50 protein-coding genes and 1 pseudogene (1 of these 51 running past the window's edge) are annotated in these 57671 nt (G+C 71.7%); 31 read left to right on the top strand and 20 right to left on the bottom strand.

Annotated features, from left to right (window positions below):
- On the bottom strand, positions 1-1230 hold the 5' portion of the coding sequence (locus tag ACWGJY_RS23680) for a glycoside hydrolase family 15 protein (protein ID WP_453262829.1). It extends 612 nt beyond the left edge of the window; only the first 1230 of its 1842 coding nucleotides appear in the window; its start codon is at positions 1228-1230; its stop codon lies off the left edge, out of view.
- Positions 1231-1668: 438 nt separating this feature from the next.
- Here ACWGJY_RS23680 and ACWGJY_RS23675 point away from each other — a divergent pair, with 438 nt between their 5' ends.
- The 14 genes from ACWGJY_RS23675 to der all read left to right on the top strand — a co-directional run bounded on the left by ACWGJY_RS23675 (position 1669) and on the right by der (position 17820).
- Complete coding sequence (locus ACWGJY_RS23675) at positions 1669-3324, top strand: CTP synthase (RefSeq protein WP_453262828.1); 1656 nt, start codon at positions 1669-1671, stop codon at positions 3322-3324.
- Positions 3325-3420: 96 nt separating this feature from the next.
- Positions 3421-4047 (top strand): NUDIX domain-containing protein, encoded by a 627-nt coding sequence (locus ACWGJY_RS23670; protein ID WP_453262827.1) that lies wholly within the window; start codon positions 3421-3423, stop codon positions 4045-4047.
- A gap of 157 nt (positions 4048-4204) precedes the next feature.
- A complete protein-coding gene (locus tag ACWGJY_RS23665) occupies positions 4205-6343 on the top strand; it encodes a tetratricopeptide repeat protein (RefSeq protein ID WP_453262826.1) in 2139 nt (712 codons plus the stop codon).
- Between the two features lie 168 nt (positions 6344-6511).
- Entirely contained in the window at positions 6512-7627 is a 1116-nt protein-coding gene (gene ald, locus ACWGJY_RS23660; protein WP_453262849.1) for an alanine dehydrogenase, read from the top strand.
- Positions 7628-8115: 488 nt separating this feature from the next.
- A complete protein-coding gene (locus tag ACWGJY_RS23655) occupies positions 8116-9132 on the top strand; it encodes a ParA family protein (protein ID WP_030078562.1) in 1017 nt (338 codons plus the stop codon).
- Positions 9117-9773 (top strand): hypothetical protein, encoded by a 657-nt coding sequence (locus ACWGJY_RS23650; RefSeq protein ID WP_453262825.1) that lies wholly within the window; start codon positions 9117-9119, stop codon positions 9771-9773. Before ACWGJY_RS23655 ends, ACWGJY_RS23650 begins: the two co-directional genes overlap by 16 nt.
- Positions 9774-10023: 250 nt before the next feature.
- The gene (locus ACWGJY_RS23645; RefSeq protein WP_453262824.1) at positions 10024-11106 is read left to right on the top strand and encodes a segregation and condensation protein A; all 1083 of its coding nucleotides are present in this window, start codon (positions 10024-10026) and stop codon (positions 11104-11106) included.
- Positions 11103-11801, top strand: a complete 699-nt coding sequence (gene scpB, locus ACWGJY_RS23640; protein WP_453262823.1) for an SMC-Scp complex subunit ScpB — start codon at positions 11103-11105, stop codon at positions 11799-11801. The genes ACWGJY_RS23645 and scpB overlap by 4 nt, the downstream gene beginning before the upstream one ends.
- Positions 11801-12967, top strand: a complete 1167-nt coding sequence (locus tag ACWGJY_RS23635; protein WP_453262822.1) for a pseudouridine synthase — start codon at positions 11801-11803, stop codon at positions 12965-12967. The genes scpB and ACWGJY_RS23635 overlap by 1 nt, the downstream gene beginning before the upstream one ends.
- A gap of 350 nt (positions 12968-13317) precedes the next feature.
- On the top strand, positions 13318-13680 hold the full coding sequence (aroH, locus tag ACWGJY_RS23630; RefSeq protein WP_453262821.1) for a chorismate mutase: 363 nt from the start codon (positions 13318-13320) through the stop codon (positions 13678-13680).
- Positions 13677-14762, top strand: coding sequence for a prephenate dehydrogenase (locus tag ACWGJY_RS23625; protein ID WP_453262820.1), 1086 nt, complete (start codon positions 13677-13679; stop codon positions 14760-14762). The genes aroH and ACWGJY_RS23625 overlap by 4 nt, the downstream gene beginning before the upstream one ends.
- A gap of 86 nt (positions 14763-14848) precedes the next feature.
- A complete protein-coding gene (gene cmk / locus ACWGJY_RS23620) occupies positions 14849-15592 on the top strand; it encodes a (d)CMP kinase (protein WP_453262819.1) in 744 nt (247 codons plus the stop codon).
- Positions 15589-16290: a lysophospholipid acyltransferase family protein gene (locus ACWGJY_RS23615; RefSeq protein ID WP_453262818.1), complete on the top strand. Its 702-nt coding sequence runs from the start codon at positions 15589-15591 to the stop codon at positions 16288-16290. Before cmk ends, ACWGJY_RS23615 begins: the two co-directional genes overlap by 4 nt.
- A 69-nt stretch (positions 16291-16359) precedes the next feature.
- Positions 16360-17820, top strand: a complete 1461-nt coding sequence (gene der, locus ACWGJY_RS23610; protein ID WP_453262817.1) for a ribosome biogenesis GTPase Der — start codon at positions 16360-16362, stop codon at positions 17818-17820.
- A gap of 27 nt (positions 17821-17847) precedes the next feature.
- On the opposite strand, the gene ACWGJY_RS23605 is transcribed toward der, so the two are convergent.
- Together ACWGJY_RS23605 and ACWGJY_RS23600 are read right to left on the bottom strand one after the other, a co-directional pair.
- The gene (locus ACWGJY_RS23605) at positions 17848-18192 is read right to left on the bottom strand and encodes a hypothetical protein (protein ID WP_453262816.1); all 345 of its coding nucleotides are present in this window, start codon (positions 18190-18192) and stop codon (positions 17848-17850) included.
- A 119-nt stretch (positions 18193-18311) separates the two neighbouring features.
- Positions 18312-19121, bottom strand: a complete 810-nt coding sequence (locus ACWGJY_RS23600; protein ID WP_453262815.1) for a hypothetical protein — start codon at positions 19119-19121, stop codon at positions 18312-18314.
- Between the two features lie 284 nt (positions 19122-19405).
- On the opposite strand from ACWGJY_RS23600, the gene ACWGJY_RS23595 reads away from it, so the two are divergent.
- From ACWGJY_RS23595 to ACWGJY_RS23585, 3 genes are all read left to right on the top strand, one after another.
- Complete coding sequence (locus ACWGJY_RS23595; protein WP_453262814.1) at positions 19406-19978, top strand: transglycosylase family protein; 573 nt, start codon at positions 19406-19408, stop codon at positions 19976-19978.
- Positions 19979-20230: 252 nt separating this feature from the next.
- Positions 20231-21490 carry a glycosyltransferase family 4 protein gene (locus ACWGJY_RS23590; RefSeq protein ID WP_453262813.1) on the top strand — a complete coding sequence of 420 codons (1260 nt, stop codon included), beginning with the start codon at positions 20231-20233 and terminating at the stop codon, positions 21488-21490.
- The gene (locus tag ACWGJY_RS23585; RefSeq protein ID WP_453262812.1) at positions 21487-22464 is read left to right on the top strand and encodes a hypothetical protein; all 978 of its coding nucleotides are present in this window, start codon (positions 21487-21489) and stop codon (positions 22462-22464) included. The genes ACWGJY_RS23590 and ACWGJY_RS23585 overlap by 4 nt, the downstream gene beginning before the upstream one ends.
- A 200-nt stretch (positions 22465-22664) precedes the next feature.
- Here ACWGJY_RS23585 and ctaD read toward each other — a convergent pair whose 3' ends face one another.
- Positions 22665-24347 carry an aa3-type cytochrome oxidase subunit I gene (gene ctaD / locus ACWGJY_RS23580; protein ID WP_453262811.1) on the bottom strand — a complete coding sequence of 561 codons (1683 nt, stop codon included), beginning with the start codon at positions 24345-24347 and terminating at the stop codon, positions 22665-22667.
- 499 nt (positions 24348-24846) lie between these two features.
- On the opposite strand from ctaD, the gene ACWGJY_RS23575 reads away from it, so the two are divergent.
- The gene (locus ACWGJY_RS23575; RefSeq protein WP_453262810.1) at positions 24847-25062 is read left to right on the top strand and encodes an I78 family peptidase inhibitor; all 216 of its coding nucleotides are present in this window, start codon (positions 24847-24849) and stop codon (positions 25060-25062) included.
- A gap of 103 nt (positions 25063-25165) precedes the next feature.
- Here the strand turns inward: ACWGJY_RS23575 and ACWGJY_RS23570 are convergent, their stop codons facing one another.
- Together ACWGJY_RS23570 and ACWGJY_RS23565 are read right to left on the bottom strand one after the other, a co-directional pair.
- On the bottom strand, positions 25166-26200 hold the full coding sequence (locus tag ACWGJY_RS23570) for a phosphatase PAP2 family protein (RefSeq protein WP_453262809.1): 1035 nt from the start codon (positions 26198-26200) through the stop codon (positions 25166-25168).
- Between the two features lie 282 nt (positions 26201-26482).
- Positions 26483-27676, bottom strand: a complete 1194-nt coding sequence (locus tag ACWGJY_RS23565) for a hypothetical protein (RefSeq protein ID WP_453262808.1) — start codon at positions 27674-27676, stop codon at positions 26483-26485.
- A 213-nt stretch (positions 27677-27889) separates the two neighbouring features.
- On the opposite strand from ACWGJY_RS23565, the gene ACWGJY_RS23560 reads away from it, so the two are divergent.
- Positions 27890-29542 carry an MFS transporter gene (locus tag ACWGJY_RS23560; RefSeq protein ID WP_453262807.1) on the top strand — a complete coding sequence of 551 codons (1653 nt, stop codon included), beginning with the start codon at positions 27890-27892 and terminating at the stop codon, positions 29540-29542.
- 143 nt (positions 29543-29685) lie between these two features.
- Positions 29686-30894: an acyl-CoA dehydrogenase family protein gene (locus ACWGJY_RS23555; RefSeq protein ID WP_453262806.1), complete on the top strand. Its 1209-nt coding sequence runs from the start codon at positions 29686-29688 to the stop codon at positions 30892-30894.
- Between the two features lie 106 nt (positions 30895-31000).
- On the opposite strand, the gene ACWGJY_RS23550 is transcribed toward ACWGJY_RS23555, so the two are convergent.
- On the bottom strand, positions 31001-31450 hold the full coding sequence (locus tag ACWGJY_RS23550; RefSeq protein ID WP_453262805.1) for a cell division protein SepF: 450 nt from the start codon (positions 31448-31450) through the stop codon (positions 31001-31003).
- 953 nt (positions 31451-32403) lie between these two features.
- Between ACWGJY_RS23550 and ACWGJY_RS23545 the strand changes: the two genes are divergently transcribed.
- From ACWGJY_RS23545 to ACWGJY_RS23535, 3 genes are all read left to right on the top strand, one after another.
- Positions 32404-33303 (top strand): S1 family peptidase, encoded by a 900-nt coding sequence (locus ACWGJY_RS23545; RefSeq protein ID WP_453262804.1) that lies wholly within the window; start codon positions 32404-32406, stop codon positions 33301-33303.
- A gap of 238 nt (positions 33304-33541) precedes the next feature.
- Positions 33542-34474 (top strand): slipin family protein, encoded by a 933-nt coding sequence (locus ACWGJY_RS23540; RefSeq protein ID WP_453262803.1) that lies wholly within the window; start codon positions 33542-33544, stop codon positions 34472-34474.
- Positions 34475-34943: 469 nt separating this feature from the next.
- Positions 34944-36020 (top strand): S1 family peptidase, encoded by a 1077-nt coding sequence (locus ACWGJY_RS23535; protein WP_453262802.1) that lies wholly within the window; start codon positions 34944-34946, stop codon positions 36018-36020.
- A gap of 180 nt (positions 36021-36200) precedes the next feature.
- Here the strand turns inward: ACWGJY_RS23535 and ACWGJY_RS23530 are convergent, their stop codons facing one another.
- Together ACWGJY_RS23530 and ACWGJY_RS23525 are read right to left on the bottom strand one after the other, a co-directional pair.
- Positions 36201-36638 carry a subtilase-type protease inhibitor gene (locus ACWGJY_RS23530; protein ID WP_453262801.1) on the bottom strand — a complete coding sequence of 146 codons (438 nt, stop codon included), beginning with the start codon at positions 36636-36638 and terminating at the stop codon, positions 36201-36203.
- A gap of 540 nt (positions 36639-37178) precedes the next feature.
- Positions 37179-37826 (bottom strand): annotated as a pseudogene (locus tag ACWGJY_RS23525) (TetR/AcrR family transcriptional regulator); the annotation flags it as partial.
- A 108-nt stretch (positions 37827-37934) separates the two neighbouring features.
- Here ACWGJY_RS23525 and ACWGJY_RS23520 point away from each other — a divergent pair.
- Entirely contained in the window at positions 37935-38705 is a 771-nt protein-coding gene (locus tag ACWGJY_RS23520) for an SDR family NAD(P)-dependent oxidoreductase (RefSeq protein ID WP_453262800.1), read from the top strand.
- 169 nt (positions 38706-38874) lie between these two features.
- Positions 38875-39069 (top strand): hypothetical protein, encoded by a 195-nt coding sequence (locus ACWGJY_RS23515; RefSeq protein ID WP_453262799.1) that lies wholly within the window; start codon positions 38875-38877, stop codon positions 39067-39069.
- Positions 39070-39473: 404 nt separating this feature from the next.
- Here the strand turns inward: ACWGJY_RS23515 and ACWGJY_RS23510 are convergent, their stop codons facing one another.
- From ACWGJY_RS23510 to ACWGJY_RS23490, 5 genes are all read right to left on the bottom strand, one after another.
- Positions 39474-40022: a GNAT family N-acetyltransferase gene (locus ACWGJY_RS23510; protein WP_453262848.1), complete on the bottom strand. Its 549-nt coding sequence runs from the start codon at positions 40020-40022 to the stop codon at positions 39474-39476.
- Between the two features lie 13 nt (positions 40023-40035).
- On the bottom strand, positions 40036-40764 hold the full coding sequence (locus ACWGJY_RS23505; RefSeq protein ID WP_453262798.1) for a lasso peptide biosynthesis B2 protein: 729 nt from the start codon (positions 40762-40764) through the stop codon (positions 40036-40038).
- Positions 40757-42577, bottom strand: a complete 1821-nt coding sequence (locus ACWGJY_RS23500) for an albusnodin/ikarugamycin family macrolactam cyclase (RefSeq protein ID WP_453262797.1) — start codon at positions 42575-42577, stop codon at positions 40757-40759. Before ACWGJY_RS23500 ends, ACWGJY_RS23505 begins: the two co-directional genes overlap by 8 nt.
- 67 nt (positions 42578-42644) lie before the next feature.
- Positions 42645-42776 (bottom strand): albusnodin family lasso peptide, encoded by a 132-nt coding sequence (locus ACWGJY_RS23495; protein WP_453262796.1) that lies wholly within the window; start codon positions 42774-42776, stop codon positions 42645-42647.
- On the bottom strand, positions 42761-43396 hold the full coding sequence (locus ACWGJY_RS23490; RefSeq protein ID WP_453262795.1) for an ATP-binding protein: 636 nt from the start codon (positions 43394-43396) through the stop codon (positions 42761-42763). Before ACWGJY_RS23490 ends, ACWGJY_RS23495 begins: the two co-directional genes overlap by 16 nt.
- 511 nt (positions 43397-43907) lie before the next feature.
- Between ACWGJY_RS23490 and ACWGJY_RS23485 the strand changes: the two genes are divergently transcribed.
- Positions 43908-44885, top strand: coding sequence for a transcriptional regulator (locus tag ACWGJY_RS23485; protein ID WP_453262794.1), 978 nt, complete (start codon positions 43908-43910; stop codon positions 44883-44885).
- A gap of 274 nt (positions 44886-45159) precedes the next feature.
- On the opposite strand, the gene ACWGJY_RS23480 is transcribed toward ACWGJY_RS23485, so the two are convergent.
- Together ACWGJY_RS23480 and ACWGJY_RS23475 are read right to left on the bottom strand one after the other, a co-directional pair.
- Positions 45160-45483: a nuclear transport factor 2 family protein gene (locus ACWGJY_RS23480; protein WP_453262793.1), complete on the bottom strand. Its 324-nt coding sequence runs from the start codon at positions 45481-45483 to the stop codon at positions 45160-45162.
- Entirely contained in the window at positions 45480-46514 is a 1035-nt protein-coding gene (locus ACWGJY_RS23475; RefSeq protein WP_453262792.1) for a DUF3533 domain-containing protein, read from the bottom strand. Before ACWGJY_RS23475 ends, ACWGJY_RS23480 begins: the two co-directional genes overlap by 4 nt.
- Before the next feature lie 235 nt (positions 46515-46749).
- Between ACWGJY_RS23475 and ACWGJY_RS23470 the strand changes: the two genes are divergently transcribed.
- Together ACWGJY_RS23470 and ACWGJY_RS23465 are read left to right on the top strand one after the other, a co-directional pair.
- Positions 46750-50430 (top strand): DNA polymerase III subunit alpha, encoded by a 3681-nt coding sequence (locus ACWGJY_RS23470; RefSeq protein ID WP_453262791.1) that lies wholly within the window; start codon positions 46750-46752, stop codon positions 50428-50430.
- Complete coding sequence (locus ACWGJY_RS23465; protein WP_453262790.1) at positions 50427-51539, top strand: DNA polymerase Y family protein; 1113 nt, start codon at positions 50427-50429, stop codon at positions 51537-51539. Before ACWGJY_RS23470 ends, ACWGJY_RS23465 begins: the two co-directional genes overlap by 4 nt.
- Positions 51540-51677: 138 nt before the next feature.
- On the opposite strand, the gene ACWGJY_RS23460 is transcribed toward ACWGJY_RS23465, so the two are convergent.
- Positions 51678-52094 carry a winged helix-turn-helix transcriptional regulator gene (locus tag ACWGJY_RS23460; RefSeq protein WP_453262789.1) on the bottom strand — a complete coding sequence of 139 codons (417 nt, stop codon included), beginning with the start codon at positions 52092-52094 and terminating at the stop codon, positions 51678-51680.
- 108 nt (positions 52095-52202) lie between these two features.
- Here ACWGJY_RS23460 and ACWGJY_RS23455 point away from each other — a divergent pair, with 108 nt between their 5' ends.
- Complete coding sequence (locus tag ACWGJY_RS23455; protein ID WP_453262788.1) at positions 52203-53087, top strand: alpha/beta fold hydrolase; 885 nt, start codon at positions 52203-52205, stop codon at positions 53085-53087.
- Between the two features lie 84 nt (positions 53088-53171).
- Here ACWGJY_RS23455 and ACWGJY_RS23450 read toward each other — a convergent pair whose 3' ends face one another.
- Positions 53172-53831, bottom strand: coding sequence for a pyridoxamine 5'-phosphate oxidase family protein (locus tag ACWGJY_RS23450; RefSeq protein WP_453262787.1), 660 nt, complete (start codon positions 53829-53831; stop codon positions 53172-53174).
- Between the two features lie 300 nt (positions 53832-54131).
- Between ACWGJY_RS23450 and ACWGJY_RS23445 the strand changes: the two genes are divergently transcribed.
- The gene (locus tag ACWGJY_RS23445; protein ID WP_453262786.1) at positions 54132-54983 is read left to right on the top strand and encodes an esterase/lipase family protein; all 852 of its coding nucleotides are present in this window, start codon (positions 54132-54134) and stop codon (positions 54981-54983) included.
- 74 nt (positions 54984-55057) lie between these two features.
- Here ACWGJY_RS23445 and ACWGJY_RS23440 read toward each other — a convergent pair whose 3' ends face one another.
- Complete coding sequence (locus ACWGJY_RS23440; protein WP_453262785.1) at positions 55058-55645, bottom strand: TetR/AcrR family transcriptional regulator; 588 nt, start codon at positions 55643-55645, stop codon at positions 55058-55060.
- 140 nt (positions 55646-55785) lie between these two features.
- Positions 55786-57087 carry an APC family permease gene (locus tag ACWGJY_RS23435; RefSeq protein ID WP_453262784.1) on the bottom strand — a complete coding sequence of 434 codons (1302 nt, stop codon included), beginning with the start codon at positions 57085-57087 and terminating at the stop codon, positions 55786-55788.
- 80 nt (positions 57088-57167) lie between these two features.
- Here ACWGJY_RS23435 and ACWGJY_RS23430 point away from each other — a divergent pair, with 80 nt between their 5' ends.
- Positions 57168-57635: an Lrp/AsnC family transcriptional regulator gene (locus ACWGJY_RS23430; RefSeq protein ID WP_453262783.1), complete on the top strand. Its 468-nt coding sequence runs from the start codon at positions 57168-57170 to the stop codon at positions 57633-57635.
- The last annotated feature ends 36 nt before the right edge of the window (positions 57636-57671 follow it).

Genomic DNA, 57671 nt, shown 5'->3' with positions numbered 1-57671 from the left:
CGGCCCGCGGACCTCCCAGATGCCCTCGTCCGGCTCGTCCCAGTGCTGCTCCACCCACTGGATCAGCTTGAGCTGGAGCAGCGAGGCGTAGTCGTTGCGCGCCAGGCCCGTCATGTGCGCCAGGTGCAGCGCCTCGATGACCTCGCCGTACACATCGAGCTGGAGCTGTCCCGCGGCGCCGTTGCCGACCCGCACCGGACGGGAATTCTCGTATCCCGGAAGCCAGTTGAGCTCGTTCTCGCCCAACTCCCGTTCACCGGCGATGCCGTACATGATCTGGAGGTTCTCCGGATCGCCGGCCACCGCCCGCAGCAGCCACTCCCGCCAGGCCCGCGCCTCTTCCCGGTAGCCGGTGCGCAGCAGGGAGGACAGGGTGATCGCCGCGTCCCGCAGCCAGGTGAAGCGGTAGTCCCAGTTACGGACACCGCCCAGGCACTCCGGCAGCGAGGTCGTCGGTGCCGCCACGATCCCGCCGGTCGGCGCGTACGTCAGCGCCTTCAGCGTGATCAGCGAGCGCACCACCGCATCGCGGTAGGGACCGTGATACGTGCAGTGCTCGACCCACTCGCGCCAGAATTCCTCGGTGGCCTCCAGCGACCCCTCCGGGTCCGCGACGGCCGGCGGCGGCTTGTGGGAGGGCTCCCAGCTGATCGTGAACGCGATCCGCTCGCCCGGCGAGACGGTGAAGTCGGAGAACGTCGTCAGATCCTTGCCGTACGTCTCCGCCGCGGTGTCCAGCCACACCGAATCGGGGCCCGCGACCGCGACCGTACGGTCGTCCACCTTGTGCACCCAGGGCACGACCCAGCCGTAGGAGAACCGCATCCGCAGCTGCGAGCGCATCGGGACCCGGCCGCTGACGCCCTCCACGATGCGGATCAGCTGCGGCGCCCCGTCGCGCGGCGGCATGAAGTCGATCACCCGGACGGTGCCGCGCGGGGTGTCCCACTCCGATTCCAGAACGAGCGAATCGCCCCGGTAGCGTCGGCGGTCGGCCGGCGCGGGCCGCCCCCCGGGGCCGTTGACCGGCCCCATCCGCCAGAATCCGTGCTCCTCCGTGCCCAGCAGCCCTGCAAAGACCGCCGGGGAGTCGAAGCGGGGCAGGCACAGCCAGTCGACCGTGCCGTCCCTGCACACTAGAGCGGCGGTTTGCATATCGCCGATAAGTGCGTAGTCCTCGATGCGCCCGGCCACGTGCCTCTCCCGTCGAACTGGAGTCACGCCCCCCATGGGACGTTGTGATCTGTCCGTCCTGCCCATGAAACGTCGCCGAGCAGCGGGACCGGAAATTCGGGCTGGGGGCACCGCCCAGCGGTAGCTGGGGGAGGGTGGTGCCTTCCCGGGCGGCTCGTTGCGAGTGTCCGAGCAGGATACGACGCACGTGGGTGATCCGCGCGACGCTCGCGACGAGTGAAGCGGTCCAAATGGGTGGCCTCCGTCACGTGACAGTGTCATCCGGGCCGTCACCGCCAGGTTCCCCTGCGTGGCCGGACACGACCGTGCCCGGTCGCTGATAGCCTGGTATCCCGTGGACCGGTGGGACGCAGTATCGATGTCACGGCAGATGTCACGGCACCCCCGAACCGCAGCGACGGCACCCCTGAAACACCAGGCCCCACGCCGCTTCGCACCTCTCCACCTCGCGACCACGGGAGCTCCCTCTTGGCCATGCCGCCCAAATCCACGACGACCAAGCACCTCTTCGTCACCGGGGGCGTCGCCTCCTCGCTGGGCAAGGGGCTCACCGCCTCCAGCCTGGGTGCTCTCCTCAAGGCGCGCGGCCTGCGGGTCACGATGCAAAAGCTCGACCCGTACCTGAACGTCGACCCGGGAACGATGAACCCGTTCCAGCACGGTGAGGTCTTCGTCACCAACGACGGCGCCGAGACCGACCTGGACATCGGCCACTACGAGCGGTTCCTCGACGTCGACCTCGACGGCTCCGCGAACGTGACCACCGGCCAGGTCTACAACACCGTGATCGCCAAGGAGCGGCGCGGCGAGTACCTCGGTGACACCGTGCAGGTCATCCCGCACATCACCAACGAGATCAAGCACCGCATCCGGCGGATGGCGACCGAGGATGTCGACGTCGTCATCACCGAGGTCGGCGGCACCGTCGGCGACATCGAGTCGCTGCCGTTCCTGGAGACGGTCCGCCAGGTCCGCCACGAGGTCGGCCGGGACAACGTCTTCGTCGTCCACATCTCGCTGCTCCCCTACATCGGCCCGTCCGGTGAGCTGAAGACCAAGCCGACCCAGCACTCGGTCGCGGCGCTGCGCAACATCGGCATCCAGCCCGACGCGATCGTGCTGCGCGCCGACCGCGAGGTCCCGACCGCCATCAAGCGCAAGATCTCGCTGATGTGCGACGTCGACGAGGCCGCGGTCATCGCCTGCCCGGACGCCCCGTCGATCTACGACATCCCGAAGGTCGTGCACGCCGAGGGCCTGGACGCCTATGTCGTGCGCAAGCTCGACCTGCCGTTCCGCGATGTGGACTGGACCCAGTGGGCGGATCTGCTGGACCGCGTCCACAACCCCGACCACGAGGTCAAGGTCGCGCTGGTCGGCAAGTACATCGACCTGCCGGACGCCTACCTCTCGGTCACCGAGGCGCTGCGGGCCGGCGGCTTCGCGAACAAGACCCGCGTGAAGCTGAAGTGGGTCACCTCCGATGACTGCAAGACCCCGGCCGGCGCCGCCGAGCAGCTCGCCGACTGCGACGCCGTCTGCATCCCCGGTGGCTTCGGCGACCGCGGTGTCGACGGCAAGGTCGGCGCGATCACCTACGCCCGGGAGAACAAGCTCCCGCTGCTGGGTCTGTGCCTGGGCCTGCAGTGCGTGGTCATCGAGGCGGCCCGCAACCTGGCCGGTATCGCGGGCGCGAACTCCACCGAGTTCGACCCGGCCGCCGCCGACCCGGTCATCTCCACGATGGCCGAGCAGATGGACATCGTCGCGGGTGAGGGCGACATGGGCGGCACGATGCGGCTGGGTATGTACCCGGCCAAGCTCGCCGAGGGCTCGATCGTCCGCGAGGTCTACGACGACCAGCCGTACGTCGAGGAGCGCCACCGCCACCGCTACGAGGTCAACAACGCCTACCGTGGTGAGCTGGAGAAGAAGGCCGGGCTGCAGTTCTCCGGCACCTCTCCGGACAACAAGCTCGTCGAGTACGTCGAGTACCCGCGCGAGACGCACCCCTACCTCGTCGCCACCCAGGCGCACCCGGAGCTGCGCTCCCGCCCGACCCGCCCGCACCCGCTCTTCGCCGGGCTGGTGAAGGCCGCGGTCGCGCGCAAGACGGGCACCGCGAAGTAAGGGACAGCACGGCGGATACGGTTGCCGGGGTACGGCCTCTTCGAGGCCGTACCCCGGTTTCTGCGTTGGTACAGGCGACACACAGGAGGACGCGCCATGGCGATCAAGGACACCCCGGAGGAGTGGACGGTCACCGCGTCCAGGACACCGTTCACCGGGAACAAGACCAGCGTGCGCACCGACGAGGTCGTCATGCCGGACGGCTCCGTCGTCACCCGCGACTACCAGGTCCACCCCGGTTCCGTGGCCGTCCTCGCCCTCGACGACACCGGCCGGGTGCTGGTGCTGTGCCAGTACCGCCACCCCGTACGCCGGCGGCTGTGGGAGATCCCCGCCGGGCTGCTCGACGTCCCCGGGGAGAACCCGTTGCACGCGGCGCAGCGCGAGCTGTACGAGGAGGCGCACGTCAAGGCCGCGGACTGGCGGGTGCTGACCGATGTCTACACCACGCCGGGCGGCTGCGACGAGGCCGTGAGGATCTTCCTCGCCCGCGGTCTGTCCGAGGCCGAGGGGGAGCGGTTCGAGGTCTTTGAGGAGGAGGCCGACATGCAGCTGGCGCGGGTGCCGCAGGACGAGCTGGTCCGTGGGGCACTCGCCGGTGACCTGCACAACAACTGCCTCGTCGTGGGCGTGCTGGCGCTCACCGCGGCTCAGGCCGGCGAGGGGCTGGACGCGCTGCGGCCGGCCGATGCGCCGTGGCCGGCCCGCCCCTTCGAGGCCTGAGCCGCCGGCCGCCCCGAGCCGGTCGGATGATCCACCGATCCGATCGGGTGACCCAACCGCCCTGCTCTGCAGGGGGTGTGACGGCCCGTGAACTACGCTCGGCAGCGTTCCGTCCCAGCGGCGGACGCGTACGCGCAGGTGGACGGGAGCGTGACCGGTGACGGACCAGGCGGTGGGCGGGGGGCACCTCCCGCCCGAGGCGGCGGAGACGACTGCCACGGCGGCACTCGGGCAGCGGGCCCCGGGGTCCCGCCAGGACGGCGGCGCCACCCGCCCCGTCGTCCCCGCGGCCGCCCCCGCCGCCACCGGGTTCGCCGGCCGCCGCCGCGAGCTGAAGGCGCTGCACGCCGATATCGCCCGCGCCGGCCTGGACACCCTCTCCGGCCGCAAGGGGGCCCGCAGCCGGGTGCTGCTGATCGCCGGCCGCCCCGGCTCCGGCCGTACGGCCCTGGCCGAGGAGCTGCTGCGCGAGCTGGCCGGCGCCCACCCCGACGGTGTGCTGCGGGCCACGCTGACCGGGCCGGGCGGCGAACCGGCCGGCACCGCCCGCACTGCGCGTGAGCTGCTGGCCACGCTCGGCACCGGCGCCCCGCCCGGCGCCGCCGAGGACGAGCTGACCGAGCTGCTGCGCGGCGCCCTCGCCGGGCGCCGCGCCCTGCTCTTCCTGGACGACGCACCGGGCGCGGAACAGGTCGAGCCGCTGCTGCCCGACGCCCCCCACTGCCTGGTCGTGGTGGTCTCGCAAGGGCCGCTGACCGGCATTCCGGACGTCCGGCCGTGCGCCCTGGGCGGCCTGGACAGCGCGGCCGGTGTCGAGATGCTCAGCCGCTACGCCGGGCCGACCCGGATCACCGTCGACCCGCGGACCGCCGACAGCGTCGTCGAGGAGTGCGGCGGTCAGCCCGCCGCGCTGGTGCTGGCCGGTGCCTGGCTCGCCGCCCGCCCCACATCCTCGGTCGCCGACCTGCGCCAGGCGCTGCAGGCCGTCCCGCTGCCCCCTGGCCTGCCCACCGGTGCCCGCCCGCTGTTCCGCGCCTTCCGGCTCGCCTACGACGCGCTGCCGCCGCCCGCCGCCCGCATACTCCGGCTGATCACTCTGGCACCGGCCGGCCTCGTGGACGCCCATACCGCCTCCGCGCTGGCCGGCTGCTCGGTGGCCGCGGCCGCCACGACACTGGGGGACTTCGCCGCGCTCGGCCTGCTACGGCCGGTGCCCGCCGGGGACGCCGCCGTCGCCGGCGCCCATGCGTCCGACCCCGCGCTGCGCCCCCAGTACCGGCTGCCCGGCTGCCTCGACCCGCTGGCGCGCGAACTGCTCCGGGAGCACGAGCGCCCGGCCGACGTCCAGCTGGCCCGCGCCCGGATGCTGGAGCGGACCGTACGGCTGCTGCAGTCCTGCCGGGCGATGGGCGAGCCGGCCGATTCGCCCGCCCGGCAGAAGGTCGCCGGGCTGCCGCGCTCGCTGCGCTTCTCCTCGAAGGGCGCCGCAGCGCACTGGCTGCGCAGCCGTCGCGGCGCGCTGCTGGACGCCGCCAGGATCGCCGTCGCGGACGGTGAACTCGACACCCTGGACCGGCGGTTGATGGCCGCGCTGTCCCGGACGCTGCTCGCCCACCAGGGCTCCGAGGCCGCCGCGCCGGACCTCTATGCGCTGCACGGTCTCGTCCTGAAGGTCGCTGAGCGGCGCGGGCTGCCGCGGGAGCGGGCCGCCGCCCTGCTGAACCTCGCGGACCTGGACGGCCAGGCGGGACGCACCGCCCAGGCCCTCACCCGCTACCGGGGTGCGCTGGAGTCCGCCCGTTCGGTGCAGGACCCGGTGGCGACCGGCCGGGCACTGGAGTCGCTGGGCGGTACGTACACCGAGCTGGGCGACTGGCAGCGGGCCGCCGACTGGTACGGCAGGGCGCTGGAGCTGCGGCTCGCCCGCGATGAGGCCGCCGACGCGGCCCGGCTGCACGGCCGGATCGGCGGCGCGCACAGCTACGCGGGCCGGTGGGGCGAGGCGCTCCGGGCCTGGCGGGCGGCCGTCGGGACCTACCGCAGGATCGGAGATGTGGCCGGCCAGGCGCGGGCGACCGGTGAGGTGGCCCGGGTGCAGGAGTACGCGGGGCGGCCCGAGGAGGCGCTGCAGACCTGTCTCGAAGCCCTCGGCGTCGCCCGGAAAGCGGGCGACGGACGACTGGAGGCGGCACTGCAACTGCGGATTGCGGACACCCTCGAACGGCTCGGCGATCCAGCCGCGGCACGGCTCCATCGTGCCGTGGGGGAGCGACTCCTCGAAGATCACTCCAAGTGACCTGCGAAATCGGTAGTGCTTCTCGCAAGATTTAATGCTTTGCAAGGCTAGACAACGAGAGCTCCTTCAATAGACTGGCTGGGCCGCGTTCGGCGCGGTCAGTTCCGTCATGCAACGCATGAGGGGATAATTCCTTCTGCACCCTCTCTTTCAAGGACCGTGATCGACGTGAAGGTCGGCATCCCCCGCGAGGTCAAGAACAACGAGTTCCGCGTGGCTATCACGCCCGCCGGAGTGAACGAACTCGTCCGCCACGGCCACCAGGTCTTCATCGAGAAGGACGCCGGCGTCGGCTCGTCCATCACGAATGAGGAGTACCTCTCCGCCGGTGCCACCATCCTGGACACCGCCGATGAGGTCTGGGGCACCGCTGACCTGCTGCTGAAGGTCAAGGAGCCGATTGCGGAGGAGTACCACCGCCTCCGCAAGGACCAGACGCTCTTCACCTACCTGCACCTGGCCGCCTCCAAGGAGTGCACGGACGCGCTGCTGGAGTCCGGCACCACCGCGATCGCCTACGAGACCGTCGAGACGGCCGGCCGCCAGCTGCCGCTGCTCGCCCCGATGTCCGAGGTCGCGGGCCGTATCGCCCCGCAGGTCGGCGCCTACCACCTGATGCGCCAGGCCGGCGGCCGCGGTGTGCTGCCCGGCGGTGTCCCCGGTGTCGCCGCGGGCAAGGCCGTCATCATCGGCGGTGGCGTCTCCGGCTGGAACGCGCTGCAGATCGCCGTGGGCCTCGGCTTCCACGTCACCCTGCTCGACAAGGACATCAACAAGCTCCGCGAGGCCGACAAGATCTTCGGCACCAAGGTGCAGACGATCGTCTCCAACGCCTACGAGCTGGAGAAGGCCGTCGTCGAGGCCGACCTCGTCGTCGGTGCCGTCCTGATCCCCGGCGCCAAGGCCCCCAAGCTGGTCACCAACGAGCTCGTCGCCAAGATGAAGCCCGGAAGTGTTCTTGTCGACATCGCGATCGACCAGGGCGGCTGCTTCGAGGACTCCCGTCCCACCACGCACGCCGAGCCGACCTTCCCGGTCCACAACTCGGTCTTCTACTGCGTCGCCAACATGCCCGGCGCCGTGCCGAACACCTCCACCCACGCGCTCACCAACGCCACGCTGCCCTACATCGTGGAGCTGGCGAACCGCGGCTGGGTCGAGGCGCTGCGCCGTGACCCGGCGCTGGCCAAGGGCCTGAACACGCACGACGGCAAGGTGGTCTACGGTCCCGTCGCCGAGGCCCACGGCGTCGAGCACGTCGAGCTGCGCACCCTCCTCGGCTGAGGCGTCAACGAAGCGCGTCAACGCTGCATATCCGGCCGGGCCTTGTCGACAAGGCCCGGCCGGTTGCATGCCGGGCGCGCGGAACGACTTGTTCCGGAACGCCGGCTCCCAACTCGCCGTGAACGTGACCCTTTAGCCGATTCGCGCACCCCTGAAACTTCGGTCCGATGTCACTTGCGCCCTTGACATCAGGGGTCCGGATACCGACACATCGTGCCGGGTCCGGTGGATTGTGTTGCTGCGGACGCCCGACACGCCATAGAGTCGCCAACCGTCGGCATGGTGCCACGCTGACCTATCGATAAAGTTTCCTGGTCACATCCAAGGAGGTAAGACGACTTGTGAATGAGTCGACATTTACTCCCGGGGGTGGTCAACCAGGAGCGGTTGCACGGGGCCAGAGTCCCTCGGGGCTCAATGCTGTCGGCTCCGTCGCGGTCCATACCTTCGCAGCCCACCAGAGCATTTCCACGACAGCCCACCAGAGCATGGACGGCCATCACGTGAACGCCATGGCCGGCGACCGGGGCAGTGGAGAACCCGCCCGTCTCGCCGACTACGACGACCTGCCCCAGGGGCACTTCTACGATCCGGACGCGGAGTACGAGCCGGACCCGGAATACGCCGCGACGCTCGCGCCGGACGCCGCACGCCAGCGCCGGGAACGCGTCGGCCCGACCGGACGCCCGCTTCCCTACTTCCCCATCCCGGGACCGCTGTCCGACCACGGCCCCGCCAAAATCATCGCCATGTGCAACCAGAAGGGCGGGGTCGGCAAGACCACCTCGACCATCAACCTGGGTGCCGCACTTGCCGAATACGGGCGACGGGTGCTGCTCGTCGACTTCGACCCGCAGGGCGCGCTGTCGGTCGGACTCGGCGTCAACCCGATGGAGCTCGACCTGACGGTCTACAACCTGCTCATGGAGCGGGGCATGTCGGCCGACGAGGTGCTCCTGAAGACCGCGGTCCCCAACATGGACCTGCTGCCCAGCAATATCGATTTGTCAGCGGCAGAGGTGCAGTTGGTCAGCGAGGTCGCGCGCGAGTCGACCCTGCAGCGTGCCCTGAAGCCGCTGCTGGCCGACTACGACTACATCGTCATCGACTGCCAGCCCTCCCTCGGTCTGCTCACCGTCAACGCCCTGACGGCGGCTCACAAGGTCATCGTGCCGCTGGAGTGCGAGTTCTTCGCGCTGCGTGGTGTCGCGCTGCTCACCGAGACGATCGAGAAGGTCCAGGAACGGCTCAACCCCGAGCTGGAGCTGGACGGCATCCTGGCGACGATGTACGACTCCCGCACCGTGCACAGCCGTGAGGTCCTGGCGCGGGTCGTCGAGGCCTTCGACGATCACGTTTACCACACCGTCATCGGCCGTACGGTCCGCTTCCCCGAGACCACCGTCGCGGGCGAGCCGATCACCACGTACGCCTCCAACTCCGTCGGCGCCGCCGCCTATCGCCAGCTCGCCAGGGAGGTGCTCGCCCGGTGTCACGCCGAGTGAGTCTGCCGGGAGCCGACGAACTGTTCCGTACCACCGGGGGAGGGGGGCTCCAGCCCTCCAGCCCCCGCCGTCCGGCGAACGGCTCACCGGCCAACGGCGAGGCGCCCCGGGTGCCGGCGCCGGCCGGCGAGCCCGATCCGGCGGCGGACGGGCCGGAGACGGCCGCCGCGGTGCGGCAGAGACGGCCCGGGGCCGGCAGCTCGGACACCCCGGCAGCGACGGCCGGTGACGGCGGACCGGCCACGCCGCCCCGGGTACCCGCCGTCGGGCCCCCGGCCGAGCACAGCGGCCGCGAGGCGGACGCCGAAACCGCCAAGGGCCACCGGGGCCAGGCGGGCCAGGCCGGTCCGGACGCGGCCGCCGCGGCCGCGCAGGCCGGTGGCCAGGGCCGCCGGCGTGGTGGCTCCCGCGGTGCCAACCGCCGCCCCAGCGGCCGGGAGCGGCACGACGAGAAGATCACCGTCTATGTCTCCGCCGAGGAGCTCATGGACCTCGAACATGCGCGGCTGGTGCTGCGCGGCGAGCACGGGCTCGCCGTCGACCGCGGCCGGATCGTCCGCGAGGCGGTCGCCGTCGTGCTCGCCGACCTGGAGTCGCGCGGCGACGCCAGCATCCTGGTGCGGCGGCTGCGGGGGCGCTGACGCCCGACGCCTGCCGGGGGCGGGCGCGGCCGATGCGGTACGTCGTGCGCCGGTGTCATGGCTGCCCGCCGCGATGGCGGAGACGACGCAGGGCGGCCGGCACGGTGCGGAAACGTCACGGCGCGCGGGACCGGCCGCGTCGGGTCGGCCATGGCGCGGGCGCCGCGGGATAGCCTGCCTCCTCGGCGGGGTCTCCCGCCCGTGACCAGCCCGTCGCCCCCGGCACGGGACCGCAGCACCATGGACCGCGATGCCGACGACCAACGACGATGCCCCCGCGCCCCGCGCCCGTAGACCTCTGGGGCGCGGGGCGGACGCGGGGCCGGTGGCACCGGATGCGCCTGCGGCACCGGACGAGTCCGGGGCGCCGTATGAGCCCGAGGCGCCGGCCGCCGCCGCGCCCGGCCGGACGTCCCCCGAGGCGGGCGACGGCAGGTTCACCCTGCGGCTCGACAACTTCGAGGGGCCCTTCGATCTCCTTCTGCAGCTGATCTCCAAGCACAAGCTGGACGTCACCGAGGTCGCGCTGTCGAAGGTGACCGACGAGTTCATGGCGCACATCCGGGCCATGGGGCCGGACTGGGATCTGGACCAGACCACGGAGTTCCTGGTCGTCGCCGCGACGCTGCTGGACCTCAAGGCGGCCCGGCTGCTGCCCGCGGCCGAGGTGGAGGACGAGGCGGACCTCGCGCTCCTGGAGGCCCGCGATCTGCTCTTCGCCCGGCTGCTGCAGTACCGCGCCTACAAACGGATCGCGGACATCTTCAGCGGCCGGCTGGCGGACGAGGCCCGGCGCTTTCCCCGTACGGTCGGGCTGGAGCCGCACCTCGCCGAGCTGCTGCCCGAAGTCGTCATCAGCACGGGTGCCGACGGCTTCGCCGAGCTCGCGGTCAAGGCGATGCAGCCCAAGGCCCGGCCGCAGATCTACGTGGACCACATCCATGCGCCGCTGGTGAGTGTGCGGGAGCAGGCCGAGGTGGTGATGGCGCGGCTGCGGGAGGCCGGCGAGAGCAGCTTCCAGGAGCTGTGTGCGGACGCACCGGACACCCTCACCGTCGTGGCGCGCTTCCTGGCCCTGCTGGAGCTCTACCGGGAGCGGGTGGTCGTCCTGGAGCAGGAGGAGGCCCTGGGGGCGCTGAGGGTCCGCTGGACGGGCGCGGAGGGGGCCGAGCCGGTGGTCACGGACGAGTTCGACCAGGAACCGGGGCAGCGTGCCGCCGGGGCGGAGCGGGAAGCGCACCCGGAGCGGAAAGCGCACGCGGGGCAGGAAGAGCACGCGGAGCAGGAAGATTACGCGGAGCAGGAAGTGCGTATGGCGGAGGAGCGGGCATGAGCGGCGTGGCCGACGGCGGGGCGTACGACCTCACCCGGACCGGTGCGGACGGTGTCTTGGGGGAGCGGTCCGGGGCACCGGCCGGGGCGCTGGGCGTCGCCGGGCTGGCGCTCAAGCCGGCGCTGGAGGCGGTCCTCATGGTCGTCGACGAGCCCGCGACCGAGGAGCACCTCGCCAGGGTGCTGGAGCGGCCCCGCCGCGCGGTCGCGCTGGCGCTGCGCGAGCTGTCCGACGACTACGCCCGTCAGGGGCGCGGTTTCGATCTGCGGCTGGTGGCCGGCGGCTGGCGTTTCTACTCCCGTGCCGCCTACGCGGACGCGGTGGAGAGCTTCGTCCTGGACGGCCAGCAGGCCCGGCTCACCCAGGCCGCATTGGAGACTCTGGCCGTGGTCGCGTACCGTCAGCCGGTCAGCCGTTCCCGTGTCTCGGCCGTACGCGGCGTGAACTGTGACGGTGTGATGCGCACGCTCCTCCAGCGCGGCCTGGTGGAGGAGGCGGGGACGGAACCTGAAACAGGTGCGATCCTGTACAGGACGACGAACTACTTTCTGGAGCGGATGGGCCTGCGCGGCCTGGACGAGCTCCCTGAGCTCGCACCGTTCCTCCCGGAGGCGGAAGCGGTCGAGGGCGACTCCCCGGAAGGTATCCCGTCGTTCGACGTAGACGACAGCGGCGACTCTCAGACGGATCATTGATGCGAAGCAGCGGCAGGAACAACAGGGACAGCGGCCGGGGCGACCACCGCGGCACCGGTGGGGGCACCCCGCGGCCGAACGCCGGGGGGAAGAGGGACGACAAGCAGCGCGCGGGCCGTCCCCGTCCCGAGGAGCGCCGCTACGACGTGGGCGGATCCGGCGGTCCCGGGGGCTCCTCGGACCGCAAGGACGAGCGCGGCGGTGCCAAGAGCGGCGGCGCCAAGAGCAGCGGCAGCCGGGGCGCGGCGGCCCGTGGCGGTGCCAAGGGCGGCCCGCGTACCGGCGCGGCGTCCAAGGGGGCCCGCCCCGGTGCCAAGGGCGGCCCGCAGCGCGGCCGCGGCCAGGCGCCCGCGCGGCCCCGTGAGTACGACGCCCAGGTGGAGGAGCGCAACCGCGCCCGCCACAGCAAGCCGCAGGTCAAGACGCCCAAGACGTTCGGCGACCAGGAGGGCGAGCGCCTGCAGAAGGTGCTGGCCAGGGCTGGTATGGGCTCGCGGCGGGCCTGCGAGGAGCTGATCGACCAGGCGCGGGTCGAGGTCAACGGCCAGATCGTCACGGAGCAGGGCGTCCGGGTCGACCCGGAGAAGGACGAGATCAAGGTCGACGGCCTGACGGTCGCCACCCAGTCGTACCTCTTCTTCGCGCTGAACAAGCCGGCCGGTGTGGTCTCCACGATGGAGGACCCGGACGGCCGCCAGTGCCTGGGCGACTACGTCACCAACCGCGAGACGCGGCTGTTCCACGTGGGCCGGCTGGACACCGAGACCGAGGGCATCATCCTGCTCACCAACCACGGCGAGCTGGCCCACCGTCTGACGCACCCGCGCTATGGCGTCAAGAAGACCTATCTGGCCGCGATCCAGGGCCCCCTGCCGCGCGACCTGGGCAAGCAGCTCAAGGACGGCATCCAGCTGGAGGACGGCTACGCCCGCGCCGACCACTTCCGGGTCGTCGAGAACACCGGCAAGAACTACCTCGTCGAGGTCACGCTCCACGAGGGCCGTAAGCACATCGTGCGCCGGATGCTGTCCGAGGCCGGCTTCCCGGTCGACAAGCTCGTCCGTACGAGCTTCGGCCCGATCGCGCTGGGCGACCAGAAGTCGGGCTGGCTGCGCCGGATGACCAACACCGAGGTCGGCATGCTGATGCGTGAGGTCGAGCTCTAGGACCTCCGGGCTCTGCGGCGGGGGCGCACGGCAGGGAGATGCTTTGCGGTACCTCCGTACCGCCGCACCACCCCTTGACGTCACCATGACGTTAAGGGGTGGTTTTTCCTGCGCCTCAGCCGTCACCGGTTTTTGGACGCGGAACGCGGACCGTCCGGCGTCTTGGTCACTGTCGGTGGGCTACCGGTTGCCGCGCGCCACGGCCGCCCCGGCCGGCCTGCGCGTCGCAGGCGTCCCGCCGCCCGGCCGCCGCGTACGGATTGCCGGTGCGGCTGGTTACGCTGATCAGTGCGCGCACGGATGCGTGAGCGGCGCAGAACGCAGAACGCAGAACGCAGGGGAGCAGTGACGTGGCGGTACGAGCGGTCCGCGGGGCCGTCCAGCTGGAGCGGGACGACGCGCAGCACATGCAGGAGCAGGTCGGCGAGCTGCTCACCGCCCTCCTGGAGCGCAACGGCCTCCGCGCGGACGACCTGATCAGCGTGTGGTTCACCGCCACCCCCGATCTGCACAGCGACTTCCCGGCCGCCGCCGCCCGCGCCCTGGGCATCACGGACGTCCCGCTGATCTGCGCCCAGGAGCTGGCCGTCGACGGCGCCATGGAGCGCGTGGTGCGGGTGCTCGCCCATGTCGAGACCGGGCTGTCCAAGGCCGGGATCGCCCATGTCTACCTCGGGGCGGCCGGGGCGCTGCGAAAGGACATCGCGCAGTGAGGACCGCACTCGTCATCGGAACGGGCCTGATCGGTACCTCGGCCGCGCTGGCGCTCCAGGCGCGCGGCGTCCAGGTCTTCCTGGAGGACCATGACCAGGCCCAGGCCCTGACGGCCGCCGCGCTCGGCGCCGGCATGGCCGAGCCGCCCGCGGGTCCGGTCGATCTGGCCATCGTGGCCGTGCCGCCGGCCCATGTCGCCGGGGCGCTGGCCGATGCCATCCGGCGCGGGGTGGCCCGTGCCTACATCGACGTCGCCAGCGTCAAGGGCGGCCCGCGCCGTGAGCTGGAGGCGAGGGGCTGCGAGCTGTCCGCCTACCTCGGCACCCATCCGATGGCCGGCAAGGAGCGCTCCGGCCCGCTGGCCGCCACCGCCGACCTCTTCGAGGGCCGGCCCTGGGTGCTCACCCCGACCCGCGACGGCGACACCGAGGTGCTCAACCTCGCCCTGGAGCTGGTCGCGCTGTGCCGGGCCGTCCCGGTGGTGATGGAAGCGGATGCGCACGACCGCGCCGTCGCCCTGGTCTCGCACACCCCGCAGCTGGTCTCCAGCCTCGTCGCGGCCCGCCTCAAGGGCGCCGACGAGACCGCCGTACGCCTCTGCGGCCAGGGCATCCGGGATGTGACGCGGATCGCGGCCTCCGATCCCGCGATGTGGATCGACATCCTCTCCGCCAATCCGGGCCCGGTCGCCGATGTGCTGGGCGAGATCGCCGCCGACCTGGACGAGACCGTACGGTCCCTGCGCGCCCTGGAGTCCGCCGACGAGGAGAAGCGCGGCGGCGGCGCCGGCGGCATCGAGGACGTGCTCCGCCGCGGCAACGCGGGCCGGGACCGGGTGCCCGGCAAGCACGGTGCCGCCCCGGCCGCCTACGAGATCGTCGCCGTCCACATCGGCGACCAGCCCGGTGAGCTGGCCCGGATCTTCGCCGACGCCGGCCGGGCCGGGGTCAATATCGAGGACGTCCGCATCGAGCACGCCACCGGCCAGCAGGCCGGCTTCATCCAGCTCATGGTCGAGCCGCAGGCCGTGCCGGTGCTGACCGCGGAGCTGCGCGAGCAGGGCTGGTCCATCCGGCAGTGACACCGTGGACGGTGCGGTGCGGGTGAGCCAGTAACCTTGTCCGAGGCCCTTATGGCCCTTGGACCCCCGCCCCGTGTACAAGAAAGGTGTTCGTCACCGTGGAAACCGCCGCCCGGACCGCCCCGGCAGCAGTGATTGTCGCCATTGACGGCCCCGCAGGCACGGGCAAGTCCAGCACGTCCAAGGCCGTGGCCGCCAAGCTGGGCCTCGGCTACCTCGACACCGGCGCCCAGTACCGCGCGATCACGTGGTGGATGCTGACCAACGGCATCGACGTCAATGACGCGACCGCGGTGGCCGACGCGTGCGGCAAGCCGGTGATCGTCTCCGGCACCGACCCGGCCGCACCGACCATCACGGTCGACGGCCTGGACGCCGCGGGCCCGATCCGCACCCAGGAGGTCACCGCCGCGGTCAGCGCCGTCAGCGCCGTCCCCGAGGTGCGGACCCTGATCACCGATCTCCAGCGCAGCATCGCCGCCGAGGCGCCGCGCGGCATCGTCGTCGAGGGCCGGGACATCGGCATCACGGTCCTGCCCGACGCCGACCTCAAGGTCTTCCTCACCGCCTCGCCCGAGGCGCGGGCGGCCCGTCGCAGCGGCGAGCTCACGGGCAAGGACCCCCAGCAGGCGGCCGACCTGGCCGCCACCCGCGAGGCGCTGATCAAGCGGGACGCCGCCGACTCCGGCCGGAAGACCTCCCCGCTGGCCAAGGCGGACGACGCCGTCGAGGTGGACACCACCGAGCTGACGCTGGAGCAGGTCATCGAGTGTGTCGTCACCCTCATCGAGGGCGCCGGCGCCGAAAAGGCGGGGCGGGCCGCCCGGTGACCGACAGCGGCGGGGCCCCGACCGAGGCGGGCGCCGCGGTCGGCCGGCGGATCGGCATCGGCCTGATGTACGGGCTGTGGCGGCCGCGGGTGCTGGGCGCCTGGCGGGTGCCGTCGGCCGGTCCGGTGATCCTCGCCGTCAACCACTCGCACGGCATCGACGGCCCGATGCTGATGGGCACCGCGCCGCGGCCGGTGCACTTCCTGATCAAGAAGGAAGCCTTCGTCGGCCCGCTGGACCCGTTCCTGCGGGGCATCGGGCAGCTGAAGGTGGACCGCGACACCGTCGACCGCAAGGCGATTATCGACGCCCTCGGGGTGCTGGAGCAGGGCGGCGTGCTGGGGATCTTCCCGGAAGGCACCCGCGGCGAGGGCGACTTCGCCTCCCTGCGGGCGGGCCTGGCGTACTTCGCGGTGCGCTCCGGTGCCCCGGTCGTGCCGGTGGCGGTGCTCGGCAGCACGGAGCGCCACAGCCGGCTGACGCCGGCCGTGCCCCCGTTGCGCTCCCGCGTCGATGTCGTCTTCGGTGACGCCTTCGCGGCCCAGGAAGGGGCGCGAAGCTCGGCCGAGGGCGATGGCGGGCGACGGGCGGGCCAGGGCGGGCGGCGCACCCGTAAGGCGCTCGACGAGGCGACCGTACGGATCCAGGAGCGGCTGACCGCCCACCTGGCAGAGGCCAGGCGCCTGACCGGGCGCTGACCAAGACTTGAGTAGTGGGCCGCGGACGAGCGGCCCACCGATCACGATGATGAACGAGGAACGGACTTCATGAACGACCAGATCCCTACCGGCGACGAGCACGGTGCGCTTGGCGACGCCGAGTACGCGGAGTTCATGGAGCTCGCCGCGGAGGAGGGCTTCGACCTCGAGGAGGTCGAGGGCGACATCGCCGCGGCCGGCCACGGCCCACTGCCCGTCCTCGCCGTCATCGGCCGCCCCAATGTCGGCAAGTCGACGCTGGTGAACCGCATCATCGGCCGCCGTGAAGCGGTCGTCGAGGACAAGCCGGGCGTCACCCGCGACCGGGTCACCTACGAGGCCGACTGGAACGGCCGCCGCTTCAAGGTCGTCGACACCGGCGGCTGGGAGCAGGACGTCCTCGGCATCGACGCCTCCGTGGCGCTGCAGGCCGAGTTCGCCATCGAGGCCGCGGACGCGGTCGTCTTCGTCGTCGACGCCAAGGTCGGCGCGACCGACACCGACGAGGCCGTGGTCAAGCTGCTGCGCCGGGCCGGCAAGCCCGTGGTCCTGGTCGCCAACAAGGTCGACGGCCCGTCGGGCGAGGCCGACGCCGCCATGCTGTGGTCGCTGGGCCTCGGCGAGCCGTACCCGGTCTCCGCACTGCACGGCCGGGGCACCGGAGACATGCTCGACGCCGCGCTGGACGCGCTGCCCGAGGCCCCCGCGCAGACCTTCGGCACCGCCCTCGGCGGCCCCCGCCGGATCGCGCTGATCGGCCGCCCGAACGTCGGCAAGTCGTCGCTGCTGAACAAGGTCGCCGGCGAGGAGCGGGTGGTCGTCAACGAGATGGCCGGCACCACCCGCGACCCGGTCGACGAGATGATCGACCTGGGCGGCAAGACCTGGAAGTTCGTGGACACCGCCGGTATCCGCCGCCGGGTGCACCTCCAGGAAGGCGCCGACTACTACGCCTCGCTGCGCACCGCGGCGGCCGTCGAGAAGGCCGAGGTCGCGGTCGTCCTGATCGACGCTTCCGAGTCCATCAGCGTCCAGGACCAGCGCATCATCACGATGGCCGTGGAGGCCGGACGCGCCCTGGTCATCGCCTACAACAAGTGGGACACCCTCGACGAGGAGCGCCGCTTCTACCTGGAGCGGGAGATCGAGCGGGACCTCGTGCAGATCCCGTGGGCGATGCGGGTGAACGTCTCCGCGCGCACCGGCCGGCACATGGAAAAGCTGGTCCCGGCGATCGAGACCGCGCTGGCCGGCTGGGAGACCCGTATCCCCACCGGGCGGCTGAACGCCTTCCTCGGTGAGATCGTCGCCTCCCACCCGCACCCGATCCGCGGCGGCAAGCAGCCCCGCATCCTCTTCGGCACCCAGGCGGGCACCAAGCCGCCGCGCTTTGTCCTCTTCGCCTCCGGCTTCCTGGAGGCGGGCTACCGTCGCTTCGTCGAGCGGCGGCTGCGCGAGGAGTTCAGCTTCGACGGGACGCCGATCCACATCTCCGTGCGGGTGCGCGAGAAGCGCAGCAAGAAGAAGTAGCGGCGGCTCCCGGGCCGTACGGACCGTTCAGTGTCCGTGCGGCCGGGTGTCCCGCTGGGCCGGCGGCAGGGCCGCCGGGACATGCCCCCGTGGGGGGTACGGCTGCCGGCTCACGACCTCCCAGTGGCCCGCGGACGCCGGCGTACGGCTCCAGCCCCCGCCCCCGTGCAGCGCCTGCGAGGTCTCCGGCTCGTCGGTACGGTCCCCGGGCAGGGCCCGGAAGGAGCGGCGGTACTCGGCGTACAGCGCGTCATAGATCGGCGTGGCCGAACCATGGTCCGTGGTGTACGTCGTCCCGTGTTCGTGGGACGGGCGCATGCCGGGGATCGGATGGGTGTAGCGGGCGCGGGAGGAGGGGTCGTATGCGTGCACGTATGTGCCAACGACCTCGATGGCCGCGGGATGCGGCTTTCCTGCGGAAATGGCTGATCGCGGGGGCAGGACCGTCCGGAATGGCGGTCCTGCCCCCGCGATCGGGTGCCGAGGGGCGGTCAGGTGCCGGCCAGCGGCATCTCCGCGGCGACCAGGGCGCCCTTCGCCGCCGCGTCCTCCAGCGCCTGCCGCATCAGGTCCTCGCGGGGCTGGTGGCCGATCGAGCCGGTGGGCGCCGCGTACATCACCACCGACTGCGCCTTGTTGGCCGCGGCACGCCAGCCGTCGGAGACGGCCAGCGGCTGGTGGGCCTGCCACCAGGCGGCCTGCTGGCCGATGTTGCCCGGCTGCAGGACGGCGTGCAGCTTGCCCATGGCCAGCAGCGCTGACCAGCCCGGGTTCGGGCCGGGGAGCTGGTTCATGTCCGTCACGGGGTGGAAGCCCTGCTCCAGGAGCAGCGGAAGGAAGTCGTCGTCCGGACCGGCCGAGCCGGGACGGGCGATCGGGCCGTCCGGCTCGACCACCAGGGCCGGGCGCAGATCGCCCTCGATCAGCACCAGACCGCAGGTGATCCCGAGGGTCGCCTGACGCGGGGCGGTGGGGACCGGAGCGGCCGGGGAGGGCTCCGGTCCGGGTGTGAGGGGGGCGGCGTCCTCTCCGGTGATGGAGCGCACGGCTCCCTGGAGCTGCTCCTCCGACACCGGGACGACCTGCGAGGGGATGCAGGTGGCGTGGGCGAACGCGAGCACCGCGGTCTCCTCGCCCACGAACAGGACGGTGCTGGTGCGCTCCTGTTCGCTGTCCCCGGGGGTCCGGCAGGAGGTGCAGTCGTAGCTGCCGGGGGCGTCGCCACCGGCCAGCAGGCGGTCGGCTTCTTCGTCGCCGATCTCGGCGCGAACGTCGTCGCTGACGTCGAGCATGCGCGGCACGGGTGGCTCCTCGATCTCTGTGCGTCTGCCGGGTGGTCTCCCGGCTCGTACAAGGACAACGGGTGACCTGCGGCAGGAGTCACGCGAGGACGGGAACAGAATCGAACCAATCGGCGCACAGCGGAAAACCGCGGAAAGCCACCAGAGAAGTGGTCACATAACGCCAACTCTTGCGCAGAACTTGATGCAGTCGGCGGCGTTCCGTACACCGGACCGGGTGGGGGCGGGGGGTCGAGGGCGTGGCGCGCTGGTCGGCGCCGGACGGCTGCTTACCGTCACCGGCTATGTCGGACAACTCTTCGGCGCCACGGCGCTTCGTGGGATCCGTCGGGCTGCTCACCGCGGCGGCCGCTGCCCTGGTTCTGTGCCTGCCCGGCGCCGCCGCCGCCGACGGGCCGGACGACGGCGGCGGTGCCGGCGGCAAGACCTCGCACGCCTGCGCGGGCGACCAGTGGCCCTGGGGCTGCCTCGCCCACTGCGAGAGCAGTGGTGACTGGCACATCAACACCGGCAACACCTTCTACGGCGGGCTGCAGTTCTGGCAGCCCACCTGGGAGGCGTACGGCGGCCTCGCCTTTGCGCGGCGGGCCGATCTCGCCACCCGCGACGAGCAGATCGAGATCGCGAAGCGGGTGCAGGCGACCCAGGGCTGGGGCGCCTGGCCCGAGTGCGCCCGGCGCTACGGGCTGACCGGCGACAGCCGGACCCATGCCGTACGGCAGGGGGAGACGCTCGGCAAGATCGCCCGCAAGTACCGCGTGAAGGGCGGCTGGCAGGCGCTCTACGAGGCCAACCGGACTGCCGTCGGACAGAGCCCGGACCGGCTGTCGGTCGGCACCCGGCTGAAGGTTCCGTAGGAGGATCCGGGCCGTGGCCCGCCGGAAGGCCTGGTAACCCGCCGGACGCGGAGGGGATTTGGTGCCATGAGGTTCCGTGTCACGACTACCGATGACCTAACTTTTACGGAACAACTTGGCGAAAGACCCAACCAGGAACCCGTTTTCGCGGTCCTCAGGTGTAGCAGGGGATGCGTCGCACCATCGGGAGGGGGGTGCGACGTGTCCACGGGGAGACCTGAACGACCGGAAGACCAGGGGACACGGGGACGGATGCACATCTCATTCCTGATACACAATGCCTACGGCATCGGGGGGACGATCAGGACGACGTTCAACCTTGCGCGTACGCTCGCCGAGCACCACGACGTCGAGATCGTGTCCGTGCTGCGCCACCGCGACGACCCGGTCTTCGACCTTGGCCCGCGCGTCGCGCTGCGGCATCTCGTGGACATCAGGGAGAACGGCCCCGGCTATGAGGGCGCGGACCCCGCGCACGCCCGGCCCGCCAGGATATTTCCCGCCGCCGAGGGCCGTTTCGGCCAGTACAGCGAGCTGACCGACCGCCGGATCGCCCAGCATCTGCGCCGGACGGAGACGGACGTGGTGGTCGGCACCCGTCCCGGACTCAATGTGCACATCGCCAAGCAGGCGCGCCGCGGCCCGGTCCGGATAGGCCAGGAGCATCTGACCCTGGACACCCACAGCCGGGCGCTCAAGCTGGCCCTGCGCAGCGCCTATCCGCGCCTCGACGCGGTCACCACCGTCACCGAGGCCGACGCCCGCGCCTACCGCCGGACCCTGCGGCTGCCCGGTGTGCGTGTCGAGGCGGTGCCCAACAGCGTGCCGGCGTCCGCGCTTGCGCCCGCCGACGGCAGCGGCAAGTGGGTCGTCGCGGCCGGCCGGCTCGCCCGCGTCAAGCGCTATGACGTCCTCATCCGCGCCTTTGCCCAGGTCGTCGCCGAGCGCCCCGACTGGCGGCTGCGGATCTACGGCGGCGGCACCGAGAAGGCCGCTCTGCGCGCACTGATCCATGAACTCGGCCTGTACAACCACGTCTTCCTGATGGGCCCCGCCAACCCCCTGGAGCCCGAGTGGGCCAAGGGCTCGATCGCGGCGGTCTCCTCCAGCCTGGAGTCCTTCGGGATGACCATCGTCGAGGCCATGCGCTGCGGGCTGCCGGTCGTCGCCACGAACTGCCCGCACGGCCCCGGCGAGATCATCGACGACGGGGTGGACGGCACGCTGGTGCCGGTCGGCAATCCGGAGGCACTGGCCGGCTCGCTGCTCGCGCTGATCAACGACGATGCCGCCCGCAAGCGGATGGGCGCGGCCGCGCTGGCCTCGTCGGCCCGCTTCGACCCCGCCGCAGTCGCCGGGCGCTATGAGGCGCTCTTCGGGGAACTGCTCGCCTGCCGGCGGGACAACCGGCTGCACGGCAGCCTGCATCGCGCCCGGGGAGCCCTGCTCGGCGGCGCATACGCCACCAAGGATGCGGCCCGCGCCGCGCTGAGAGGGGTGCGGACGGTATGACGGCGTCGAGTCAGTTGACCGCGACCGGACACGAGACGAAGGAGTCCTCTGCCATCGATCAGGAACCCATGGTTCCGGCGAGCACGGGACCCGACGGCCCCGGGCGGCCGGGGGAGCCGGGCGACGAGGCGGCACCGGTGGAGCTGAAGGCCGACTGCATCGCGGATTCCGCGGGCGGCCTCACCTTCGACCTGAACGCCCCTCAGGACACCCACACCGCCTGGAGCGCGGCGCTGGTGCTGCGACTGCGCGGCGGCGACGGAGCCGATGACGAGGTACGGCTGCCGCTCGGGCCGAACGGCGCCGGGCGGCTGCGCGCCGTACTGCCCAGCACCGTCGCCCTCGCCGAGGGCCGCTGGAACGCCTACGCCGATTTCGGCGACGGCCGGGACCCGCGGCGCCTGCTGCCGGGCGTCAACGACCTGCGGTCGCTGGTGGACCGCCGGCCGCTGGCGGGCATCGGCCGGCTCGGTGTGCGTATCCCGTACGCGACCAAGTTCGGCAATCTCGCGCTGCGCAGCTGGCTGCGCGGCCCGCACGCCGAAGCCGGTGACCTCCTTGTCGCGTCCGACGGCGTGACCGTCGCCGGCCGGATCTACGGCGCCGCACCGGGCCCCGGCGCCTGTGCCGAGGCCCGCGTGCGCCGCGCCCCGGCCGGCTCGGACGCCGTGGTGGCCACGGTCACCGTCCCGCTGACCGTCGAGGGCGCGGAGTTCACCTTCACGCTGCCCTACGAGGAGCTGGCCGCCCGGTGGGAGCACGGCAGCGAGCCATGGGACCTGTGGCTGCGCCCCGCGGAGGGTGCCCGGCCAGTGCGCATCGCCCGCCTCCTGGACGATGTCGCCGACAAGAAGCAGGTCTTCAGCTACCCCGCACTGCCGGTGCCCGCCGACGCGGGAGAGCTCAGGATCGGCCCGTATTACACGCTCGACAACGACCTGGCCCTACGGGTCGCAGGGCCTGCCGAGAGCTGACGGAGCGCCGGCTGCGGTCCCGGTGCCGGCCGAGGACCGTAGCCGTCCGCACACGCCGCGGGACCGGCATCTCCACCCGCGCCCACGCGCCGCCGGTCACGATGCCGCGGCACGCCTCGCCGGCGCGTCCTGACGGGCTGCGGCTTCGAGGCCCGTGAGCCGCCGGAGCCGCTCGCTCGCCCACCGGAGATCACCGGAGATCAGGGACCGGCTGCCCCGGGCGCCGGTGGCACCGCCGCCGGCTGCTTCCCCACCTCCGGATGGTGCAGATCGAACGCCGGGGACTCGGAGCGGATCTTCGGAAGGGTGGTGAAGTTGTGCCGGGGCGGCGGCGAGGAGGTCGCCCACTCCAGGGAGCGGCCGAAACCCCAGGGGTCGTCCATCGCGGTCTTTCTGCCGTGCCGCGTGGTCTTCCAGACGTTGTAGAGGAACGGCAGCGTGGACAGGCCGAGGAGGAAGGAGCCGATGGTGGAGAGGGTGTTCAGGGCCGTGAAGCCGTCGGCGGCCAGATAGTCGGCGTAGCGCCGCGGCATGCCCTCCACGCCCAGCCAGTGCTGGACGAGGAAGGTGGTGTGGAAGCCGACGAACAGTGTCCAGAAGTGGATCTTTCCGAGCCGTTCGTCGAGCATCTTGCCGGTGAATTTCGGCCACCAGAAGTAGAAGCCCGCGTACGTCGCGAACACCACCGTCCCGAAGACGACGTAGTGGAAGTGGCCGACGACGAAGTACGAGTCGGTGACATGGAAGTCCAGCGGCGGTGCGGCGAGGATGACGCCGGTCAGCCCGCCGAACAGAAAGCTCACCAGGAAGCCGATCGACCACAGCATCGGCGTCTCGAAGGACACCGAGCCGCGCCACATCGTGCCGATCCAGTTGAAGAACTTCACCCCGGTCGGCGCCGCGATCAGGAACGACATGAGGGAGAAGAACGGCAGCAGCACCGCCCCCGTCGCGAACATGTGGTGCGCCCAGACCATCACCGACAGGGCCGTGATGGCCATCGTCGCGCCGATCAGCATGACGTAACCGAAGATCGGCTTCCGGGAGAAGACCGGGATGATCTCCGTGATGATGCCGAAGAACGGCAGCGCGATGATGTAGACCTCGGGGTGGCCGAAGAACCAGAACATGTGCTGCCACAGCAGCGCACCGCCCCACTGCGCCTCGAACACCACCGCCCCGAACTGCCGGTCCGCCTCCAGCACCAGCAGGGCCGCCGCCAGCACGGGGAAGGCCATCAGCACCAGGATCGACGTGAAGAGGATGTTCCAGGTGAACACCGGCATCCGGAACATCGTCATGCCGGGCGCCCGCAGGGTGATGATCGTGGTGATGAAGTTGACGGCGCCGAGGATGGTGCCGAAGCCGGCCAGCGCCAGCCCCATGATCCACAGATCGGGGCCGGAACCGGGCGAGCGGACCAGCGAGTTCAGCGGCGCATAGGCCGTCCATCCGAAGCTCGGGCCGCCCTCCGGCGTGAGGAAGCTGCCCAGCACGATCAGGCCGCCGAAGAGGAAGAACCAGTACGAGAGCATGTTCAGCCGCGGGAAGGCCACATCCGGTGAGCCGATCTGCAGCGGCATGATCTCGTTGGCGAAGCCGGCGAAGGCCGGGGTGGCGAACAGCAGCAGCATGATCGTGCCGTGCATGGTCACCGCCTGGTTGAACTGCTCGGGGCCGACGATCTGCAGCCCGGGGCGGGCCAGCTCGGCGCGCATCACCAGCGCCAGCAGGCCACCGACCAGGAAGAACCCGAACGACGTGATCAGGTAGAGATGCCCGATCTTCTTGTGGTCGGTGGTCGTCAGCCAGTCGACCAGTACCGATCCGCGGCGCCGCGCCCCGGCGGGCCGGACGCTCGCCCGGCCGGTGTCCGTAACCATCCGCTGCACCTCGTTCGTCGAAGGTGTACTGGCGCCCGGGACATGATGCTCGCGCCGGGGGCGCGGGGCGAGTGGGCGCTCCGGTCCGTTCCGGTGGGATCGAGCGGGCCCCGCGGGTGCGGCACACGAGGGCACGGGACCGGCAAGCGGGGCGATGTGCGGGAAATGTGTGCGGAGTGTGTCGCGTTGGACAATTTCCCGACGGCCGATAAAGAACCACGGGCCAGGGAAATCCCGCGCCGCGGGGGGATTGCTTTCGGACGGCTTGTCGCATGAACGGAGTGAGCGCGCCCGTTCGGTATCCGATCAAGACGGAATTCCGGCCGCTTGCAATTCCACCCGGTTGCGCCGTCACACGGCGCGTAGGGGTGACGGAAGTCCCGGCAAACGCAAGAACGTTCGCTGTGACACAAGTGTGACCAATGGCGGACCGGACGGTCACCGGGGTGTGCGACGACCGGCCTTCCCCGGGCCGTCGCGGGCGCCTACGGTGGTGGTCATGGCTGACGTACCGAACCTCCCCGACAACCCTCAGGACGACATCGCGTCGTATGTCGGCCTCGCTCGGCAGGACGCCGAGGAGCAGGCCAGGGCGCGTGGCTGGACCACCGTCCGCTCGGTGCCCCCGGGCGCGATCATCACCATGGAGTTCCTGGCCGGCCGCCTCAACTTCGAGGTCAAGGACGACACGGTGCGCCGCACCTGGCAGGGCTGAGCGCCCTGCCCACGACGAAGGCCCCGGCCGCTCTCCATGGAGCGGCCGGGGCCTTCGCTGCGGGGTGGGGTGTGCGTACCGGGCCCCGCGGCTCGTGGGGCGGTCAGCCGCTCCCGTTGCGGCCGCGCCCGGACGTCGGGCTCAGCGGTGTGGTGCGCGGGATGCGGTCCGCGTGCGGCGGGCGCCGGCTGCCCGCCGGGGTGACCGGGGCGCGCTCCGAGCGGATGGTGTACGGGCGTGAGGGGTGGTGCGGCCAGCCGTCCGGGGTGTGGACGGCGGACCGGCCGCCCGTACCGGCGGAGATCGTCTCGCGGACGAGTACCTCGCCGTCGGGGGCGATGCGCTGCCGGGAGACGCCCGGAGCCAGCGAGCCGACCGGTAGCGGGCCACGCAGCGAATCGGGCCGCAGCCGCAGCCACAGGCGCAGCAGGATGCCCATGAGGCGGTCCTCGAACCAGGTGATCCCGGGCTCCAGCCACGGCATCGCCAGCAGCACCAGCAGCCCCGCGGCCCAGCCGAGCAGCACATCACTGACCCAGTGGGTGCCGAGGTAGACGGTGGTCATGCCGACGCCCAGCGCGCCCAGCGCGGCGATCACCGACAGCGTGCGGCGGCGCAGCGGGGTGGTCGCCAGATAGGCCAGCACGCCCCAGGTGACCACGGCGTTCGCGGTGTGGCCCGACGGGAATATGTCGCCCCCGAGCCACATCTCGTTGGCGCCGACCACGGTCGCGTAGTGCGGGCCGAGCCGGCCCATGCCGAGCTTGGCGGCGCCCACGGTGATGTTCAGCAGCAGCAGCGAGGCGCCCAGCACCAGCAGCGGGTGGAGGTTGCGCTGGCGCCAGCAGCGCCAGCCCAGCCAGGCCGCCACCGCCACCGCGGTCGGCCCGCGCTGCCCCAGCACAACGAAGTAGTCGAGGAAGGCATGGATCCCGGGCCACTGCTTGTACGGCCTGAAGAACATGACTTGCCAGTCGAACGTGACCAGCCATGTCGTGGCCAGCACCCCGGCCACGATCGCGAGATACACCGCCAGCGTTCCCCAGAACAGCCACAGGCGGGTCCGGGTCATGCGGGGTGGTCGGGCGCGATCGGTCGGGCGCTCCTCCATCTGGTCGAGCTTGTCATCGGTACGCACTCAATCGACGTTACCGCGTGTGATGTAGGTGCTTGGTCAAACTGTGCGCTTTGTAATGACGATGTGATGTGGAATGTGTCTCAAACGAGGCTTCGCCACAGGGATTTGGAAGAGAATTCCCGGCGATTCTCAATCCCTTCCCGGGATCCGCGTGTCGTCACCCTGAGCGCCTTATCTGCTTTTCTCCGGCAGAGTTTATCCATCCTTTGCTCCGGGGCCGCGCGACGTTTCCCCCGAAGGGTGGTCACGGAACGGGATCATTCGGTCACACGCCGGCCGCGGTCACGGCGGCCCCGAGCCGTTCAGCCAGAACGCCCCGTACGCCGCGGAGCCCGCCGCCACCAGGCCGACGACGAGCCAGGAGTACACCGGGCGCCGGCGTGCCAGCGCCGCCGCCACCGGCAGCAGCAGCGGGTACGCCGGCAGCATCAGACGCGGCTTGGAGCCGAAGTAGCCCTTGGCGGTCAGCGCGAGCAGCAGCACCGTCCCGCCGTAGACCGCCAGTGGCAGCGGCTGGCCCTGCCGTACGCCGCGCACGTACAGCCAGATCACCAGCCCCACGCCGGCCAGCAGCCCGAGTCCGGCCGCGAAGGCGGGCCCGGACAGCAGGTGCCGGACGAAGGCGGCGAAGGCGATGCCCCCGTCGAAGCCGTTGCCCCAGCCCTCCTGCACGTCCAGATAGCCGGTGATCGAGCCCTGCCGTGCCGCCACCCACAGGAAGTAGCCGCACCAGCCGAGCGGTGCCAGCAGCACACCGGGCAGCATCCCCGGATGGGTGCGCAGTGCCGCGCGCAGCCGTACGCCGCCGGCCCGCTGCCGCCACAGGGGCACCGCCGCGGTCAGCCACACGGCCGCGACCGCCGCGGCGCCCACCGGCCGGGTCAGCCCGGCCAGCGAGGCCAGCACCCCCGCCCACACCCAGCGGCCTCTCAGCACGGCGTACACGCCCCAGGCCGCGAGCGCGGTGAACAGCGACTCCGAGTACGCCATCGACTGCACGATCCCGACCGGCAGTGCCGCCCACAGCGCCGCCAGCGCGATCCCGGCCCGCGGCCCGTGCAGCCGCTCGCCGGTCGCGTACAGCGCCCAGGCCGCCACCAGTGACGCCACCCAGGCCACCGCCATCCCGGCGTCGGCGGGCGACAGCGGCGAGACGGCCGACAGCCCGCGCTCCAGCCACGGCAGCAGCGGGAAGAATGCCAGGTTGGAGTGCACATCGCCGGTGGGCAGCTGCACGCTGTAGCCGTAGCCCTGCTCGGCGACCCGGGTGTACCAGAGCGCATCCCAACGGGCGGTCAGCAGCGTGTGCCAGTCCTTGCCGTTGGCCGTGGACCAGACCGCGAGGACGACGAGCCCCAGCAGCCGGACCGCCGCGAAGGCCGCCAGTGCGGGCGCGGCCCGGCGCAGCGCGGCCCGTGCGGCGGGCACGTCGCACAGCGGCCGGCCGGGAGCGGCGGCGGAGGCAAGATCGTTCATCCGGACGATTATCCAGGTGGCCGGAGAGTGACTGCCGACGGCGGGGTGCGGGAACGCGCAGCGTTGCGATGCGCGTCTCATCGTGAGGTGACCCACGCGACAGCCACCGGGACTCGCGTAGTCTGACGTCCCTACTCGCTTTGTGCCGCCGGTTCCCCCGGGGCGTTTTCGCGCCCTGATCCGTGGCCGCGAGAGCATGACTGGAGGTGCTGCATGTCCGGGACGACCGCGTCCGGCAGTGGACGGACGGCTGGTGTTCCCCGGCTGACCGGCGGCGGTGTGAACCGCTGGACCGTGCTGATCGTGCTCTGTGTGAGCCTGCTCTTCGTCGCGCTGGACACCACGATCCTGTACGTCGCCGTGCCCTCCGTCACCGAAGACCTGCGGCCGGGCCCGGTGGAGCTGCTCTGGATCGTCGACGTCTACCCGCTGATCGCGGCGTCGCTGCTGATCCTCTTCGGCACCCTCGGCGACCGTGTCGGCCGCCGGCGCATCCTCCTTCTCGGCTACGGCCTCTTCGGGCTGGCCTCGGCCGCCGCCGCGCTCGCGCCCAACCCACAGATCCTCATGGTGGCCCGCGCCCTGCTCGGCGTCGGCGGCGCCATGATCATGCCGGCCACGCTGTCGATCCTGCGGCAGGTCTTCCCCGACCGGCGCGAGCGCGCGGTCGCCATCGGCGTGTGGAGCGCGGTGGCCGCGGTCGGCGCCGCGGTCGGCCCCGTCCTCGGCGGCTTCCTCGTCGAGAACTTCTGGTGGGGCTCGGTCTTCCTCATCAACATCCCGATGATGGCCGCGATGCTGCTGATAGGCCGGTGGCTGCTGCCGGAGTCGCGCGGTGAGCGCAACGGCCCCTGGGACGTGATCGGCGCGATCGTCGCGGCGCTCGGTGTGCTGGGCATCGTCCTCGGCGTCAAGCGGCTCGGCAGCGGCGCGGACGTGCTGGGGCCGACCACGCTGGTGCCCATCGTCCTCGGTGTCCTGCTGCTGGTCCTCTTCGTACGGCGTCAGCACCGGCGCGCGCACCCGCTGATCGATATGCGGCTGTTCGCCCGGCCCGCCTTCGGCACCTCCGTCGGCTGTATCGTGCTGGCGATGCTCGCCCTGGTGGGCCTGCAGCTGATCGCCGTCCAGTACCTCCAGCTCGTCCTCGGGCTGAGCCCGTTGGAGACCGGGCTGCGGATGCTGCCGCTGGTCTTCGCCGCGATGGCGGCCGGTCTGACCGGCTCGAAGATGCTGCAGGCCTTCGGCCCGCGGGCCATGGTGTCGCTCGGCTTCGTGCTGACCGCGGTCGCGGTGCTCTGTCTGACCGCGATGAGCAGCCAGGACCGCCCCTGGCTGCTGTCCATGGGCTTCGTCCTGCTCGGCTTCGGCTTCCAGTCCACGCTGTTCGGGGCGTACGAGTCGATGCTCAGCGAGGCGCCCGCCGAGCAGTCGGGCGGCGCCGCCGCGATCGGGGAGACCTCCTACCAGCTCGGCGCCGGTATCGGTGTGGCCCTGCTCGGCAGCGTCATGAACGCCGCCTACGCCCCCGGTCTCCACCATGTCGACGGTGTCCCCCGGCGGGCCTCCGCCTCGGCCGCGCACTCCCTCGGCGAGGCCTACAAGGTGGCCGCCGGTCTGGGGGAGGGGGCCAAGGCCGCACTGCGGGAGGCGGCCCGGGAGTCCTTCGTCCACGGGCTGCACGTCACCCTCGTCGCCAGCGCCGTGCTGCTGCTGGCCGGCGCGGGGATCGCGCTGCGGCTGCCGCGCCGTGCGGCGGACTCCACGGAGCGTGCGGAGGCGGACGGGGAGCCTGCTCCGGGTGACACCACAGCCGGTGCCGGCCGCGGTAGCGGTGAGCCCGCCCCGGCGGGCTCCGGCCGCTGACCGGCGCTCTCCCTCCGCCTGCACGCCACTGGCCGCGCGGCGGTGACCCTTGCCGCGCGGCACCGCGGGCCGTACCGTCGGAAGCGAAATAACTACCACTGCTAGTTTTTCGCGCGAGCGCTGAACCCGCCGGAGGCCCCGCCATGTCCGCAAAGCCGCCCTCAGAGCCCTCGACGGTCCCGCCGTTCGACCCCGGCGACCCCCTGGGCATCGACGATCTGCTGACCGACGAGGACCGTGCCGTCCGGGACACCGTCCGCGGCTGGGCCGCCGACCGTGTGCTGCCGCAGATCGCCGACTGGTACGAGCGCGGCGAACTCCCCGGCATCCGTGACCTCGCCCGCGAGCTGGGCTCCCTCGGCGCACTCGGCATGTCCCTGACCGGCTACGGCTGCACCGGCGCCTCCGCCGTCCAGTACGGTCTGGCCTGCCTGGAGCTGGAGGCCGCCGACTCCGGCATCCGCTCGCTGGTCTCCGTGCAGGGCTCGCTCGCCATGTACGCGATCTGGCGCTTCGGTTCCGAGGAGCAGAAGCAGCAGTGGCTGCCGCGGATGGCGGCCGGCGAGATCATCGGCTGCTTCGGACTGACCGAGCCGGACATCGGCTCCGACCCCGCCGCGATGCGGACCTACGCCAAGCGCGACGGCGGGGGGGACTGGGTGCTCAACGGGCGCAAGATGTGGATCACCAATGGCTCGGTGGCCGGCGTCGCGGTGGTCTGGGCCCGTACCGACGACGGCATCCGCGGATTTGTGGTCCCCACGGACACTCCGGGGTTCTCGGCCCCCGAGATCAAGCACAAGTGGTCCCTGCGGGCCTCGGTGACCAGCGAACTCGTCATGGACGAGGTACGGCTGCCGGCCGACGCGGTGCTCCCGCAGGCCACCGGACTGCGCGGCCCGCTCGGCTGTCTCAGCCACGCCCGCTACGGCATCGTCTGGGGCTCCATGGGGGCCGCGCGCGCCAGCTTCGAGGCGGCGCTGGACTACGCGAGGACGCGGGAGCAGTTCGGCAAGCCCATCGGCGGTTTCCAGCTCACCCAGGCCAAGCTTGCCGACATGGCCGTCGAACTGCACAAGGGGATCCTGCTGGCCCATCATCTGGGGCGGCGGATGGACGCGGGGCGGCTGCGCCCCGAGCAGATCAGCTTCGGCAAGCTGAACAACGTACGGGAGGCGATCGAGATCTGCCGGACGGCGCGCACCATCCTGGGCGCCAACGGGATCTCGCTGGAGTACCCCGTCATGCGGCATGCGACCAACCTGGAATCGGTGCTCACCTACGAGGGCACCGTCGAGATGCACCAGCTGGTGCTGGGCAAGGCGCTCACCGGTCTGGACGCCTTCCGGTGAGCGGCCCGGTCCGCTGACACCGGTCGCTGTACCACCCGGGGGCCCGCGTCCCGGCGCCTGCCGCCGCGGGCCCCCGGACCCCCGGCCGGAAACACGCGGATCGCGCTCAACTCTGGTTGAAGAAACCGCCGTTGCGGTGGCCGCGGGCCTCGCCGCTGACTACTTGGTAGTCGGCGGGAGTCAGCAGGAACACCCGGGTGGCGACCCGCTCGATCGACCCGCGCAGACCGAACGTCAGACCGGCGGCGAAGTCCACCACCCGCTTGGCGTCGGAAGGCTCCATGGCCGTCAGATTGACGATCACCGGGACGCCGTCCCGGAAGAGTTCACCGATGCCGCGGGCGTCCCGGAAGCTCTCCGGGGTGACCGTGGCGATGCGGGTGCCCTGGTCCTGGGCGGCCTCGTCGGCCACCCGGACCCGGGGGTCGGTGACCCAGGGGCTGTTGCCCGGGTCACCGGCATCGGGTCCCTCGGCGTAGTCGTCGTCGTAGTAGCGCTCGTCATCGTTGTCGTCGACGAGGCCAAGCCAGGCACTCGCCTTGCGCACCGATCCCATTGACGCCTCCTCTCACCCGCGGTCTCTGCGTGTCCGCCCTATCGTCGTCCATGAGGCGGAGGGTGTGCCAAGTGGATAGCCGCCGCACGGGGGGTTCGTGACACATCTGGTGCAAAGAGGGTGGCGCGGCATCAGCTTACGCGCCCCGTAAGGAAACTGACAGTACGAAGAACATCACGGTCGGTACCCGGCCCCCCGTTGACGGCAGGCGGTCAGCGGAAGACAGAGCCGACCCGGGGGTCGGTTCATGCCCGGGACCAGGGCACATGCCCATCGTCCCACGGTCCACGGCCCGCGTCCCCGGTTCAGCGGATCTGCGGCGGGGCCGATCAGCGGCGGGGCCGATCCGCGGCGTCGTGACCGCCGAGGGATCGGCCCCACTTCTTCAGAGTCCGGCCGTAGGTGCCGGTCGTACTGCCGCCGGCAGCAGTACGACCCGGGGCCCTGCAGGCCGTGCCCGTATGCCATCCCCGGCGCCGGGCCGCGATCCCGCCGCGGACGGCACCGTCACCGCCGGCTTCCACCGTGCTCTGCTGCCGCCGCGTGCGTTCGCCGACCGCCTCCTCCGCCCCGGTCCGCCGGCCGGCGCCCCCCTGTCCGCTGCCCGCCGCCCTGCCCGCCGCCGCCCTGCCCGTCCCCTCCGGCCGGCCGGAGGGGACGGAACCGCATCGTCCGCCGATCCGTCCCAGCTCCGACCGAGGGGGTCAGCGCCGCCCCGGCAGTCGTCAACGGGGCTGCCGGGGCGGAGTGTTGCGGGTGCCGGCGGAACGGCACGCGGGTATCCGGCACAAGACTTTCGGGTGACCCTCTTGCGCTGCGGGGGCGGTGCACTCGAAACTCCGCTCAGCGCTTGTCAGGGGCACGCAGAAAATGAACGTGCGGATTCCTGCGTGCCCTTCGGCTGCGCCTCACGGGCTGCCCATCGGCGGCCCCCGATCCCCTCGGAGGAATCAGTGAGGAACGAGCGCACCATCCCCCGCAGCGGCGTAGCGAGACGCACCCGGCTGATCGCCGTGGCGTCCGGACTGGTGGCGGTCGGGGCCATCGCCATCCCGACCGCCAACGCCCAGGACCCCGCCCCGGCAAGGACGTTCAGCGCCACCCAGCTCACTGCCGTCGGCAACGCGGTGCGCACGGCGGATGTCGCGGGCACCGCCTGGCGGGTCGACAGCAAGAGCCACACCCTGGTCGTCACGGCCGACCGTACGGTCTCCCGGGCCGGTATCGCCAAGATCGAGCGGGCCGCGGGCGGCACTGCCGACGCGGTGCGGATCGACCGCATCGCGGGCACCTTCCGCAAGCTCATCGCGGGCGGTGACGCCATCTACGCCCCCAGCTGGCGCTGCTCGCTGGGCTTCAACGTCCGTCGCGGCAGCACCTACTACGCCCTGACCGCCGGTCACTGCACCGACGGCAATCCGCCGTGGACCACCGGCTCCGGTGCGAGCATCGGCCCGACCGTGGGCAGCAGCTTCCCGGGCAACGACTACGGCCTGATCCAGTACACCGGCTCGGTCGCCCACGCGGGCACCGTCGGCAGCCAGGACATCACCGGCGCCGGCACCCCGTCTGTCGGGCAGACGGTCACCCGCCGGGGCTTCACCACCGGTATCCACAGCGGCAAGGTCACCGCGCTGAACGCCACCGTCAACTACGGCGGCGGCGATGTCGTCTCCGGACTCATCCAGACCACCGTCTGCGCGGAGCCCGGCGACAGCGGCGGCCCCCTCTACTCCGGGACCACCGCGCTCGGCCTCACCTCCGGCGGCAGCGGCGACTGCACCTCCGGCGGCACCACGTTCTTCCAGCCCGTCACCGAGGCGCTGAGCGCCTACGGCGTGAGCGTCTACTGACACCGGCCGGCTGAGGTCCGTACGGCCCCGTCACGGCGCGCACCGGGGTCCGCACGGAGGCTTTCCCGCACCGGTCGCCGGCTCCGGCTCCGGCTCCGGCGGTACGAGGGCCCCCGTCCGCCCCCGCGGACGGGGGCCCGGCCGCGTCCGGGGGTGAGCCTCGACCGCCTTCCCGAGCCGGGCATACCATGGTAAACAACGCGATTCAGACGGTGTACGGCATACGTCAGGAGCCGTGATGGTCGGAGAACTGGTGACGGCCGGGGTGGCGCTGGCCTCCGCGGGTGCGGTGTATCTTCTGGCCGCGGCGCGGGTGGTCAAGCAGTACGAGCGCGGGGTGGTGCTCCGGCTGGGGCGGCTGGCCTCCGAGGTGCGCGGGCCGGGATTCACCATGATCGTTCCGGGCATCGACCGGCTGCGCAAGGTCAATATGCAGATCGTCACGATGCCGGTGCCCGCCCAGGAAGGCATTACCCGGGACAATGTGACCGTCCGGGTCGACGCGGTTGTCTATTTCAAGGTCGTGGACGCCGCCGATGCGATCATCCGGGTCGAGGACTACCGCTTCGCGGTCTCGCAGATGGCACAGACCTCGCTGCGGTCCATCATCGGCAAGAGCGAACTGGACGACCTGCTGTCGAACCGGGAGAAGCTCAATCAGGGCCTGGAGCTGATGATGGACAGCCCGGCCATCGGCTGGGGGGTGACCGTCGACCGGGTGGAGATCAAGGACGTCTCGCTCCCGGAGACGATGAAGCGGTCGATGGCCCGCCAGGCGGAGGCGACCCGGGACCGCCGGGCCCGGGTGATCAATGCCGATGCCGAGCTGCAGGCCTCGAAGAAGCTGGCCGAGGCGGCCGAGGCGATGTCCGACCAGCCCGCGGCGCTGCAACTGCGTCTGCTGCAGACCGTGGTGGCGGTCGCCGCCGAGAAGAACTCCACCCTTGTCCTGCCCTTCCCGGTGGAGCTGCTGCGGTTCCTGGAGCGCTCCGGGCTGCAGGCCCAGGCGCAGACCGTGGCGACCGAGGCGGAGCGGGGTGCCGCGCGGCGGTCGGCCGCCCCGGCGCCGGAGCCGGGGCACGAGGTCTCGCGTGCGGCCGTCGAGACCGGCGAGGAGGGCACCCTGTCGCCGGAGCTGGAGGAGCTCCCGGAGGCGGAGGAGCTGCCGTAGCGGAAGAGCTGCCGCAGGGAGGAGCTGCCGCAGCGGCGGGAGAGTGCCGATAAGTCTCTGATGTCCCTCAGGTTGCCGTAAGTGCCTTTTGGTGGAGGTGCTTACGGCGATCTCTGCTGGGCGGGGGGCCGGTTTCCGGCCGCATCATTCCGGCCAGCTATAGTCCTCACACATTGCCGTCCGCCGAGCGCCTCGCGTGCCCGCTGATGTCCGCACTCGCGACCGAGGGGTGCGGAAATCGGTGTGACCTTTGTGTGGCGAAACGGTGAACTCCCGTATGCGAGACCGGAACTCGGTCTTGTGCGCGAGTGAGGCGGATGGGAATACTCGGCTCCGCACATCGGCATGGATGTGACTCCCCGGTGCGCTGCTCCTCGGGGCGGACCCGTTCGTGCCCTGACACCTCACTCTCCGGGCCCGTGCAACTCCCCACAGTTCCCGGGCTCTTCCCCCCACGGGAGGCTCCGACTTGAAGCACCGTCGCATACCCAACCGGCGCGCCGTCATCGCGGGCGCGGGTGCGCTTGCGCTCGCCGCCACCGCCACGGTCACCCTCGCCAACGCCCATGCGTCCCCGGCTCCCGCGCGCACCCCCGCGCTCGCCAAGCTGACCTCCGCGGCGGCGGCCACCCTCGCGTCGCACCTCAAGACGGACACGGCCGGTTCCTTCTACGACGCCAAGGCCAAGAAGCTGGTCGTCAACGTCGTGAACAAGGCGCAGGCCCAGGCCGTACGGGCGAAGGGGGCGGAAGCCAGACTTGTCGCACACACCTTCGCCCAGCTCGACTCGGCCCGGCAGACGCTGAAGTCGAAGGCGACCATCCCCGGCACGTCCTGGGGCATCGACCCGCAGAGCAACAAGGTCGTGGTGACCGCCGACCGCACGGTCAAGGGCGCCAAGCTGGACCGGCTCACCAAGGTCGCCAAGAGCCTCGGTGACAAGGTCGAGGTGCGCCACAGCAAGGGCGAGTTCACCCCCTTCATCGGCGGCGGTGACGCGATCTGGGGGAGCGGCGCCCGCTGCTCGCTCGGCTTCAACGTCGTCAAGGACGGCCAGCCGTACTTCCTGACGGCCGGCCACTGCGGCAACGAGATCAAGAGCTGGTCCGACAAGCAGGGCGGCTCGGCGATCGCGACCACCGAGGACTCCAAGTTCCCGGGCAATGACTTCTCCCTCGCCAAGTACACGGGCGACACCCCGCACCCGAGCGAGGTCGACCTCTACAACGGCAGCACGCAGAAGATCACCAAGGCCGCGGACGCCACCGTCGGTGAGAAGGTGCAGCGCAGCGGCAGCACCACCCAGGTGCACGACGGCACCGTCAAGGCGCTGAACGCCAGCGTCAACTACCAGGAGGGCACGGTCGAGGGTCTGATCCAGACCGATGTCTGCGCCGAACCCGGTGACAGCGGTGGCGCGCTCTTCGACGGCGATGCCGCGATCGGCCTCACCTCCGGCGGCAGCGGCGACTGCTCCCAGGGCGGCGAAACCTTCTTCCAGCCGGTCCCGGAGGCTCTGAAGGCCTACGGCGCGCAGATCGGCTGACCCGGGCGGCGGACCGCACCGTCCGGTGTACGGCACCGTCCGGTGTACGGCACCGTCCGGCGTACGGCAAGGCCTCCCGGGCGCACTCGTCCGGGAGGCCTTGCCGGTCCGCGGTGCCCGCCGCACGCGACGATCCCCGGGCGCCGCCGTCCGGCGCCCGGGGACCGTGAGCCGCTCCGGTCAGAATTCGAAGACCGCGTCGCTGTCGTTGATCATCGCGCAGGGGTTGGCGAAGGTGTAGGTGTACGAGACCCGCTTGCCCTGCCACACGCCGTCCGCGGTGACCACGTAGGGGTTCCACTCCTTGGTGCACAGCCGCTGCGAGGCGGTGCCGGTCACCGCGTTGAAGTCACCGGCCACCGCACGCAGTTGGGCGCAGGCGGCTCTCGGGTCCGGGTGGCTGCCGGCCGCCGCCGGCATACAGCTGAGCGTCACCGCACGCTGCACCGTGGCGGTCGCCCGGCTTTCGCCCTGGCCCACCGTCAGCACCAGTTCCGTCGGGGCGTAGAGGCCACCGGTCCGCGTCGGCTGCGCCGGTGCGGCGGCCTGTGCGGTGGTGGCCAGCGTGCCCAGAACCAGCGCCGCGCCGAGCGCGACCGCCCCAGTGATGTACCGCATGACGAACACTCCCTTGCTCGAAGGTGCAGATACCGGACGGGAGTCTGGCCCAACCGCATCCCGAAAGCACCCCGAGTGTGCACAAGGCGATCGCTTTGAGTCATTAGATGAAAGCTGAGAGTAATGGCGCGAACGGGCCGGAGGTGGTCCCGGACGGCCGGATGAAAGGGGTGTGCGGCCAGCGGGGATGTCGCACCGGTCATGCTCCTGGCAAGAGCCGTCCGGACCCGGAACGAAGGAATCCGGCCGCCGACCGGTCGTTCGGGCGGGTTTCGATCTCCGGCGATTGGCCGAAGAGGGGGGCCGGAGGCGCCCTCCGTGCCGCCCGGGGCGCCCGCCGAGGTAAGAACCGGCCGGCTGCCGCTCGCCTTACCGGCCCGGTTTCCCGTCCTGGCCGGGCTTCCCGTCCCGGCCGGCTTTCCCGTCCTGGCCGGGCTTCCCGTCCCGGCCGGCTTTCCCGTCCTGGTGCGGCTTCGTCCGGCCCCGCCCCGGCTTCGTCCCGCCCCCGCCCGGTGCCGTCCCGCCCGCCGCGCCGTGCGCCCCGTCGAGCTGCGGCAGCCCGGCCGTCAGCGCCCGCAGGCACTGCACCACCAGCTCGCCGGGCCCCTGCGGCCCGTCCGGGGCCGCGTCTCCCGCCGCCCACTCCTCCACCGCGATCCGCATCGCGGTGTTCGCGGCCGCCGCGGCAAGCCGTACCTCCAGTGCTCCCGCGCCGGTCAGCCGCGCCAGGAGCGGCGTCAGCGCCTCCTCGGCGTCGTGGTGCACCCGGTGCCAGACCGCGCGCAGCGCGGGGTCGTCCGGCATCGCCCGCAGCAGTCCGCGGGTCCAGCGCAGCGCCTCCGCGGCCGGCTCGTCGGCAGGGGTCACCGACCGGCGGGCCGTCCGCTCCAGCACCTCGCGTACGGGGGGTGTGTCTGGGCCGGCCGGTGCGGCGGCCAGCTCGTCGATCCACTGCCGCACCCCGTCGGCGAGCAGCGGCACCACTGCCTCCTCCTTGGTGTGGAAGTAGCGGTAGAACGTGCGCAGCGCGACCCCCGAGGCGCGTGCGATGTCGTCGGCGGTGACCGCGGTGCCGCGCTCGGCGAACAGGGCCGCCGCGGTACGGGCGATCTCCCTCTGGGTCTCGGCCTTGCGCCGCTCGGTGAGCGAGGGGCGGGGAAGCGGGGCGGAGCGGGGTGCGGTCGGCATGGCGTCAGCTTACGGAGTGTCGTGCCGTAATGGCACGTAGAGCTGAGTTGGCACGACGTGCCAGGCGGGCGTAGCGTGCGCACGATACCCCGAGAACGGAGCTGGACCATGAACCGTTTTGACGGCCGCCGCACCCTGATCACCGGGGCCGGCTCGGGCATCGGCCGGGCCACCGTCCACCGGATCCTCGCCGAGGGCGGCCGGGTGGTGGCGGCGGACATCGACACGGCGGGTCTGCAGGTCACCGCCGACCGTGCCGCCGCGGACGGGACGGCCGGGCGGCTGACCACCACGGTGCTGGACATAGCCGACGAGGCGGCGGTCCGCACCGCCGTCGCCACCGCGGTGGCCGGCCTCGGCGGCCTGGACGTCCTGGTCAATGCGGCCGGGATCCTGCGCTCCTCACACACCCACGAGACCAGCCTGGCGGACTTCCAGCAGATCATCTCGGTCAACCTGACCGGCACGTTCCTGATGATCCGTGAGTCGCTGCCCGCGCTCCTGGAAGGCCGGGCGCCGGTCGTGGTCAACTTCAGCTCCACCTCCGCCTCGTTCGCGCACCCGTACATGTCGGCGTACGCGGCGAGCAAGGGCGGCATCCAGTCCATGACGCACGCCATCGCGAGCGAGTACGGCAAGCAGGGGCTGCGCGCGGTGTGTGTGGCCCCGGGCTCCATCGCCAGCGGCATGACCAGCGGCCCCGGCCCGGGGCTGCCCGAGGACGCCGATATGAGCCTGTTCACCAAGCTCACCCCGGCCATCGGCGAGGGCTTCGCGGGCCCGGAGACGGTCGCGGGGGTCATCGCGATGCTCGCCTCGCAGGACGGTGCGTTCATCACCGGCACGGAGATCCGGATCGACGGCGGAACGCATATGTGAGGCGGGGGCGTGTCCGCGAAGTCCCGCCCGGTGAGCGGATTCCGGGCGGATTCCCGGGCGGGATGTTTGCTGGCTGGGATGAAAGCGGCTGGCGAGCTCGACTGGTCGAGGGCGTGCGTAGACGGTTCCCGCGTCCGCGCGAAAAAGGGGGCGCCGACTCGTCTCCGGCATGAGAGCGGGAGGCCCGCTCGAACTCCACGGCTGCTTGGCGGAGTTCGTCGCGGGTATGGAAGGCGACAGTCTTGGCCAGGGTGTCGAGGACCTCGCTGGTGGCGGCGATCTGGGCGTCGCGGTGGGCGAGGGCTGGCGAGCAGTGCGGCCCAAGCCGACCCGGCCGGGCCTGGATGCCTACTCGGCGGCCTGAGCCGCTTTCTGCTCGTCGCGGTATTCGCGCTCCCTTCTGTGGCCGTCCTGTTCTCGACCAGGCGACACCACGGTTTCAATCCGTAGTGCGGACTCCACAGAGCAGATGACGCGGGTCTCGGTGATCCATTCCTCCAGAATCTGTTGGTGGCACGGGCCCGAATCGCCGTTGCTATCCTCCAACCGAAGATCCCACCCGAAACTCGGTCCGCCGGCGGCTCACACGACGGGAGCGCCCGGACAGCCGGCCTTGGAATAGGCAAACAGCATCCCGGTGGGCATTGGCAGGTGTGCCGGTCTGGAGATGCCGTTCGGTTGCGTGACCTCCACGATCAGGGATTCTGGGCCCGGAGGTTGTCCCTTGCGGATATGGAGGTGCGGCCACGCACCGCCTTTCGAGGCCCACTAGCCAGTCAGCCGGGGAGTAACCACCGAAGAGCCCGCGAACTCGCTCGCTAGGGCGTCCATGATGACTTCGTCGCAGGTCTGGCCGAGCCAGTATCCGGCTTCCCGGAGCGTGCCGGCGGCGCGGAAGCCGGCTTTCTCGTAGGCGCGGATGCCGGCCTTGTTCGGGGCGAGGACCTTGAGCCAGACCATGCGCAGGTTGGTGATGTGGAAGGCGTAGTCGAGGGTCAGGCGGGTGGCCTGGGTGCCGAGTCCGCGTCCGCGGGCTTCGGCGGCGAGCATGATGATGTATTCGGCGGTGCGGACGGCATGGTCGGGCAAGAGGGTCGCGACTCCCGCCGGAACGGGCTCACCCGAGTTGAGGTCGTAGATGGTGAAGCGGATCTTCTCGCCTCGGAGTTGGTGTGCCATGCCCTCGGTACGTGCCTCCAGGGACTCGGGTGCTTGACGGCCGTAGCCGACGAGGAGAGCGGGGTCTTGCTCCCAGCGCCAGTACGTCTCGACGAGGTCGGCGCGGTAGGGGCCAAGAGCGCAGGTGTCGGTGCCGATCCACAGGATCGGGTCAGAGCTGGTGTTGATGGCGGGCTCCAATGGTGAGGGCGGGGGTGTAGGCGAGCGTCGAGGGCGGCTCGGCGGCTGGGACTCCGTCGTCAGTCTGCACCCAGGCGTGTAGCCGGATGGGGTCTGGAGCGACACCGTGGCACCACGTGGCGGACAGGCGTCTTGAGGCGAGCAGGAGTACGGCTGCGGCGGACTCCTCCAGGCAAGCGGTTCTCGCTGGTGAGTACCAGCCGACGCGGCGGACGGCGAGGACGGCGGCTTCTGCCTGGTCGTGGGTGGCGGGGTGGCGGCAGGTTGATGTCACGCGTCTCAGCGCGGTCGTGATGCGGTGCATGGTGGCGCTTCTGCCGCCGAGCCGTTTGACGGCGAGGATCGCGGCCAGAGCGCCGACAGCTGCTGTGGTGGTGCCGGTGGGGGCAGGACGGCTCGTTCCGGCAGGGTGTTCTGCGCTGCCCCAGCTCGCGGTGGCGGCCTTCGCGGGCAGGGGGGCTGGCCAGGGCGTGGGGGTGGTGGTCGGGGTCAGGAATCCGGCGGCGAGAAGCCGGGTGGAGAGGCCGGCCGGGGTGCGGTCCAGGCGGCCTATGGCGGCTGCTTCACGCCAGAATGTCGCCGCGGCGGGCAGCAGGCATTGGACATGGCCATTGCGGTAGTCGACGAGGACGGCGACGTGCCCAAAATCGAGGGCTCGGACATGGGCTGGGGCCATGGCGAAGCGGGGCGGGTCAGCCATATGTGCTCCGGGCGTGCTCGGTCGTCCATGCAGGTGCGGGGTCGCGGTGATGGGCGATGAGCCAGGCTTCGGTGGACAGGGCTTGTTCGAGGGTGGCCATCGGCATGGGAATGCCGGCGGCGGCCCTGCACAGGGCTCGGCCCATCGTGGTGGGGTTGATCAGGCCGAGGTCGGCCAGGTGGCCGTCGGTGAGGGCGCGGAGGCCGGGCAGGTTGGCGCGCAGGCCGGCGTAGTGGTCGGCGTCGAAGCTGCCTTTGGTGGTGCGGGTTGCTACGGCGGGTGGGAGCAGCCCGGCCATGGCCTGGCTCAGCTGTGGCTTGTAGGCGTGGAGCGGTGGGCGCTGGTCGAGTGGCGTTCTCAGCACGGTGTCCATCACCGTGGCGTCGAGGAACGGGTTGTGCAGGTTGATACCGCAGGAGGCGGCCAGCTCCCCGTCGGCTGCTGCCGTGCGGGCGACTTCGCGGATCTCGTCCACCAGGACTCGTACGGAGCCGTCCAAGCCGGGCAGCATGTCAGTCGCAGCGGCGGCTTCGTGGGCCGCTTGGACCAGGAGGCGGCGGGCTGTCGGTTCGGCCCAGGCGGGGAACGGCAGAAGAGGGAACCAGCGGACGGACCCGTGATCGTTTCGGCCGGGCGTGCCGACGGTACGGGCGAGATTGGTGAGAGCTCGGTGGCGGCTGGTCCTGGCGGCCTTCGTGGCATCGGACAGGAACGGAAGGACCTTGCCGTGGCGTAGCCGGGCCCAGCCGAACGCCTCACTGGCTGCTCGCTTCCAATGGCGGTGGCGTATCAGGTCGGCGAGGTGAAGGGGCGGCTGGAACAGGACGCTGTCGCCGCCGTCGCCGGTCAAGTGCGTGTGACTCCCGAGTTCCGATCGCATCCAGCGGAGCTGACCGGACAGACGGGCCTGCGTCAGGGTGGAGGGCGCTGGTTCATCGGTCGCTGTCACCGCGGTGATGCGGGTATACGGCAGATGTTCCGCTGCCATCGGCAGCAGGTGATGAATGATGCGGCCCTCATACGCATCGGCCGTCAGACGCGCGTAATGCAGATCCGCACCGGACGTGTCGCCCTCAGGATGGACGGTGACCGCGTTGAGACGGCCGGAGGGCGACAGCGCGTGCGCTGCCAGACCTGCGACGGAAGTCGAGTCCAGCCCTCCGGACAGGTCGCACGACAGAGCAGGATCAGCTGCCACGCGTAGCGCGACGGTGTCCGTCAGCGCACTTCGCAGACGCTGCGCGGGCGGTCCGGCAGAGCCGGCATCGGGCCGCCACAAGGTCGTACATCTGGGGCTGCTGCCGTTGGCGGGCAGTTCGATTCGGCTGCCGGGCGGCAGCTGCTCCACACCCGTGAAAGAGGTCCGTGGGCCGGCCAACGTGGGCACCGACGGCAGAAATATCGAGCACGCCAGCCGCTGGGTGTCTACGCGGGCATCGATGAGCGATGCCAGCGTCCGAGCGGAGGTGCACCACGCCCACTCACCTTGGTAGGCGGTGAGGTAGACGGGGTGGGTGGAGGCGGGGTCGGTGTAGACGGTCACGCCGTCTTCGGCTTCTTCCACGACGGTGTAGGGGCCGGGCCATCGCCACGCGACATCGTCGGGCAGTTTGCTGCCGGCCAGGTACTGCATTTCGAAGCTGGTGGCACCGCAGAGCCCCAGAATGAGGACACGCCGTCGATCGCTGTCGTTCGTTACCGAGCGGGCAGGGCCGCTGCCCAGATTCCACGTTGCTGACCCTGCTGCGACAGGCTTCGCTTCGGCCGGCCGGGGGTGGGGTCTGCGCGGGGTGCTGAAGCCTCCGAAGATCACCGATTCCTCCAGGGGTCGGTATATGGGTGCGGTGCGGCCCCAGTTGGGGCCGTACTACGCTCGACGGTCAGTTGTAGGCGCGGCGCTTGTCCTCGCTGTTGCCGCCGCCCTGGCCTTCGGTCAGCTCGGCCGCTTCGCCGATCTCGATGGGCACCAGGTCGTTCTCTCCGGGCTGGGCCGTATTCAGCTTGTCGGGCATGGAGACTCTCCTTCTCTGTGTGAAATGCGCGGAGTGTGTTGCTGTCCGGCCCTCTCGACGGGGTGGGGAGTCGAGGGCGGCCGGGGGGGGGAGTGGCGCCCCGGACAGCCGCGATGCCCTGTCAGGGCCGTTGCCAGGGGCCCGCGGGGCACGGTCAGGCGGCGGGCGACGGCTCGGGCGGCGCGACCGGGACGAAGCAGGAGCTCGCGGCGCGTGAGCTGCTGTCTGGGCAGGGCAATCTCTGCCCAGACGCACTTGCCGCACGTGGTTCGCTCGGCTCTGTGGCAGAGGGAAAGGCGGTCGATGAGCGCCATACCGCGCCCGGCCTCGTCCTCGGGGGCCGCGCATCGCGGCACGGGCAGGATGCGTGAACCGTCGTAGACCTCGACCAGGACCCGCCGCCGGCTGAGGTTGGCGCGTACCCCGACGGTGAGCATCGCGCCCGTGCCGTGCCGCACCGCGTTGGTGACCAGTTCCGAGACGACGGTGGTCAGTGCCGTGTCGGAGGCTTCGTTCAGGCGCATCCCCCATTTCTCAGCCACATCGCGGAGACGGCGACGGCTGAGCGGCACCGAGGTCGGGTCGCGGACCAGAAAGAAGCTTTGGCTGTACACGTGCATGGCGAGGGCCCTTCGACGGACTTCGAACTGAGGCTTAAGGCGAAGGAGGCCGGGAGACGGGGGATTGAACCTCCTCTGGCCTGCTGCTTGGCTGAGACTCAGTCAACTCGCCTGTGGCAGACCGGTCCGGTGCCAGCGAGGGGTGCAATTTCGCGCAGGGGGCCATATTGGGGGGCCAGGAATGGGCTCGGAACTGTCAGACGCTTGGGGGATGGGCATGATGGCACCAGACGGCATCGGCGCCATGCTGAGAGGGATCCGGGAATCGGCCGGGCTCACGCGCGATGAGCAGGCTCTGGCATTACAAGAAGCCCAGGGCGGACGGTGGTTCGACCCGGAGAACCTGAAGCGCTGGGAGACCGAGCGCCGTCTGCCGACACCGGTATGGCACGAACTGCTGGCAGAGGTCTACGGATGCTCCGTGGAGGAGACTGTCCGTGCGGTGGCGGCGAGCAGGCGATGCCGCAGGGCACAGCGCCGATCCGGTGTCGAGGGAGAGGAGGGTACGGCGGTGAAACGACGACAGTTTCTCGGTGTGGCGGCGGGAGCGACAGGAGCAGTCGCCGTGTCGGGGTTCGCGGAGGCGCGGCAAGGCATCAACGCCGGCCTCGCAGATTCCGACTCCGGTGATCTCGACTACCTGGCAGGCGCGTTCGAGCGGCATCGAGGCGGCTACCGTGGCCGTCCGCCCGGCGCCGTCCTCGCCCAGATGAGAAACGATCTCGACCTCCTCAGGGACGTGCTCAGCCGCCCCCTCCGGGCTTCTGCCCGTGCCGATCTCGCCCGCACCACAGCGGGGATCACCGGCCTGGTGGCGATCATCCAGCACGACCGCGGTGACCAGCGCGACTCGATCGGTTGGTCCGCCACCGCCGAACAGGCCGCGCGGGAGTCCGGCGATCGCCACATGCTGGCCTGGAGCCTGGCACGGCACGCAATGGTCCCGCTCAACTACGGCGCTCCGCACGCTGCTGCGGATCTCGCCATCCGCGCCCGTGCCGAAGCCGGCCGGACACCGACAGCTTCAGCCGCACTGGCCGCTGCCGTGACCGCCCGAGCCCTCGCTTCCACCGGAGACCACCAAGGCGCACTGCGCGCGGTCGCTGACGCCCGGTCCATCGCCGAGCGCCTGGACACCGAGCAGGCTGCCGACACCTGGTTCGGATACCCCCTCCAGAAACACCACGTCCACCTATCCCAAGCATTCACCTTGATGGGACGGACCTGCGAAGCGCACGCAGAACAAGAAGCAGCGCTCGCCCTCACCCGATCGCCGTCCGTCATGACCCGCGCCCTGCTGACCATGGACGCCGCGACATGCCTCAAGGCTGACGGAGACCCCTCCGCAGCGGCGGACATGGCCGTCGACGTCTGGCAGCGACTTCCCCAGGCATACCGGGACGGCCTGATCCGCACCCGCGCCGACGCCCTGCACCAGTCGCTCGAAGGCGCTGCCCGCAGCAGGCTTGGGGAGGCCCTGGCCGGATGACTGGCCCCGTGCCGCGCCGGGAATTGCGGTCAGCACGGCGGCCAAATCAGGGCCACCGTCGCTGTGGTGAGCAGCAAGCCGTGGAGGTGGCCGCCACCACGTAGTGGCCCTATGTCTCAGGCGCAGACCGTCTGCTCAGCGTCGCCGTGGTCGCGGAGAGCGCCGCTCCTGAAGCGAGGCGCCGCGCCCTTCCCGTACCGGGGTCCCTACGTCCTGCCGGATGTCGGGGCCCCTACGTCCGGCAGGACCTCACGCCTGTACGTCCGGCAGGACCTCACGCCTGCCCCGTTTCGAACCGGCTCACCTTTCCGTCCTCCACCGTGAAGTGCCAGCGCGTCCGCATCTCGCCCCAGGTGTCATTGCGGTAGTCCGCCACGAGGGAGAGTCCCTGGTGCGACTCGGACTGCACATCGATGTGCCCGCGCGTGGCGAAGATCTCCCGTTCGCACCACTCGCGCAGATCCCGCTCGGACCCGTCGTCGGACATGGTGGCGTCAGGGGTGAGGGCGGCGAAGAACGCCTGTTCGTCATGGCCGTTGAGGGCCGTGACCAGGGCGCGTACCGCGGGGTCGGACAGCCGGTTGGCGGAGAGGGTCATGTGGGGTTCTCGCCCTTCTTGCGGAAGATCGACAGTGCCAGGGTGAGCAGGGTGCCGCCCACCGCCCAGGCGGACAGCACCAGGAGCGGGCCGGTGACCGCGTTGCCGCGGAAGTAGGCGAGGGAGCGTGCGGTCCAGGTCCCCGCCCCCGGGGGGAGGGCGGGGCCGATGGCGCGCCAGAACGGGGGCAGCATCGGGTAGGGGTAGGCGCCGCCCGCGCTCGGGTTGCCGAGGATGACGATCAGCAGGATCGCCAGGCCGATGCCGATGACGCCCAGCAGGGCCTGGCAGGCCAGGGTGGTGGCGCCCACCGCGAACACGACCAGGGCGCCCAGTCCCCACAGCCCGAAGAATGTGCCGGGCAGGGCGCTGAGGACGGGACCGACGATGATCGCGCCGGCCAGTCCGGCGGCGATCGCGTACAGGGCGAGCGCGGCCAGCCGGATGACCGCCCGGTGCCTGTTGGAGGGGCGCGCCCCGGCGCTGATCGCGAGGATCGCGGCGCACAGATAGCCGCCGACGCACCAGCCGACGACCAGGTAGAAGGACGACAGACTGCGGCTGTCGCCCGGGTCCGCCGGGGCCACGTCCACCGTGCGTACGGTGCGGTGCGCGGCCTTCTCCGCCGCGCGGACGACCAGTTCGACCGCCTGGGCGAGGGAGGCGCCGCCGCCACTGGCCACCAGCAGCCGGTCGGTGCGGCCGCGCGGGTCGACGATCAGTGCGCCATCGATCGTCCGGTTCCCGATCTGCTGTCGCGCGGCCCGCTCGGAGGGCAGCGCGCGCGGGTCCAGGGGGGAGCCGGGCAGCCGGTCCAGTGTGCTCACCAGCCGTCCGCCGGCCTTTGGCGGGGCGACGACGCCGAACGGCACATCGGCCGGCCTGGGGTGGTGGAAGGCGCCGGTGTACGACGTGATGAACGCGATCATCAGCCCCAGCACGCCGAGCACCAGCAGCGAGGCATGGGGCGTCACCGCGCTCTTCACCTCCCTGAGGAAGGTGGTGCGGGTGCCGTCGTCCGTCGTGGCCATGCGTCGCTCCTCGCCGCACTTCCGGCTGCCGGTCCGATGTTTTCGGTGCTTTTGCTCCGCTATCTTCCGGTCGGTGAGGGGGGTGTGCAGATCGGGTGGGGCTGATCGGCGGAGGGGCGGGAGGTGCACCCCCGGAACAGGTCTTCGTACGAATGTTCGATGAGCGGGTTATGGTGGAGGGAGGAACGAGGGATACAGGGTCAGCCGGGGGGCGGATGAAGCGCAGGAGGTGCGGATGCCCGGGTTCACGCATCTGCACACCGCATCGGGGTTCTCCCTGCGCTACGGTGCCTCCCCTCCGGAGCGGCTCGCCGAGCGCGCCGCCGAGCGTGGGATGGATGCCCTCGCGCTGACCGACCGGGACGGGCTCTCCGGGGCCGTACGCTTCGCCAAGGCCGCCGCCGGGGCCGGTATCCGCCCGCTGTTCGGCGCCGAACTCGCCGTGGCGGAGCGCGCGCCGGGGCCCGTGGCCGGCGCGGCCACCACGCGGCGGCGTACCCCGGTGCGCGGCGGGGCCTTCCTTGACGAGTCCGCCGCCCGCGCCGTCTTCCTGGCCCGCGACGGAGCGGCCGGCTGGGCCGCCCTGTGCCGGCTGGTCTCGGCCGCCCACGCGGGCCGGACCGGGCAGCCCGTTCTCCCGTGGAGTTCCCTGGAATCCGCCGCGGACGGCCTGACCGTGCTGCTCGGACCGGACTCCGAGGTCGGCCGGGCGCTGGCCGCCGGCCGCCCGGACCGCGCCGCCAGGCTCCTCGCCCCCTGGCGTGAGCTGTACGGCGAGGCGCTGCGCCTGGAGGTCGTCGACCACGGGCGGCCCGGCAGCGGCCCCGGCTCCCCGCGGCTGGCTGCCCGCACCCTCGGCTTCGCCGTCGGCCAGGGCGTCCGCGCCGTCCTGGCCAACGCGGTCCGCTATGCCGACCCCGGCCAGGGCCCGGTCGCCGATGTCCTGGACTCCGCCCGCCGTCTGGTGCCGGTGGACCGGCGCCGGCCCGAGGCCTGGGACAGCGGTGAGCGCTGGCTCAAGGATGCCGCCACGATGAGCCGCACCGCCGAGCGGATCGCCGAGGCGGCCGGATTCCGGCGCGGCCTGGCCCACCGGCTGCTCGCCATGACCGAGGAGACCGCCGGGGAGTGCCTGGTCGACCCGCAGGACGACATCGGGCTCGGCCGGGTCCACTTCCCCGAGCCGCAGCTGGTCGGCGCGGGCCACCGCACCGCCGCCCGGGTGCTGCGCTCGCGCTGTGCCGCCGGGATGGTGCTGCGCGGCTACGACCGCGACCGCGAGCGCTGGGCCCGGCTGCACGACGAGCTGCGGACGATCGAACGGCTCGGCTACCCCTCGTACTTCCTGACGGTCGCTCAAGTCGTGGATGACGTGCGGGAGAGGGGCATCCGGGTCGCGGCCCGCGGGTCCGGCGCCGGGTCCCTGGTCAACCATCTCCTGGGCATCGCGCACGCCGACCCGGTCGAGCACGGGCTGCTGATGGAGCGCTTCTTGTCCGAGCGGCGGACGGCGCTGCCGGACATCGATATCGATGTCGAGTCCGCCCGCCGGCTGGAGGTCTACCGCGCGATCTTCGACCGCTTCGGGGCGGAGCGGGTCGCCACGGTCTCGATGCCCGAGACCTACCGCGTACGGCACGCCGTACGCGACGTGGGTGCCGCCCTGGGCATGGACCCGGCGCAGGTGGACCGGCTGGCCAAGGCCTTCCCGCACATCCGGGCCCGCGATGCGCGCGCGGCGCTGGCCGAGCTGCCGGAGCTGCGCGGGGTGCGGGAGGCCGGCGACGAGCGGCTGTGGCAGCTGGTCGAGGCGCTGGACGCGCTGCCGCGGGGGATCGCCATGCACCCGTGCGGGGTGCTGCTCTCCGACGCCACGCTGCTGGACCGTACGCCTGTCGTGCCCACCAGCAGCGAGGTCCCCCATGGCATCGAGGGCACGGGAGGCGCCCCCCTGCCCATGTCCCAGTTCGACAAGGAGGACGTGGAGGACCTGGGGCTGCTCAAACTCGATGTGCTGGGCGTACGGATGCAGTCCGCGATGGCGCATGCGGTCGCCGAGATCGGCCGGGCCACCGGGCGCCGGATCGACCTCGACGACCCGGCGCAGGTACCGCCCGGCGACCGGGCGACCTACGACCTGATCCGCTCGACCGAGACGCTCGGCTGCTTCCAGATCGAGTCGCCGGGCCAGCGCGACCTGGTCGGCAGGCTGCAGCCCGCCACCTTCCACGATCTGGTCGTCGATATCTCCCTCTTCCGGCCGGGGCCGGTCGCCGCCGATATGGTGCGGCCCTTCATCGAGGCCCGGCACGGCCGCAAGCCGGTCCGCTATCCGCACCCCGACCTGGAGGAACCGCTGCGCGAGACCTACGGGGTGGTGGTGTTCCACGAGCAGGTCATCGAACTGCTGCGGATCATGACGGGCTGTGCCCGGGACGAGGCGGACGAGAAGCGGCGCGCGCTGTCGCATCCGGAGCTGCAGGGCAGGGTCCGTGCCTGGTTCGCCCGGCACGCCGAGCGCCGCGGCTATCCGCCCGAAGTGATCGCGCGCACCTGGGAGATCGTCGAGGCCTTCGGCTCGTACGGCTTCTGCAAGGCGCATGCGGTGGCCTTCGCGGTGCCCACCTATCAGTCCGCCTGGCTCAAGGCGCACCACCCCGCGGCCTTCTACGCCGGGCTGCTCACCCACGACCCCGGGATGTACCCGAAGCGGCTGCTGCTCGCGGATGCGCGGCGGCGCGGGGTGCCGGTGCTGCCGCTGGATGTGAACCGGTCGGCGGTCGCTCATCGGATCGAACTGGTGTCCGGTTCCGGTGAGGGCGGACCCCGCTCCGGTGCGGTCTGGGGACTGCGGCTCGCGCTCTGCGATGTGCACGGCATGAGCGAGGCCGAGGCGCAGCGGATCGCGGCCGGGCAGCCCTACCGCTCGCTCCAGGACCTGTGGCAGCGGGCCAGGCCGAGCCGCCCGGTGGCCGAACGCCTCGCCCGGGTGGGCGCGTTGGACGCCTTCGGCGCGAACCGGCGGGATCTGCTGCTGTACCTCGCCGAACTGCACCACCACGGGCGGCGGACCTCCGGTGGTCAGCTGACGCTGCCGGCCGGGGCCCTCGACAGCGCGGGCCCGGAGCGGGGGGAGCGGACGGCGCCGGTCGACCTGGTCGAGCCGGCGGGGCTGCCCGACCTCGGCGACATCGAACGGCTCAGCGCCGAGCTGGGCGTCCTCGGCATGGACGCCTCCCGCCATCTGATGGCCGACCACCGGGAGTTCCTCGCGGAGCTGGGCGCGCTGCCCGCCCGGCTGCTGCGCAGTGCCGGGCACGGCGAGACGGTGTTGGTCGCCGGCGCCAAGGCGGCCACCCAGACGCCGCCGATCCGCTCCGGCCGCCGGGTCATCTTCACCACCCTGGACGACAGTACGGGACTGGTCGACTGCGTCTTCTTCGACGCTCCCCCGGGCCCTGGCGGCCCGGGAGGTACCCCCAGTCCCCTTGCGGCGTGTGCGCACACGATTTTCCACTCCTGGCTGCTGCTGGTGCGCGGTACGGTCCAGCGGCGCGGCCCGCGCAGCTTCAGCGTGGTCGGCGCCGCCGCCTGGAACCTCGCCGAGCTGTCCGCACTCCGCCGCGAAGGCGGGCTGGCGGCGGTCGCCGCCCGGCTCGCGACGGAACCGGACACCCCGGACGAGGGGGCGGGCGACGGGCCGGCGGAGAAGGGCGACGGGCCGGCCCGGACGGGCAAGGGGCCGGGGGAGGGGGCCTCGGCGGACCGGGAATCCGGGCCGGCCGCCGCCCCGGGCCGTACCATCCGGCTGGAGACCGGCTATGAGCTGCACCCGTGGGCCGACCTCCAGCCCCCGGGCGAACGCGCGGCCACCGGCCGCAAGTTGTGGCACTCCAGCCCGGGGAGCGCGGGATGACCCCCGGCACAAGCACCGGCTCCACCGGAGCGGCTGCCGCCGGGCCCCCCGCCGCGCGCCGGCCGGGCATGCTCCACATACGGTTCGCGGCCGCCGACGGCACCTCCGTGAGCGCCGGGGGATTCGAGCAACTGCTGCGGCTGCTGGCGCAGTTCACGCCGGTGATCGAGGCGCTGCCGCCGGACGCCGCGCTGGCGGATGTGCGCGGTGCGCTGCGCTACTTCGACCGGGACGCGGCGGGCATCGCCGAGCTGGTGCGGCTGCGCGCGCTGGCCTGGCACGGCGTACGGTGCACGATCGGGATCGGCACCAACCCGCTGCTCGCCCGGATGGCCGCCCAGGGCGCGGCGCCCGGGGAGATCCGGGGCGTCCCCGGCGACGCCGGAGCCGTCGCCGCGTTCCTCGACCGCCGCCCGGCCTCGGCGCTGCACGGCGTCGGCCCGGCGACCGCGCGCGCCCTGTGTGCGTACGGGCTCGACAGCGTCGGCCGGATCGCCGCCGCGCCGCCCGCGACCCTGCAACGTATCCTCGGCGCGAAGGCCGGCCGTGTCGTGTACGAGCGGGCCCGCGGCATCGACCCGACGCCGGTGACACCCAACGCCGCGGCCCGCTCGATGGGCGCGGAACACCGCTTCGTGTACGACGAGTTGGACCCGGACCGGCGCCGCCGGGCGCTGCTCTCGCTCGCCGACGGCCTCGGTGTCCGGATGCGGGCGAGCGGGCAGGTGGCCCGTGCGCTCACCCTCACCGTCCGCTACGCCGACCGCTCCACCACCACCCGCACCCGGCGACTGGACGAGCCGACCGCACACGGGCCCGCGCTGACCGGGGCGGCCTACGCGCTGCATGCCGCGCTCGGACTGCAGCGGGCGCGGGTGCGGTCCGTGGCGCTGCGCGCGGAGGACCTGTGCCGCGCCGAACTCGCCGCCCGCCAGCTGACCTTCGACCCGTCCGACGACAGGGCCCACCGCATCGAGGCAGCCGTCGACCGGGCCAGGGCGCGCTTCGGCGCCGGGAGCGTACGGCCCGCGGCGGCTCTCGGCCACCTTGGCCGGACATCCCCGCCCCCGGGTGCCAAGCCGCTCGGCCCCGGGGCTGCCCGGTCGTAGCGGCCTGCCGTGGCGCCCGGCTGCCCCCGGCTGTGGCGCCCGGTCGCGACGTCCGGCCGTAGCGCGCCCGGCCGTGACCTCCAGGACCGTGTCCGGCCGCGCCGGTTGGCACCACGCCCGTTACCGGTGTTACCGGTGTTACCGGCCGGCGGCCGGGGGGTCGTGCCCGTCGTCGCGCGCGTCGAAGCGGCTGCGGGCGGCCTCGATCTCGTCGAGGTACCGGCGGGTCCACGCGCACATGCCGTTGACCGTGCCGCGCAGCGCCTCGCCCGCTTCGGTCAGGCGGTACTCGACGCGCGGCGGCACGGTGGCGTGCACCGTCCGGTGTACGACGCCGTCACGTTCGAGGCCGCGCAGGGTCTGGGTGAGCATCTTGTGGCTGATGCCGTCCACCGCGTTCCTCAACTCGGTGAAGCGCAGCGTCCGTTCGCCCAGGACATTGATGATCAGCAGCGCCCATTTGTTGGCCACGCCCGCGAAGATCTCGCGGGCCAGCGAGTCGGCGCGCGTCACGTCCGCGTCGTCGGGATGGCGCCTGACCTGGTCGGTCACCACGAGGTGCCCCTCTCGCTGAAAAGTGCGTTCTTCCTGCCCGGAGCCTACTTCCCTACGGTGAGTGAGTAACTGGAAGTGACCAAATCGAGCAGGGCAAGGACGACGCAGATGCACATGCACGACCATCTCGGAGATCCGCTGGCCTCGGCGCGCCGGTCCGTGAACGGCACCGGGCTCCATTACCGCAGGGGAGGCCGGGGCGAGCCCGTGGTGCTGCTCCACGGTGCACCGAAGACCAGCTACCACTGGCGGGACGTCGTCCCGCATCTGACGCCCCATTACACCGTGATCACGCCCGACCTGCGTGGACTGGGCGATTCCGCTCCGGCTGCCACAGGCTTCGACACGGCGACGCTCGCCGACGACATCGCCGAGCTGATGAGCGCGCTCGGCTTTGACTCCTACCGCGTCGTCGGCGAGGACTGGGGCGCCGCTGTCGCCTATCAGCTGGCGGCCCGCCACCCCGGTCGGGTGCGGCAGCTGGTCTACCAGGAGGCCTATCTGGCGGGCTTCGGCTGGGAGGAGCTGACCCACCTCGGCGCGGAGCGCGTGGCCGCCGGGGAGTGGGTCTACCACATCGGCTTCTTCTTCCAGCCGGACGTCCCGGAGATGCTCATCACGGGGCGCGAGCGGCAGTTCATCGACCACTGGATGTCCCAGGAGGCCCACCACGTCGACGCGCTCTCCTCCGACTTCCTCGACGAATACGTCCGGTGCTACACGCTGCCCGGCCGCCTGCGGGCGATGCTGTCCGTCTACCGCGCCACTCTTGAGGACGCCGAGCTCAACCGCGCCGCCGCCCGCACCCCGTTGCCGATGCCCGTCCTCGCGGTCGGCGGGAGGTACGCCATGGGCGGCGACCCGGCCCGGCAGATGCGTGAGGTCGCCACCGATGTGCGCGAGGTCGTGCTCGACGCGGGGCACCACCCCGCCCAGGAGACGCCGCGCGAGACGGCCGAGGCGTACCTGGGGTTCTTCGCCGGCGACCGTTGACGGGTACCGCCTCCGGCCGTTGACGGGCACCGTCCCCGGCCGTTGACGGTTATCGCCCCGCCCCCCGGACAGGTCCCGGGCGCCTCAGCCGTAGAGCTTCTCCGCATACCCCGGGCCGTAGTGCCGCTCCAGATGCTCCAGCGGCACGTGCTCGGCCTCGACGCCCTTGACGATCCGGGCCCGCGAAGGCAGCGCGTCCGGCTGCCAGGTCTCCGGATTCCACAGCTCCGAGCGCAGGAATGCCTTGGAGCAGTGGTAGAAGACCTCCTCGACCTCCACCAGCAGCGCCAGTCGCGGGCGGTTGCCCTTCACGGTCAGCTCGTCGAAGAAGGGGGCATCGCGCAGCAGCCGGGCGCGGCCGTTGATCCGCAGGGTGTCACCGCGACCGGGGAGGAAGTAGTTCAGCCCGACATGCGGATTGCCGAGGATGTTCACCATGCCGTCCAGACGCTTGTTGCCGGGGCGGTCCGGGATCACCAGGGTGGTGTCGTCCAGGACATGGGTGAAACCCGCGGGGTCGCCCTTGGGGGAGACATCGCACCGGCCCTGCGCATCCGCGGTGGCCATCACACAGAACGGCGAGCGGGCCAGCCACCGGCGGTCCAGGTCGTGCAGCCGGTGGCGGGTCTTGTTCGCCGCATGGGAGTTGGGCTCCCCGATCAGCTCGCGCAGCTCCGCCTCCGACGCGACCTCCACGATGCCGGCCGGATCCGCCGCTCCTGCCGCCGTCCCTGCCGTCTCCACCGGTTTCCCCTTCTGCCGTGCCCCTGGTCAAGGCGCTCTCGACTGTACGGGACGGCTCCGGCATCCGCGCCGGCGGAACACCGGGAACCGGACGCAAGCACACAACCGGCGCTTGGCGCCCCGGACGTCCGGTGAGGGTCATGTGGGGTTTCCTTCACCGTCACACCACTGGTACACCGTGCTTACCCGGCCGTAACTTACTTGCCAGTCAACTGCGTTGGCCCTTGCGATCCGGATCGCAGGTGAATTGAACGGCTCACCGAGCACTTCGGAGTCCCCTCACCCCGCAAGGAGCATCGTATGAAGCTGCGCTGGTCAAGAACGCTCACCCTCCTCCCTGCCCTCGCCCTGGTCCTCGGTGTCACCACCGCCGTGCCCGCCGCTGCCGCCCCCACCGTCCGCAGCGGCTGGAACGACTACTCCTGCAAGCCCTCCGCCGACCACCCGCGGCCGGTGGTCCTGGTGCACGGGACCCTGGGCAACGCGGTCGACAACTGGCTGGGCCTCGCGCCCTACTTGGTGGCCCGCGGCTACTGCGTCTTCTCCCTGGACTACGGGCAGCTGCCCGGCGTCCCGTTCTTCCATGGGCTGGGGCCGATCGACGCCTCCGCCGAGCAGCTCGCCGGCTATGTCGACCGGGTGCTGGCCGCCACCGGCGCGGCCAAGGCCGATCTCGTCGGCCACTCGCAGGGCGGCATGATGCCGCGGGTGTACCTGAAGTTCCACGGTGGCGCGGGCAAGGTGAACGCGCTGGTCGGGCTGGCTCCCGACAACCACGGCACCGACCTGGACGGTCTGACCCGCCTGCTGCCCTACTTCCCCGGAGCCAAGCAGTACCTCGACCGGCTGACGCCGGGCCTGTCCGACCAGATCGCCGGCTCGGACCTCCTCAACCGCCTCAACGAGGGCGGCGACACCGTCCCCGGGGTGCACTACACGGTGCTCGCGACCCAGTACGACGAGGTCGCCACCCCCTACCGGACCCAGTTCCTCAACGGCCCCGATGTGCGCAACATCGTGCTCCAGGACCTGTGCCCCACCGACTACTCCGAGCATGTGGCCATCGGGCTCGCCGACCGCATCGCCTTCCACGAGACGGCCAACGCCCTCGACCCGGCCCACGCCACCCCGACCACCTGCGCGTCGGGCTGACCGGGGGAGCCGGTCCGGCCCCTCGCCCGTGCGGGGGCCGGACCGCACTCCGTACGGGGGGCAGACCGCTTCCGTCAGTCGCCGGCCAGCAGGGCGTCGGTGCACCGCTCCGCCAGGTCCTCGGCGTGCGCGGGCAGGGGGGATCCGCCGCGCAGATGGCGGCGTACCAGCGCCAGCGGGAGATCGATGACGGCGAGCGTCACCCGGTCCAGGCCCGGCCTGCCGTGCATCCCCAGCGCCCCCGCGAGCGCCGCCACGGCCGCCCGTACCTGCATGTTCCCTTCCTCGGCGCGGAGCAGATGCGCGTCGGACCAGCCGTCCCGCCCGAAGTCATGGGCCCCGTACAGGAGCAGCGAGGCCTCCGCCGGGTGTGTGCGGCTCCACGCCACGATGTGCCGGGCGGCCGCCCGGCCCCCGGCGCGCGGGTCGTCCGACGATTCCAGGGCCTCGAAGTAGCCCTCCTGGAAGTCCTCGACGGTACGCAGCCACACCTCGGCCAGCAGCGCCGAGCGGCCGGCGAAGCGGTGGTAGAGCGAGCCGCTGGGCGCGCCGACGGCCGCCGCGACCGCGGACATGGTGACGCCCGTGGGGCCGCACTCGGCTGCCAGCCGTACGGCGGCGTCGAGGAGCTGCGACGTATCGAACCGGGGTGGCCTGGCCATGTTCTAGAGGATACTCTCCACTATATTGGAGAGGTGCCTCTGGAACGGGATGCCGGACCAGGTACGGGAGGGGGCGCACGGGCGGGCGCGGTGTGCCCGGCCTGCCCGTTGGAGCCGCTGCGTCCGGCTGCTGCGCCGGCTCAGCGGCCGACCGGGTCCCGGCGGACCACCCGGCGCAGCGTCAGCGAGCAGAAGGCCGCGCACGCCAGGCCCGCGGGGATCAGCAGCAGCCGTCCGGAGAAGGCCAGCACGGCCGTCGTCAGCAGCGTGCTCGCGCACACGCCGTACCACAGGGGAGTGCGGCGCGGCAGCAGCACCAGTGCGGCGGCCAGGCCCGCGAGGGTCACCGCCGCCAGACAGGTGGCGGTGGCCCTCATCAGGAGATCCAGACCGGCGCCGCCGAAGCCGGCCGCCGCGCCCACGAGGACGGCCGCCGCGCCCAGCACCGCCAGCGACCGCCGCGGCACCTCGCCCGGCCCGCCGCCCTTGGCCAGCAGACGCGGCGCCGCCCCGTCCCGGCCGAGCGCCGCACCGAGCCGGGACGCCCCGGCCAGATAGGAGTTGACCGCGCCGTAGGTGAGAAAGAGCGCCGCCGCGGCGGCCACGGGACGGGCCGCGCCGCCCACGCTCCGCGCGAGCAGCTCGGTCAGCGGGGTGTCGGTGGCCGCCGCGGCGGGCCCCAGCACACCGATCGTGACCACCGCGAGCCCCAGGTAGAGCACGGTGATGACGGCGAGCGTACGGCGCGTCACCCGCGGCAGATCCCGGCCGGGATCGGCGAACTCGCCCGACAGATGGCTGGCCGCCTCCCAGCCCGCGAACGCGAAGAACAGCACCGAGGCCGCCGACCCGACCGAGGACCAGCCGCCGGGCAGGAACGGGGTGAAATGGCGGGCGGACACCTGCGGGGCGGCGGTCAGCACCGTGCACAGCAGCACCGCCGCCAGCAGCCCCCCGAACAGCAGCTGCACCCGGCCGGACAGCCGCAGCCCCACCGCGTTGGAGGCCAGCGACCCCGCCACCACCACACCGGCCACGGCCGCCGCGCCCGTGCCGCCCCAACCGGCCGCACCGGCCACGTACTTCCCGCCGATCCAGGCCGCCGAGACCACACCGATCGGCACCGCCCCGTAGAACCACCACCCCACCACGGCGGCCGCCCGCGGCCCGATCGCCCGGTGCACATAGGTGGCCACGCCCCCGCCGTCGGGGAACCGCGCACCGAGCGCCGCGAAGGCGGTGGCCACCGGTACGCACAGGGCCAGCAGCACCACCCAGGCCACGATCGAGGCGGGGCCGGCCGCGGCAGCGGCCAGGGACGGCAGGGTCAGGATGCCGGGGCCGAGCACCGCGCCGGCGCACAGCGCGGTACCGCTGCCGATGCCCAGCCGCCGTACATCCGGATGTCCGGAAGCGGGAAGGGATGTTTCTTGTACGGTCACATTCGCAGAAGGTAACCGAGCAAATGGTCAACTGGGGCTCCGGCCGAATAAAATTCGGCAGGTGCGCCATCATGGGCCCCATGGACGACATTGATTCGGCGATTGTCCGCGAACTGCAGCGCGATGCACGGCAGACCAATCGCGAGCTGGCCCGCAGGCTCGACATCGCGCCCTCCACCTGTCTGGAGCGGGTCCGCGCGCTGCGCGCCCGCGGTGTGCTGACCGGCTTCCGGGCCACGGTCGATCTGCGCGCCCTCAACCGCCCCGTACAGGCGCTGCTGACGATCCGGATCCGTCCCATGAACCGCGAGGTCATCGAGCGGTTCAAGGCGTTCTTGACCTCACTGCCGGAGGTGCTCAACGTCTATGTCGTCGCGGGCGGTGACGACTTCCTCGTCCATGTCGCCGTCCCGGACGTCGACCGGCTGCATGCGCTCCTCATGGACCAGGTCTTCAAGCGCCGCGAGGTCGTCGACTGCCGCAGCTCGGTCATCTATCAGCACGTCGCCAACGACATCATCGAGCCGCTGCCGCCGAACGGCCCGTAACGGGGCGGCGCCGCCCCCGGGAGGAAGGCCGGGGGC

This window comes from Streptomyces sp. NPDC054765 (assembly GCF_053612065.1).
Note: the sequence above shows the minus strand (reverse complement) of the source record. Positions and strands in the feature narration are given on the sequence as shown.

Bases quoted from the DNA above. Each gene is read 5' to 3' on its own strand.
- ACWGJY_RS23675 (WP_453262828.1), top strand. From the start codon at position 1,669: ATGCCGCCCAAATCCACGACGACCAAGCACCTCTTCGTCACCGGGGGC.
- scpB (WP_453262823.1), top strand. From the start codon at position 11,103: ATGAGCGGCGTGGCCGACGGCGGGGCGTACGACCTCACCCGGACCGGT.
- ACWGJY_RS23585 (WP_453262812.1), top strand. From the start codon at position 21,487: ATGACGGCGTCGAGTCAGTTGACCGCGACCGGACACGAGACGAAGGAG.
- ACWGJY_RS23520 (WP_453262800.1), top strand. From the start codon at position 37,935: ATGAACCGTTTTGACGGCCGCCGCACCCTGATCACCGGGGCCGGCTCG.
- ACWGJY_RS23475 (WP_453262792.1), bottom strand. From the start codon at position 46,514: ATGGCCACGACGGACGACGGCACCCGCACCACCTTCCTCAGGGAGGTG.
- ACWGJY_RS23440 (WP_453262785.1), bottom strand. From the start codon at position 55,645: ATGGCCAGGCCACCCCGGTTCGATACGTCGCAGCTCCTCGACGCCGCC.
- ACWGJY_RS23445 (WP_453262786.1), top strand. From the start codon at position 54,132: ATGAAGCTGCGCTGGTCAAGAACGCTCACCCTCCTCCCTGCCCTCGCC.
- ACWGJY_RS23455 (WP_453262788.1), top strand. From the start codon at position 52,203: ATGCACATGCACGACCATCTCGGAGATCCGCTGGCCTCGGCGCGCCGG.
- ACWGJY_RS23495 (WP_453262796.1), bottom strand. From the start codon at position 42,776: ATGCCCGACAAGCTGAATACGGCCCAGCCCGGAGAGAACGACCTGGTG.
- ACWGJY_RS23590 (WP_453262813.1), top strand. From the start codon at position 20,231: ATGCACATCTCATTCCTGATACACAATGCCTACGGCATCGGGGGGACG.
- ACWGJY_RS23430 (WP_453262783.1), top strand. From the start codon at position 57,168: ATGGACGACATTGATTCGGCGATTGTCCGCGAACTGCAGCGCGATGCA.
- ACWGJY_RS23470 (WP_453262791.1), top strand. From the start codon at position 46,750: ATGCCCGGGTTCACGCATCTGCACACCGCATCGGGGTTCTCCCTGCGC.
- ACWGJY_RS23505 (WP_453262798.1), bottom strand. From the start codon at position 40,764: ATGGCTGACCCGCCCCGCTTCGCCATGGCCCCAGCCCATGTCCGAGCC.
- ACWGJY_RS23670 (WP_453262827.1), top strand. From the start codon at position 3,421: ATGGCGATCAAGGACACCCCGGAGGAGTGGACGGTCACCGCGTCCAGG.
- ACWGJY_RS23490 (WP_453262795.1), bottom strand. From the start codon at position 43,396: ATGCACGTGTACAGCCAAAGCTTCTTTCTGGTCCGCGACCCGACCTCG.
- ACWGJY_RS23645 (WP_453262824.1), top strand. From the start codon at position 10,024: ATGCCGACGACCAACGACGATGCCCCCGCGCCCCGCGCCCGTAGACCT.
- ctaD (WP_453262811.1), bottom strand. From the start codon at position 24,347: ATGGTTACGGACACCGGCCGGGCGAGCGTCCGGCCCGCCGGGGCGCGG.
- ACWGJY_RS23515 (WP_453262799.1), top strand. From the start codon at position 38,875: ATGAGAGCGGGAGGCCCGCTCGAACTCCACGGCTGCTTGGCGGAGTTC.
- ACWGJY_RS23655 (WP_030078562.1), top strand. From the start codon at position 8,116: ATGGACGGCCATCACGTGAACGCCATGGCCGGCGACCGGGGCAGTGGA.
- ACWGJY_RS23530 (WP_453262801.1), bottom strand. From the start codon at position 36,638: ATGCGGTACATCACTGGGGCGGTCGCGCTCGGCGCGGCGCTGGTTCTG.
- ACWGJY_RS23575 (WP_453262810.1), top strand. From the start codon at position 24,847: ATGGCTGACGTACCGAACCTCCCCGACAACCCTCAGGACGACATCGCG.
- ACWGJY_RS23480 (WP_453262793.1), bottom strand. From the start codon at position 45,483: ATGACCCTCTCCGCCAACCGGCTGTCCGACCCCGCGGTACGCGCCCTG.
- ACWGJY_RS23560 (WP_453262807.1), top strand. From the start codon at position 27,890: ATGTCCGGGACGACCGCGTCCGGCAGTGGACGGACGGCTGGTGTTCCC.
- ACWGJY_RS23465 (WP_453262790.1), top strand. From the start codon at position 50,427: ATGACCCCCGGCACAAGCACCGGCTCCACCGGAGCGGCTGCCGCCGGG.
- ACWGJY_RS23550 (WP_453262805.1), bottom strand. From the start codon at position 31,450: ATGGGATCGGTGCGCAAGGCGAGTGCCTGGCTTGGCCTCGTCGACGAC.
- ACWGJY_RS23595 (WP_453262814.1), top strand. From the start codon at position 19,406: ATGTCGGACAACTCTTCGGCGCCACGGCGCTTCGTGGGATCCGTCGGG.
- ACWGJY_RS23565 (WP_453262808.1), bottom strand. From the start codon at position 27,676: ATGAACGATCTTGCCTCCGCCGCCGCTCCCGGCCGGCCGCTGTGCGAC.
- der (WP_453262817.1), top strand. From the start codon at position 16,360: ATGAACGACCAGATCCCTACCGGCGACGAGCACGGTGCGCTTGGCGAC.
- ACWGJY_RS23540 (WP_453262803.1), top strand. From the start codon at position 33,542: ATGGTCGGAGAACTGGTGACGGCCGGGGTGGCGCTGGCCTCCGCGGGT.
- ACWGJY_RS23555 (WP_453262806.1), top strand. From the start codon at position 29,686: ATGTCCGCAAAGCCGCCCTCAGAGCCCTCGACGGTCCCGCCGTTCGAC.
- ACWGJY_RS23635 (WP_453262822.1), top strand. From the start codon at position 11,801: ATGCGAAGCAGCGGCAGGAACAACAGGGACAGCGGCCGGGGCGACCAC.